The 57,671-nt window shown below is 38.6% G+C and carries 51 protein-coding genes, 2 tRNA genes, 4 rRNA genes and 4 pseudogenes (2 of these 61 cut by a window edge); 4 read left to right on the top strand and 57 right to left on the bottom strand.

Annotated features, from left to right (window positions below):
* From LO754_RS00530 to LO754_RS23830, 20 genes and pseudogenes are all read right to left on the bottom strand, one after another.
* Nucleotides 1-735 (bottom strand): 23S ribosomal RNA (locus LO754_RS00530) (it extends 2,188 nt beyond the left edge of the window).
* 304 nt (nucleotides 736-1,039) lie between these two features.
* A 16S ribosomal RNA gene (locus LO754_RS00525) occupies nucleotides 1,040-2,584 on the bottom strand.
* The 16S and 23S rRNA genes sit together here, the layout of an rRNA operon.
* Nucleotides 2,585-3,134: 550 nt before the next feature.
* On the bottom strand, nucleotides 3,135-4,637 hold the full coding sequence (lysS, locus tag LO754_RS00520; RefSeq protein WP_174412966.1) for a lysine--tRNA ligase: 1,503 nt from the start codon (nucleotides 4,635-4,637) through the stop codon (nucleotides 3,135-3,137).
* A 215-nt stretch (nucleotides 4,638-4,852) separates the two neighbouring features.
* The gene (dusB, locus tag LO754_RS00515; RefSeq protein WP_024362619.1) at nucleotides 4,853-5,893 is read right to left on the bottom strand and encodes a tRNA dihydrouridine synthase DusB; all 1,041 of its coding nucleotides are present in this window, start codon (nucleotides 5,891-5,893) and stop codon (nucleotides 4,853-4,855) included.
* Nucleotides 5,894-5,999: 106 nt separating this feature from the next.
* On the bottom strand, nucleotides 6,000-6,521 hold the full coding sequence (gene folK / locus LO754_RS00510) for a 2-amino-4-hydroxy-6-hydroxymethyldihydropteridine diphosphokinase (protein ID WP_231785372.1): 522 nt from the start codon (nucleotides 6,519-6,521) through the stop codon (nucleotides 6,000-6,002).
* Nucleotides 6,521-6,886, bottom strand: coding sequence for a dihydroneopterin aldolase (gene folB / locus LO754_RS00505; RefSeq protein WP_024362617.1), 366 nt, complete (start codon nucleotides 6,884-6,886; stop codon nucleotides 6,521-6,523). The genes folK and folB overlap by 1 nt, the downstream gene beginning before the upstream one ends.
* On the bottom strand, nucleotides 6,886-7,740 hold the full coding sequence (folP, locus tag LO754_RS00500; RefSeq protein ID WP_024362616.1) for a dihydropteroate synthase: 855 nt from the start codon (nucleotides 7,738-7,740) through the stop codon (nucleotides 6,886-6,888). The genes folB and folP overlap by 1 nt, the downstream gene beginning before the upstream one ends.
* A gap of 13 nt (nucleotides 7,741-7,753) precedes the next feature.
* Entirely contained in the window at nucleotides 7,754-8,593 is an 840-nt protein-coding gene (gene pabC / locus LO754_RS00495; RefSeq protein WP_231785371.1) for an aminodeoxychorismate lyase, read from the bottom strand.
* Nucleotide 8,594: 1 nt separating this feature from the next.
* Nucleotides 8,595-9,176 carry an aminodeoxychorismate/anthranilate synthase component II gene (gene pabA, locus LO754_RS00490; protein ID WP_231785370.1) on the bottom strand — a complete coding sequence of 194 codons (582 nt, stop codon included), beginning with the start codon at nucleotides 9,174-9,176 and terminating at the stop codon, nucleotides 8,595-8,597.
* Nucleotides 9,173-10,582 carry an anthranilate synthase component I family protein gene (locus LO754_RS00485; protein ID WP_024362613.1) on the bottom strand — a complete coding sequence of 470 codons (1,410 nt, stop codon included), beginning with the start codon at nucleotides 10,580-10,582 and terminating at the stop codon, nucleotides 9,173-9,175. Before LO754_RS00485 ends, pabA begins: the two co-directional genes overlap by 4 nt.
* A gap of 370 nt (nucleotides 10,583-10,952) precedes the next feature.
* Entirely contained in the window at nucleotides 10,953-11,882 is a 930-nt protein-coding gene (gene cysK / locus LO754_RS00480; protein WP_024362612.1) for a cysteine synthase A, read from the bottom strand.
* Between the two features lie 152 nt (nucleotides 11,883-12,034).
* Nucleotides 12,035-12,998, bottom strand: a pseudogene (locus LO754_RS00475) (peptidyl-prolyl cis-trans isomerase).
* Complete coding sequence (gene hslO / locus LO754_RS00470) at nucleotides 12,982-13,863, bottom strand: Hsp33 family molecular chaperone HslO (protein WP_024362610.1); 882 nt, start codon at nucleotides 13,861-13,863, stop codon at nucleotides 12,982-12,984. Before hslO ends, LO754_RS00475 begins: the two are co-directional and overlap by 17 nt.
* Before the next feature lie 21 nt (nucleotides 13,864-13,884).
* A pseudogene (locus LO754_RS00465) lies at nucleotides 13,885-14,652 on the bottom strand (type III pantothenate kinase).
* A gap of 254 nt (nucleotides 14,653-14,906) precedes the next feature.
* A pseudogene (locus LO754_RS00460) lies at nucleotides 14,907-15,740 on the bottom strand (aldo/keto reductase).
* Between the two features lie 122 nt (nucleotides 15,741-15,862).
* A complete protein-coding gene (gene ftsH, locus LO754_RS00455) occupies nucleotides 15,863-17,890 on the bottom strand; it encodes an ATP-dependent zinc metalloprotease FtsH (protein ID WP_024362607.1) in 2,028 nt (675 codons plus the stop codon).
* A 280-nt stretch (nucleotides 17,891-18,170) separates the two neighbouring features.
* Nucleotides 18,171-18,713: a hypoxanthine phosphoribosyltransferase gene (gene hpt / locus LO754_RS00450; protein WP_025218332.1), complete on the bottom strand. Its 543-nt coding sequence runs from the start codon at nucleotides 18,711-18,713 to the stop codon at nucleotides 18,171-18,173.
* Between the two features lie 182 nt (nucleotides 18,714-18,895).
* A complete protein-coding gene (gene tilS / locus LO754_RS00445) occupies nucleotides 18,896-20,188 on the bottom strand; it encodes a tRNA lysidine(34) synthetase TilS (protein WP_231785369.1) in 1,293 nt (430 codons plus the stop codon).
* 28 nt (nucleotides 20,189-20,216) lie between these two features.
* Nucleotides 20,217-21,920 carry a SpoIIE family protein phosphatase gene (locus tag LO754_RS23835; protein WP_488209309.1) on the bottom strand — a complete coding sequence of 568 codons (1,704 nt, stop codon included), beginning with the start codon at nucleotides 21,918-21,920 and terminating at the stop codon, nucleotides 20,217-20,219.
* Nucleotides 21,921-22,046: 126 nt separating this feature from the next.
* Nucleotides 22,047-22,610, bottom strand: a complete 564-nt coding sequence (locus tag LO754_RS23830; protein ID WP_488209308.1) for a hypothetical protein — start codon at nucleotides 22,608-22,610, stop codon at nucleotides 22,047-22,049.
* 370 nt (nucleotides 22,611-22,980) lie between these two features.
* Between LO754_RS23830 and LO754_RS00430 the strand changes: the two genes are divergently transcribed.
* From LO754_RS00430 to LO754_RS00420, 3 genes are all read left to right on the top strand, one after another.
* Nucleotides 22,981-23,055: transfer RNA gene (locus LO754_RS00430), tRNA-Gly, on the top strand.
* A gap of 13 nt (nucleotides 23,056-23,068) precedes the next feature.
* Nucleotides 23,069-23,137 (top strand) — tRNA-Met (locus tag LO754_RS00425).
* A 389-nt stretch (nucleotides 23,138-23,526) separates the two neighbouring features.
* Nucleotides 23,527-23,775, top strand: a complete 249-nt coding sequence (locus tag LO754_RS00420; RefSeq protein ID WP_024362603.1) for an SND2/TMEM208 family protein — start codon at nucleotides 23,527-23,529, stop codon at nucleotides 23,773-23,775.
* Nucleotides 23,776-23,956: 181 nt separating this feature from the next.
* Here the strand turns inward: LO754_RS00420 and LO754_RS00415 are convergent, their stop codons facing one another.
* From LO754_RS00415 to metG, 25 genes are all read right to left on the bottom strand, one after another.
* Complete coding sequence (locus tag LO754_RS00415) at nucleotides 23,957-24,385, bottom strand: S1 domain-containing RNA-binding protein (protein WP_024362602.1); 429 nt, start codon at nucleotides 24,383-24,385, stop codon at nucleotides 23,957-23,959.
* 134 nt (nucleotides 24,386-24,519) lie between these two features.
* Complete coding sequence (locus LO754_RS00410; protein ID WP_024362601.1) at nucleotides 24,520-24,924, bottom strand: FtsB family cell division protein; 405 nt, start codon at nucleotides 24,922-24,924, stop codon at nucleotides 24,520-24,522.
* A 16-nt stretch (nucleotides 24,925-24,940) separates the two neighbouring features.
* Nucleotides 24,941-25,432, bottom strand: coding sequence for a spore cortex biosynthesis protein YabQ (gene yabQ, locus LO754_RS00405; protein ID WP_024362600.1), 492 nt, complete (start codon nucleotides 25,430-25,432; stop codon nucleotides 24,941-24,943).
* Nucleotides 25,429-25,728, bottom strand: a complete 300-nt coding sequence (yabP, locus tag LO754_RS00400) for a sporulation protein YabP (RefSeq protein WP_004229167.1) — start codon at nucleotides 25,726-25,728, stop codon at nucleotides 25,429-25,431. Before yabP ends, yabQ begins: the two co-directional genes overlap by 4 nt.
* 266 nt (nucleotides 25,729-25,994) lie before the next feature.
* A complete protein-coding gene (locus LO754_RS00395) occupies nucleotides 25,995-26,285 on the bottom strand; it encodes an RNA-binding S4 domain-containing protein (protein WP_024362599.1) in 291 nt (96 codons plus the stop codon).
* A gap of 4 nt (nucleotides 26,286-26,289) precedes the next feature.
* On the bottom strand, nucleotides 26,290-27,753 hold the full coding sequence (yabN, locus tag LO754_RS00390; protein ID WP_231785368.1) for a bifunctional methyltransferase/pyrophosphohydrolase YabN: 1,464 nt from the start codon (nucleotides 27,751-27,753) through the stop codon (nucleotides 26,290-26,292).
* Nucleotides 27,754-27,762: 9 nt separating this feature from the next.
* Nucleotides 27,763-29,382 carry a polysaccharide biosynthesis protein gene (locus LO754_RS00385; RefSeq protein WP_231785367.1) on the bottom strand — a complete coding sequence of 540 codons (1,620 nt, stop codon included), beginning with the start codon at nucleotides 29,380-29,382 and terminating at the stop codon, nucleotides 27,763-27,765.
* Nucleotides 29,383-29,542: 160 nt separating this feature from the next.
* On the bottom strand, nucleotides 29,543-30,079 hold the full coding sequence (gene spoVT / locus LO754_RS00380) for a stage V sporulation protein T (RefSeq protein ID WP_024362596.1): 537 nt from the start codon (nucleotides 30,077-30,079) through the stop codon (nucleotides 29,543-29,545).
* 188 nt (nucleotides 30,080-30,267) lie between these two features.
* Entirely contained in the window at nucleotides 30,268-33,780 is a 3,513-nt protein-coding gene (mfd, locus tag LO754_RS00375) for a transcription-repair coupling factor (protein ID WP_024362595.1), read from the bottom strand.
* Between the two features lie 269 nt (nucleotides 33,781-34,049).
* A complete protein-coding gene (locus LO754_RS00370; protein WP_024362594.1) occupies nucleotides 34,050-34,277 on the bottom strand; it encodes an anti-sigma-F factor Fin in 228 nt (75 codons plus the stop codon).
* A gap of 60 nt (nucleotides 34,278-34,337) precedes the next feature.
* Nucleotides 34,338-34,901, bottom strand: a complete 564-nt coding sequence (gene pth, locus LO754_RS00365) for an aminoacyl-tRNA hydrolase (RefSeq protein WP_231785366.1) — start codon at nucleotides 34,899-34,901, stop codon at nucleotides 34,338-34,340.
* A gap of 212 nt (nucleotides 34,902-35,113) precedes the next feature.
* Nucleotides 35,114-35,704 (bottom strand): 50S ribosomal protein L25/general stress protein Ctc, encoded by a 591-nt coding sequence (locus LO754_RS00360; protein WP_229388160.1) that lies wholly within the window; start codon nucleotides 35,702-35,704, stop codon nucleotides 35,114-35,116.
* 481 nt (nucleotides 35,705-36,185) lie between these two features.
* Nucleotides 36,186-37,145 (bottom strand): ribose-phosphate diphosphokinase, encoded by a 960-nt coding sequence (locus LO754_RS00355; protein ID WP_024362592.1) that lies wholly within the window; start codon nucleotides 37,143-37,145, stop codon nucleotides 36,186-36,188.
* Nucleotides 37,146-37,169: 24 nt separating this feature from the next.
* Nucleotides 37,170-38,540 carry a bifunctional UDP-N-acetylglucosamine diphosphorylase/glucosamine-1-phosphate N-acetyltransferase GlmU gene (gene glmU / locus LO754_RS00350; protein ID WP_024362591.1) on the bottom strand — a complete coding sequence of 457 codons (1,371 nt, stop codon included), beginning with the start codon at nucleotides 38,538-38,540 and terminating at the stop codon, nucleotides 37,170-37,172.
* Nucleotides 38,541-38,813: 273 nt separating this feature from the next.
* Entirely contained in the window at nucleotides 38,814-39,116 is a 303-nt protein-coding gene (gene spoVG / locus LO754_RS00345) for a septation regulator SpoVG (protein ID WP_024362590.1), read from the bottom strand.
* Nucleotides 39,117-39,459: 343 nt separating this feature from the next.
* Entirely contained in the window at nucleotides 39,460-39,834 is a 375-nt protein-coding gene (locus LO754_RS00340; protein ID WP_231785365.1) for a RidA family protein, read from the bottom strand.
* Between the two features lie 3 nt (nucleotides 39,835-39,837).
* Nucleotides 39,838-40,665 (bottom strand): pur operon repressor, encoded by an 828-nt coding sequence (purR, locus tag LO754_RS00335; protein ID WP_024362588.1) that lies wholly within the window; start codon nucleotides 40,663-40,665, stop codon nucleotides 39,838-39,840.
* Nucleotides 40,666-40,721: 56 nt separating this feature from the next.
* On the bottom strand, nucleotides 40,722-41,588 hold the full coding sequence (gene ispE / locus LO754_RS00330; RefSeq protein WP_024362587.1) for a 4-(cytidine 5'-diphospho)-2-C-methyl-D-erythritol kinase: 867 nt from the start codon (nucleotides 41,586-41,588) through the stop codon (nucleotides 40,722-40,724).
* A 211-nt stretch (nucleotides 41,589-41,799) separates the two neighbouring features.
* Nucleotides 41,800-41,979 carry a small, acid-soluble spore protein, alpha/beta type gene (locus LO754_RS00325; protein WP_004229193.1) on the bottom strand — a complete coding sequence of 60 codons (180 nt, stop codon included), beginning with the start codon at nucleotides 41,977-41,979 and terminating at the stop codon, nucleotides 41,800-41,802.
* A 114-nt stretch (nucleotides 41,980-42,093) separates the two neighbouring features.
* The gene (gene veg / locus LO754_RS00320; protein ID WP_024362586.1) at nucleotides 42,094-42,354 is read right to left on the bottom strand and encodes a biofilm formation stimulator Veg; all 261 of its coding nucleotides are present in this window, start codon (nucleotides 42,352-42,354) and stop codon (nucleotides 42,094-42,096) included.
* 156 nt (nucleotides 42,355-42,510) lie between these two features.
* Complete coding sequence (gene rsmA, locus LO754_RS00315; protein WP_025218327.1) at nucleotides 42,511-43,392, bottom strand: 16S rRNA (adenine(1518)-N(6)/adenine(1519)-N(6))-dimethyltransferase RsmA; 882 nt, start codon at nucleotides 43,390-43,392, stop codon at nucleotides 42,511-42,513.
* Nucleotides 43,385-43,951, bottom strand: a complete 567-nt coding sequence (gene rnmV, locus LO754_RS00310) for a ribonuclease M5 (protein WP_024362584.1) — start codon at nucleotides 43,949-43,951, stop codon at nucleotides 43,385-43,387. The genes rsmA and rnmV overlap by 8 nt, the downstream gene beginning before the upstream one ends.
* Before the next feature lie 168 nt (nucleotides 43,952-44,119).
* Complete coding sequence (locus LO754_RS00305; protein WP_024362583.1) at nucleotides 44,120-45,331, bottom strand: resuscitation-promoting factor; 1,212 nt, start codon at nucleotides 45,329-45,331, stop codon at nucleotides 44,120-44,122.
* Nucleotides 45,332-45,466: 135 nt separating this feature from the next.
* The gene (locus LO754_RS00300; protein ID WP_024362582.1) at nucleotides 45,467-46,237 is read right to left on the bottom strand and encodes a TatD family hydrolase; all 771 of its coding nucleotides are present in this window, start codon (nucleotides 46,235-46,237) and stop codon (nucleotides 45,467-45,469) included.
* A 253-nt stretch (nucleotides 46,238-46,490) separates the two neighbouring features.
* Nucleotides 46,491-48,467: a methionine--tRNA ligase gene (gene metG / locus LO754_RS00295; RefSeq protein ID WP_024362581.1), complete on the bottom strand. Its 1,977-nt coding sequence runs from the start codon at nucleotides 48,465-48,467 to the stop codon at nucleotides 46,491-46,493.
* Nucleotides 48,468-48,814: 347 nt separating this feature from the next.
* On the opposite strand from metG, the gene abrB reads away from it, so the two are divergent.
* The gene (abrB, locus tag LO754_RS00290; RefSeq protein ID WP_024362580.1) at nucleotides 48,815-49,093 is read left to right on the top strand and encodes a transition state genes transcriptional regulator AbrB; all 279 of its coding nucleotides are present in this window, start codon (nucleotides 48,815-48,817) and stop codon (nucleotides 49,091-49,093) included.
* Between the two features lie 269 nt (nucleotides 49,094-49,362).
* On the opposite strand, the gene rsmI is transcribed toward abrB, so the two are convergent.
* The 12 genes and pseudogenes from rsmI to LO754_RS00230 form a co-directional block, all read right to left on the bottom strand.
* On the bottom strand, nucleotides 49,363-50,238 hold the full coding sequence (gene rsmI, locus LO754_RS00285) for a 16S rRNA (cytidine(1402)-2'-O)-methyltransferase (RefSeq protein ID WP_231785364.1): 876 nt from the start codon (nucleotides 50,236-50,238) through the stop codon (nucleotides 49,363-49,365).
* Complete coding sequence (locus tag LO754_RS00280; RefSeq protein ID WP_024362578.1) at nucleotides 50,235-50,498, bottom strand: GIY-YIG nuclease family protein; 264 nt, start codon at nucleotides 50,496-50,498, stop codon at nucleotides 50,235-50,237. The genes rsmI and LO754_RS00280 overlap by 4 nt, the downstream gene beginning before the upstream one ends.
* The gene (locus LO754_RS00275) at nucleotides 50,482-51,231 is read right to left on the bottom strand and encodes a tRNA1(Val) (adenine(37)-N6)-methyltransferase (RefSeq protein ID WP_024362577.1); all 750 of its coding nucleotides are present in this window, start codon (nucleotides 51,229-51,231) and stop codon (nucleotides 50,482-50,484) included. Before LO754_RS00275 ends, LO754_RS00280 begins: the two co-directional genes overlap by 17 nt.
* Nucleotides 51,232-51,294: 63 nt before the next feature.
* On the bottom strand, nucleotides 51,295-51,651 hold the full coding sequence (gene yabA / locus LO754_RS00270) for a DNA replication initiation control protein YabA (protein ID WP_024362576.1): 357 nt from the start codon (nucleotides 51,649-51,651) through the stop codon (nucleotides 51,295-51,297).
* Between the two features lie 27 nt (nucleotides 51,652-51,678).
* Nucleotides 51,679-52,494, bottom strand: a complete 816-nt coding sequence (locus tag LO754_RS00265) for a PSP1 domain-containing protein (protein WP_231785363.1) — start codon at nucleotides 52,492-52,494, stop codon at nucleotides 51,679-51,681.
* Nucleotides 52,487-53,491 (bottom strand): DNA polymerase III subunit delta', encoded by a 1,005-nt coding sequence (holB, locus tag LO754_RS00260; RefSeq protein ID WP_024362574.1) that lies wholly within the window; start codon nucleotides 53,489-53,491, stop codon nucleotides 52,487-52,489. Before holB ends, LO754_RS00265 begins: the two co-directional genes overlap by 8 nt.
* Before the next feature lie 158 nt (nucleotides 53,492-53,649).
* A complete protein-coding gene (locus LO754_RS00255; RefSeq protein ID WP_024362573.1) occupies nucleotides 53,650-54,090 on the bottom strand; it encodes a YaaR family protein in 441 nt (146 codons plus the stop codon).
* A 95-nt stretch (nucleotides 54,091-54,185) separates the two neighbouring features.
* Complete coding sequence (locus LO754_RS00250; RefSeq protein WP_024362572.1) at nucleotides 54,186-54,515, bottom strand: cyclic-di-AMP receptor; 330 nt, start codon at nucleotides 54,513-54,515, stop codon at nucleotides 54,186-54,188.
* A 281-nt stretch (nucleotides 54,516-54,796) separates the two neighbouring features.
* Nucleotides 54,797-55,426 (bottom strand): annotated as a pseudogene (gene tmk / locus LO754_RS00245) (dTMP kinase).
* A gap of 17 nt (nucleotides 55,427-55,443) precedes the next feature.
* Entirely contained in the window at nucleotides 55,444-56,868 is a 1,425-nt protein-coding gene (locus LO754_RS00240) for an aminotransferase class I/II-fold pyridoxal phosphate-dependent enzyme (RefSeq protein ID WP_024362570.1), read from the bottom strand.
* A gap of 496 nt (nucleotides 56,869-57,364) precedes the next feature.
* A 5S ribosomal RNA gene (gene rrf, locus LO754_RS00235) occupies nucleotides 57,365-57,480 on the bottom strand.
* Nucleotides 57,481-57,665: 185 nt separating this feature from the next.
* Nucleotides 57,666-57,671: ribosomal RNA gene (locus LO754_RS00230) — 23S ribosomal RNA — on the bottom strand; it runs 2,917 nt beyond the window's last position.

The following is a 57,671-nucleotide window of genomic DNA, read 5'->3' as shown; positions in this document are numbered from 1 at the left end:
AGATCACCTGGTTTCGGGTCTACGACCACGTACTAATTCGCCCTATTCAGACTCGCTTTCGCTGCGGCTCCGCCTTCTAAAGCTTAACCTCGCACGTAATCGTAACTCGCCGGTTCATTCTACAAAAGGCACGCTATCACCCATTAACGGGCTCTAACTACTTGTAGGCACACGGTTTCAGGATCTCTTTCACTCCCCTTCCGGGGTGCTTTTCACCTTTCCCTCACGGTACTGGTTCACTATCGGTCACTAGGTAGTATTTAGCCTTGGGAGATGGTCCTCCCGGATTCCGACGGAATTTCACGTGTTCCGCCGTACTCAGGATCCACTCTGGAGGGAACGAACTTTCGACTACAGGGCTTTTACCTGCTCTGGCGGACCTTTCCAAGTCGCTTCATCTAACTCATTCCTTTGTAACTCCGTATAGAGTGTCCTACAACCCCAAGAGGCAAGCCTCTTGGTTTGGGCTCTTCCCGTTTCGCTCGCCGCTACTCAGGGAATCGATTTTTCTTTCTCTTCCTCCAGGTACTTAGATGTTTCAGTTCCCTGGGTCTGCCTTCAAGACGCTATGTATTCACGTCAAGATACTACGCGATTAAACGTAGTGGGTTCCCCCATTCGGAAATCTCCGGATCAAAGCTCACTTACAGCTCCCCGAAGCATATCGGTGTTAGTGCCGTCCTTCTTCGGCTCCTAGTGCCAAGGCATTCGCCGTGCGCCCTTAATAACTTAACCTATCGGCTTCCAATCCACTGCGCATTTCGTTGTCAGCTTCTCTCGTTCAATCAGTCACGGACGTAAGTACGCTCCTTCATTCACTCGTTCGCTTCCTAGAACTGCTTGTGTCTTGAAACCCTATTTCGTTATTAAGCCTATAAAAAACTTAAAAAATAAATGTGTTTGTTACAATTTCAATGTCGTTTTATCCAGTTTTCAAAGAACAAGTTTTGAAGTATTTCATCGTAATGATGAACCTTCAAAACTGAACGCAAAACGTAATCTTACAAACCCAAGGTTTGTATTCCGAAAATATCCTTAGAAAGGAGGTGATCCAGCCGCACCTTCCGATACGGCTACCTTGTTACGACTTCACCCCAATCATCTATCCCACCTTCGGCGGCTGGCTCCAAAAGGTTACCTCACCGACTTCGGGTGTTACAAACTCTCGTGGTGTGACGGGCGGTGTGTACAAGGCCGGGAACGTATTCACCGCGGCATGCTGATCCGCGATTACTAGCGATTCCGGCTTCATGTAGGCGAGTTGCAGCCTACAATCCGAACTGAGAACGACTTTATCGGATTAGCTCCCTCTCGCGAGTTGGCAACCGTTTGTATCGTCCATTGTAGCACGTGTGTAGCCCAGGTCATAAGGGGCATGATGATTTGACGTCATCCCCACCTTCCTCCGGTTTGTCACCGGCAGTCACCTTAGAGTGCCCAACTAAATGATGGCAACTAAGATCAAGGGTTGCGCTCGTTGCGGGACTTAACCCAACATCTCACGACACGAGCTGACGACAACCATGCACCACCTGTCACCGTTGTCCCCGAAGGGAAAACCATATCTCTACAGTGGTCAACGGGATGTCAAGACCTGGTAAGGTTCTTCGCGTTGCTTCGAATTAAACCACATGCTCCACCGCTTGTGCGGTACCGTCAATTCCTTTGAGTTTCAGTCTTGCGACCGTACTCCCCAGGCGGAGTGCTTAATGCGTTAGCTGCAGCACTAAGGGGCGGAAACCCCCTAACACTTAGCACTCATCGTTTACGGCGTGGACTACCAGGGTATCTAATCCTGTTTGCTCCCCACGCTTTCGCGCCTCAGTGTCAGTTACAGACCAGATAGTCGCCTTCGCCACTGGTGTTCCTCCAAATCTCTACGCATTTCACCGCTACACTTGGAATTCCACTATCCTCTTCTGCACTCAAGTCTCCCAGTTTCCAATGACCCTCCACGGTTGAGCCGTGGGCTTTCACATCAGACTTAAGAAACCACCTGCGCGCGCTTTACGCCCAATAATTCCGGACAACGCTTGCCACCTACGTATTACCGCGGCTGCTGGCACGTAGTTAGCCGTGGCTTTCTAATAAGGTACCGTCAAGGTACAGCCAGTTACTACTGTACTTGTTCTTCCCTTACAACAGAGTTTTACGAACCGAAATCCTTCTTCACTCACGCGGCGTTGCTCCATCAGGCTTTCGCCCATTGTGGAAGATTCCCTACTGCTGCCTCCCGTAGGAGTCTGGTAGTGTCTCAGTCCCAGTGTAGATCACCCTCTCAGGTCGGCTACGCATCGTTGCCTTGGTGAGCCGTTACCTCACCAACTAGCTAATGCGCCGCGGGCCCATCCTATAGCGACAGCCGAGACCGTCTTTCAGTATTGTCCCATGAGGGACAAAAGATTATTCGGTATTAGCCCCGGTTTCCCGGAGTTATCCCAAACTATAGGGTAGGTTGCCCACGTGTTACTCACCCGTCCGCCGCTAACATCAAAGGAGCAAGCTCCTTTGATGTTCGCTCGACTTGCATGTATTAGGCACGCCGCCAGCGTTCGTCCTGAGCCAGGATCAAACTCTCCATAAAAGAAATTTGATTAGCTCAAATTGTTTTGCTGGCATCAATTTTGATGTCCAAAATTTTGTTTCGTTCACTAACAAAGTTAGCTAGTAAAAACTATATTGATTACGTTTTGCTTGTTCAGTTTTCAAGGTTCATTTTGTCGCTGTTCGTTTCAGCAACTTTTATATAATACCATTTTCAAACTTAGCTGTCAACAACTTTTTAAAATATTTTATTTCCTTAAGAAGTGACAACTTTTAAATCTTACCACTTTCGAATGTTGTTGTCAACATTTTTTTGCGGTCGTTATTTAAGAAGTTTGTGATACTTAATGTTACGTCGTCTTAACGACAAGTAATAATTTATCACGATTCTAAGATCTCTGCAAGTATTTTTCTGCAAAAATATTATTTCTTTAAAAAAACGTCATTAGTAAGCTATTAATAGTAGTTTCTAGCTACGATGTTTTTACAATTATTCTTGCTTTGAAAACATTGTTATTACTATACCTCTGTTTTTGTCATTTCTCAATAAAAAAAGAGACCCTTTTCAACAAGGATCTCCTTTTTAATTATTATTTCGTTATGTGGCGCATTGTTGGGAATAATAGTACATCACGAATTGATGGTGAGTTTGTAAGAAGCATGATTAGACGGTCAATACCAATACCTAATCCACCTGTTGGCGGCATACCGAATTCTAAAGCTTCAATAAAGTCATTATCCATTTCGTGTGCTTCGTCATTGCCCGCTTCTTTCTCAGCTAGTTGCGCTTCAAAGCGTTCACGTTGATCGATTGGATCATTAAGCTCTGTGAATGCATTCGCATGCTCACGACGTACGATAAACAGCTCAAAACGATCTGTGAAACGCTCGTCCTCTGGATTTTTCTTCGCTAAAGGAGAGATTTCTACAGGATGACCGAATACAAAAGTTGGCTGTACTAGTGTTTCTTCTACTTTTTGCTCGAAGAATTCATTAATAATATGACCGACTTCATGCGCAGCTTTGACTTCTACCCCGTGTTCTTTTGCAAGTGCTTGCGCTTGTTCCTTCGTCATTGGCTGCCAGAAATCAACGCCTGTAGCTTCTTTAACCGCATCTACCATATGAACACGTCTCCAACCTACAGCAAGGTTGATTTCATCTTCACCGTATTGTACGGATGTTGTGCCAAGAACTTCTTGTGCTACATGGGCAATTAAGTTTTCTGTTAATGACATGATATCTTTGTAGTCTGCATATGCTTCGTACAGTTCAATCATTGTGAACTCCGGATTGTGACGAGTTGAGATACCTTCGTTACGGAATACACGGCCTATCTCATAAACTTTTTCTAGTCCACCCACGATTAAACGTTTTAAGTGCAATTCGATAGCAATACGCATGTATAATTCCATATCAAGTGCATTATGGTGAGTAATGAACGGACGAGCCGCTGCACCACCGGCAATTGTATGAAGCATTGGTGTTTCTACTTCTAAGTAGCCTGCATTATCTAAATAGTTACGAATTGCACGGATAATTTTAGAACGCGTAATAAATGTTTTTTTGCTATCTTCGTTTGTCATTAAATCTAAATAACGTTGACGGTATCGTTGTTCTACATCTTGTAAGCCATGGAATTTTTCAGGCATAGGACGTAGCGCTTTTGTTAGGAACGTAAACCCTTCAGCCTTCACTGAAAGTTCTCCCACTTGCGTACGGAATACGTTACCACGTACACCTACGATATCACCAAGGTCAGCTTGTTTAAATAAGTCATAAGCTTCTTCACCAACATGATCCTGACGAACGTAAATTTGAATTTGTCCACCTAAATCTTGAATATGTGCAAAGCCAGCTTTCCCTTTACCGCGCTTTGTCATAATACGACCTGCGATAATCACTTCTTGTAGGTTTTCTTCTAGCTGTTCTTTTGTTTGATCTGCAAATTGTTCGCGCACTTCTGTAGAAAGATGTGTACGCTCAAATCGACTACCGAATGGATCTTGACCGTTCTCTTGAATAGCAGTCATTTTTTGACGTCTCACCAATAGCTGATCATTTAACTCTTCTATGTTTGACACTTGTTTCACTCCTTATTAAATTGTCCGCGTTTACGTCCATAATATTTCTATTGTACACAATTTTAAAGCTGTATTCATCTGTTTCGGTTTAAATTCCATAAGAGTTAAAATAATTAATAATTCTAAAAATTGAAGTAGACAGATTAGGTTGTTCTATATTTACTTTTACATCAATCATAACAAAAGAGACATCTCAAAATTAAATTGAGATGTCTCTTATCACATTATATGATAATTTCTTTTTGCTCTGGTACATAAATTTCAGACTCACATTGCTCATAGTCTTGCACAATTCCATTTAATATAGCACGTAGCTCTGTTGCTGTTTCAGTTTGATTAATAGCACTGCGGGCTTTACCGTTACCACGAATACCTTTTAAATACCACGATGCGTGCTTACGCATTTCGCGCACAGCCACACTCTCTCCTTTTAATTGCATCAGGCGTTCAAAATGCAATAAACATACATCCATTTTTTCGCGAACGCCAGGCTCGTCTTTTAACTCTCCTGTTTCCAAATACTGAACTGTACGATAAATCATCCACGGATTACCTAATGCTGCTCGTCCGATCATTACAGCATCCACCCCTGTTGTATCTAGCATACGTTTTGCATCTTGGGGCGATTCAACATCACCATTACCAAGTACAGGGATATTGACATTTTCCTTTACTTGACGAATAATATCCCAATTTGCTTTTCCTTCGTACATTTGCACACGTGTACGGCCATGAACCGCTACTGCTGAAGCACCGGCACGTTCAACAGCCTGCGCATTTTCCACAGCAAAGACATGTTCATCGTCCCACCCAATACGCATTTTTACACTGACTGGCTTTTTCACCGCATCAACAACTGCAGCTACCATTTCGTAAACTTTGTTTGGATCTAGCAGTAAACGTGCACCTGCTTCACACTTAATTATTTTATTGACTGGACAGCCCATATTAATATCAATAATGTCAGCAGTTGTATTTTCGTCTACATACTTCGCCGCTTCTACAAGTGTCGTTTTATCTCCACCAAAAATTTGTAGTGAAAGGGGATTTTCACGTTCGTCAATATATAGCATACCTAACGTTTTTTCATTTTTACTAACAATCCCTTTATCACTAATCATTTCTGCATATACTAGCCCTGCTCCGAATTCTTTCACCGTTAATCGAAAAGCAGAGTTACAGATACCAGCCATTGGTGCTAATACGACACGGTTGTCCATGACAATATCGCCAATTTGAAACGGCTTTTCAGTTGTCTGACTCAACGTCGATTTCCTCCTTCTATGGGCTTTCACCCGTCATTGCTAAAGATGTATTGTTAATGCTTTTGGCATTTATTATTAAGCTCTCCACAAATCAAACTTATGCACATTATTTCATAGACGGCATCAATCTCGTATCCGCCGATTGCTTCCATAGTGTTACGCCTTCCTCTTGCAAATTCATCTGTTGCAGGGTTGTGTGTGCTCTTTGTAATTGCTCTCCAGATGGAGTAGGCGTAATTTCTATTAATGGTACTAACACAAAAGCTCGTTCATACATTCTTGGATGTGGCACAAGTAAGCTCTCTGTTTCAATATTTTCGTGATTGTAGAGTAGAATGTCAAGGTCGATGATTCGAGGCCACCATCGAAACTCCCGAACACGACCTAACTCGTTCTCTACCGACTGACAAATCTTTAGCATTTCACAAGATGAACTACTTGTTCTAACATGAACCGCGATATTTAAAAAATCTGCTTGGTCAGTAAAACCTACAGCCGCTGTTTCATAGATAGAAGAAACCCGAATAACTTCTAGCCCTTCTTTTTCCATTAAAAGTTCGATTGCACGCTGAAGGTTGGCATAACGTTCACCAATATTTGTACCAATCGATATATATACGTCATTCATTAGAAGTCACCTCTAGTTATCTCAACTGAAACTTCTTTGTAATAACCATGTATCGGTGGATCTGGTTTAATGAGCTCAACTCGTACACCTTTGACCTTATCAGGATATGCAGAGAGTATACTATTAGCGATTTTCGCAACAAGAGCTTCAATTAGTTTAAAAGGCTCGCCCTCAACGATATCACGACAAAGCGCATACACTTCAGCATAATTCACAGTATACGTTAAATCATCTGTGTCACCCGCTTTAGTCATATCAACCGCTAATGAAACATTGGCGCGAAAGCGTTGGCCCAGTGTTGTTTCTGCTGCTAAAACACCATGATAGCCATAAAACTGCATGTCCTTTAAATGAATATAGTCCATTACGCTTCCTCCTTGTAAATACGTTTACCAACTAACACATCAGCCATATGTGCAGCACGAGCCATTTCTTTCACATCATGCACACGGATTAGATGACAACCTTTTTCAATGCCATAAACAACAGTTGCGCATGTTCCTTCAATCCGTTCTTCTACAGGAAGCTGCAATACATTGCCTATCATTGACTTGCGCGAGGTTGCTAATAACACAGGGTATCCCATATTCACTAAATCCGCTAGATGCTGCATCATTGCAATATTTTGAGCCGTTGTTTTAGCAAAACCGATGCCTGGATCCAATATGATATGAGAATCAGGCACACCCGCCTTCTTCGCAATAGCAATACTCTGTTCTAAATCCGCTTTGGCTGTTGCCCAAAAATTACTTCCATAATCTTTGTTTTCGCGATTATGCATTAAAATAATTGGTACATTTAGTTCCGCAGCAACTTCTGCAATGGCAGGTTCTGATTTGGCACCCCAAATATCATTAATAATATGAGCACCCGCTTCAATCGCCGCCCGTGCTACGCTCGCTTTATACGTATCAACTGAAATAATAGCTGGCACTTCCGCTACTAGTGCCCGGATAACCGGTACAATACGCGCAATTTCATCATCATCAGAAATACGCTCATAACCAGGGCGTGTCGATTCACCGCCAACATCAATAATTTTCGCACCTTCAGCTACCATCTTTTTAGCCTGCTCTACAGCGGCATCCACGTTATTATATTTTCCACCATCTGAAAAAGAGTCTGGCGTGACATTTAAAATACCCATAATAAATGTTTCACTGTTATAATCTAAAGTAATCCCATTAATTGTTAACGGTGTTGTATAGTTTTCTAGCATTTTAATGCTCCTTCTATTGTTGTTCCACCTCTTTGATAAACGCCTCATGTAAACGTAAATAAATCGGTCCTTTATTGCCTAACAACTGAATATCTTCTAACATGCAAATCGGAACAAGCTCTTGCACAGAGTTTGTAATAAAACATTCGCTCCCTTGCTCCACATCGTTTTTAGTAAATAAACCTTCTCGTATTTCAATACCTACTGACTGCGCATGTTCTAGTACCCATGCTCTCGTAATACCAGGTAATATACCCGCTTCTAAAGAAGGCGTATATAGTATATCATCTTTCACCCAAAATATATTTGAAGTGACACCTTCAGCCACATAGCCCTCCTCTGTTAAAAAGAAACCTTCCTGCACGGCTAAAGAGGACATTTCAAACCTTCCTAAAACGTTATTGCCATAATGATGCGACTTGACACGTAAAACGCCTTCAGGAGTATTCCGTCTTACCTCTAACCATAACGCTGTTTTTTCCTTACCACGAGGAGTATCAGGCAACTCTTTCCGAAAGACGATTACATTGGGTTGTGTATACTCGCTCGGTTGCAAACCTATACTGTGCTCCCCAGCAGATACATTTAAACGAAAATAACCATCTTGCCCACCGGCAGCTAAATTTAGTTGTTTAATAACAGCTAGTAAATCCTGTTTTGTATAAGGCAGATGAATATGGAACTGCGTAAGTGCCGCTTGTAAACGTTCCATATGCGCTTCCCAAAATAATACCTTCCCATTGTAAGTACGCAACGTCTCGAAAAAACCTAAGCCATATAAAAAACCATGGTCAAATGGTGAAATTCGCAATTCCTCCGCTGCTACATAGTTCCCGTTCAACCAGCACTGCATATTACTTCGCTCCTTCTACATACAATTCGATAAAATGACGTAGAAGCTTTTTCCCCTGTTCCGTCATAATAGATTCTGGATGATATTGAACTCCTTCGATTGGATACTCTTTATGCCGAATCCCCATAATTTCTCCTTCTGCAGTCCACGCTGTCACATCAAAACAGGCTGGTAAGCTTTCTTTTTCCACAATGAGCGAATGATATCGTGTTGCTTGAAATGGATTGGGCATACCTGCATGTAGACCCTTTTCCGCATGCAACACCGGAGACGTTTTACCATGCATTAAACGTTCTGCACGAATAACATGTCCTCCAAAAACTTGAGCTATTGCTTGATGTCCAAGACACACCCCTAAAATAGGAATATTTCCCGCGAAATATCGAATGATGTTTAGACTTTCACCAGCTTCGTTCGGACTACAAAGTACAGGAGAAATCACAATCATATCGGGCGCAAGTTTTTCAATATCCGCAATTGTGAGCGAATCATTTCTTTTTACAATTAACTCATGTCCAAATTCTCCAAAATACTGCACAAGATTATATGTAAAAGAATCATAGTTATCAATCATTAAAATCATTTTGCTCGCTCCTCCGCCATTGCCTTAGCCTGCCACATAGCTTTTGCTTTATTTAAAGATTCTTGGTATTCTCTTTCCGGAACAGAATCAATAACTATTCCTGCACCAGCTTGGATATATGCCATCCCATCTTTAACAAACGCTGTTCGTATTACAATATTCAACTCCATATCCCCTGTATAGCCTAACCAGCCAATGGAACCCGTATATAACCCTCGACGGACTGGTTCTAATTCTTCAATAATTTCCATCGTACGAATTTTAGGTGCTCCTGTAATCGTCCCACCTGGGAACATCGCTCGAACGACATCCGCATTGGTCTTTCCTTCAGCTATCTCACCACGCACATTTGACACAATATGCATGACATGGGAATAGCGTTCAATGACCATAAACTCATCGACCTCCACTGTACCGTATGCTGATACTCTCCCTAAATCATTACGTTCTAAATCAACGAGCATCACATGTTCTGCTCGCTCCTTCTCGTTATCAATTAACTCCTGTGCCAACGCAATGTCTTGTTCATCAGACTTTCCTCTCGGACGCGTTCCTGCTATTGGTCGTGTTGATAACTCCTTACCTTGGCGTTTCACCAATAGCTCTGGTGAACCAGACACAACCGCAAAATCAGGGGCTTCAATATACGCCATATATGGCGAAGGATTAAATGCACGTAACGCTTCATAAACATCCATTGCTGTAGCATTTAATTTTTTCGATTGACGAACTGATAAATTCACTTGAAACACGTCACCTTGTGCTATATAGCTTTGAATTTTCCTCACAGCAGCTTCAAAGGCAGTGCCTGCAAATGACACAAGCAGTTCACTTTCATCATTTACCACTTCAACAGCATTTGTCTTTTCAAATTTCCTTAACTGCAAACCTTCCTGTGCCGCTACTTGCCAAGCATGTGCTCGCTCTTCAAGGTTCACATCACAGTTTGCTAACTTCATAAACGTAACTTCATTTGTCTTAACATCATGTACTGCCCAACAATCAAATAAATAAAAATAAATATCTGGCACCTTTAAATCATCTGTTGCTAGTTCTGGCAGCTCCTCAATTTTCCGTGCGTAATCATATGACACAAAACCGATGGCGCCTCCTTGGAAAACAGGCAGTTTAGCATCATAAGTTAATTGATAGTTCGCTACTAACTGTTCTAACAAATCAAGTGGCTCCCCGTATAACATTTCGCGAGTGCCATCTCTCCACTCTATAAGCAAACCACCCTCAATTGATTGAGCAGTTGCTAATGGCTGCCATGCGGCGATCGAATAGTGCCCGCCACGTCCACTCTCTAAAAATACATGGGCTTTTTCATCTGTCGTTTGCTTTTTATAGCTATAAAAAAACGCGTCTGCGTCCATTTTCACTGATTTCGTAGATAATGTATTCACGTTGCTCTTCCCCTTTGGATCATATGATTGTGATTCCATCTTAACGTGAAAAATGCAGAGATGCGAATTTTTTTTGCTCCTAAAATAAATAACTATAAATGCCACTTCTTGCTACAACCGATTGCCAATACTGTTCATGTCTAATAGCACGATTTCTTGCTCAAAATAGCGAGGAAGTATCGGCCATTTTTGTTCCATGCAGGCGTTTTGTATATAGTCTTTTTAAGAATTAAGTTGCAGACTAAAAGTTGCTCCTTCTCGTCAAATAGCGGCTCTTCCATAAAAAAAACTGTAGGCACACTCTCAAATTTTTGAGATTGCCTACAGTCTATAAGACTCCCTTTTAGAAGGATGTCATTTTGTCTGAAAATTAGTCTTCAAATTGGTATAAAGGTGTAGATAGGTAACGCTCACCATTTGAAGGTACGATTGCAAGGACATTTGAGCCCTTACCTAAGCGTTTTGCTGTCTCAATTGCTGCATAGATTGCTGCACCTGAAGAAATACCGCATAGAATACCCTCTTCACGCGCTACTTTACGTGCTACTTCAAACGCAATTTCGTTTTCTACAGGGAATACTGAAGAATAAACGTCTGTATCTAAAACAGAAGGCACGAATCCAGCACCAATACCTTGGATTTTATGTGGACCTGGTTGACCTCCTGAAAGTACTGGAGAATCTTTTGGCTCAACAGCAATAATTTCAATTTCTGGGTACTTCTCTTTTAATACGCTACCAGCACCCGTAATTGTACCACCTGTACCAACACCTGCAACAAATCCATCTAATTTCAAGCCGTCAAAAGCTTCCACGATTTCTGGCCCTGTTGTTAAACGGTGAACAACTGCGTTTGCTGGGTTAGTGAATTGCTGTGGTAAAAAGTATCCGTGCTCTGCAGATAACTCTTCCGCCTTTGAAATGGCACCTTTCATGCCAGCTGGTCCAGGTGTTAACACTAAATCAGCACCATAAGCACGCAGTAAATTACGTCGCTCTAAACTCATTGTTTCTGGCATTACTAAAATTGCTTTATAGCCCTTAGCTGCAGCAATCATTGCTAATCCAATTCCTGTATTACCAGAAGTAGGTTCAATAATCGTACCACCTGGTTTTAACGTTCCGTCTTTTTCAGCAGCTTCAATCATCGCCAACGCTAAACGGTCTTTTACTGAGCTCCCTGGGTTAAAATACTCTAATTTAACATATACAGTACCTTCATTTTCACTTGTTGCATGATTTAATTTTACAATTGGTGTTTTACCAACTAATTCAGCTACTGAGTTCGCTAATCTACTCATTTATTATTCCACTCCTAATCCCTACTAATTTTATAGGTTTTACTTATTTTGTATTTTATCAATTTTCCAGTTGCATTGTCAATCAATAAAGCTTATATTTTCAGAATATTTATTTGAAGCCAGAAAGTACGTTACTTTCTGGCTTCCTTTTATCATTTCTTTTCTTCACCATAATACCAAGTCGCCTTAAATTCAGACCAAAATGCTTCAGGTGTTATTGATTGTTGCAATTGCTCCAACGCAAGCTCCCGTTCGATATGTTCTTTCACATCGTCATATGTAAAGGATTGACCTTCTATTACTTCTTGAACTTGCACGATTCCGTAATGGTATTATCTAACTTAAATACCTTACTAATTTCATTTGCCGATAACGTTTTAACCGCTTTTAACAAAGCTGGATCAATATTGCCCTGCTTCTCTGTTAAGAACCCTATGTCTCCACCTAAGCTAGCCGATGCACTGTCAATTGAAATTTCACGTGCCAGCACAGAAAAATCAGACCCATTTTTTAGTTCACTTAACGCTTCTTCAGCAGCTTTTTTGAGTCTACCTCAATAAAATTTGTACGATAACTTGTGTCAGTATTATATAACGCTTTATTTTCTTCATAGTATTTTTTAATACTGTCTTCTTTAATCACAACATCTTTTGTTAGTACTTTATCTAAAATAAGCCCAGAGCGAATTTTCTGCTTTAACTGGTCGGCCTATAGATTTTGCAATGCTGTATCGAATTTATCTTGAGCTGAACGCATTAACGCAAGTTCTAAATCAATCTCTTGATTAGACACTTTTATTTTATATTTATCAGCAGCCTTTTCCATAACAGATTCATTCACTAAGTTTTGGAGAGTTTCTTTACCATAGCGTTCTTCCATAGCAATCATCCACTCTTGGCGTGTTATTACATCGCCATCAACGGCAGCGACTTGTTCGTCGCTACCAATTTCCTGACCTTTATTTGGAATTAACCAAGCAATAAACCATAAAAAATTCCCTAGTAATAAGATAGCAATAACTATTAAAGCCGGCTTTGTTTTTAAACGGCGTTGCAATAAGGGCGTTTGGTTGGGTGTTGAAGATGTCTGTGGTCTCCGATTACGCGTTGAGCTCATCGATAAAACCTTCTAGTTCTTCTTTTGAGAAATGATATGTTTCTAAACAGAAGTGACATTGTGCTTCAGCCGCACCATCTTCATCAATCATTTCTTGAATTTCCTGCGAACCCAAACCTAAAATTGCTGCACCAAATCGCTCTTTTGAACATTGACATTTAAATTCAACCGGCATTGAATCTAAAATTTGGACTTTTCCTTCTCCTAATACAGCCTCTAAAATTTGCTCTGGTGTATAGCCCTTTTCAATCATTTTCGATACAGGCTCTAGCGTCGCTAAATGTTGCTCGATTGCGTCGATTGTTTCTTCTTCACAGCCCGGCATAAGTTGAAGAATAAAGCCGCCCGCTGCTAGAATAGAATTATCCGGATTAACTAGTACACCAAGCCCTACAGATGAAGGCACCTGTTCAGATGTTGCAAAATAGTAAGTAAAATCTTCTGCAATTTCTCCAGATATAATTGGTGTTTGGCCAGAGAACATATCACGTAAGCCCAGATCCTTGACAATCGTTAACGCGCCTTCCGTCCCGACACCAGCTCGTACATCCAACTTGCCTTGTTCGTTTAAATCAAAATGCACGTGTGGATTTGTTACAAAACCACGCACTTCACCTTGAGCGTTACTATCAATTACCATAGGACCGATTGGACCATTACCTTCGATTTTAATGGTAATCTTTTCTTGACCTTTTAACATAGCTCCCATCATGACACCAGCAGTCATGGAACGACCAAGAGCTGCAGACACAACTGGCCATGTATTATGACGGCGTTGTGCTTCTCCTACAGTTGCTGTTGTACAAGCAGCGAAAACACGCACCTGCCCATTAAATCCTAAACCTCGAACTAAATAATCTTTCATAAATGAAAAGTCCCTCTTTTCTTATTGGTTACGTTTATATAACTTATATAAACCTTTTAATGTTAAAAATGGATCAACGACATCTATCACTTGCGTCTCCCCAGCAATTAAATTGGCTAATCCTCCAGTTGCAATAACAAGTGGCTCTTCTTTACTTTGTGCCTTCATGCGATTAACAATGCCCTCCACTTGTCCAACAAAACCATAAAAAATGCCGGCCTACATCGCAGAAACGGTTGTTTTTCCAACAATATGTGTAGATCGAAGAATTTCAATACGTGGTAATCGAGCTGCCTGCGTATAAAGTGCCTCTGTTGAAATCGAAATGCCTGGAGCAATAGCACCGCCCATATAATCGCCTTTTTCATTCAAATAACAATATGTTGTTGCCGTACCAAAATCCACAATAATTAACGGTGCTTTATAAGCATCGAGCGCTGCTATAGCGTTTACGATTCGATCTGAACCAACCTCTCGTGGGTTTTCATATTTAATGTTTAAACCTGTTTTTACACCGGGTCCAACGACCAATGGTTTTTTCCGGAAATATTTTTTGCACATTGCTTCTAACGAAAACATAATCGGCGGTACAACCGAGGATATAATAATGCCAGTAATTTGTTCAAATGAAATGCCTGCATGGTTAAAAAAAGCGAGTACTTGCATCGCATATTCGTCTTCCGTTTTATGAAGATCCGTAACCATTCGCCAATGAAAAGCGAGCTGATCATTTGTATCATAGACTCCCAATACAATATTTGAATTTCCTGCATCCAATACTAAAATCATGGCCGATGCCTCCATATCAAATTCGCCCCCATGAAACCGACTGAGTTTCATTACTATCAACAAACGTTTGTTTGTGTAACTTCACTTCATCGAACTAGAGGCGCTTATTTTCAGTTTAAGAAGGCGCTTCGCTGAACACCAAATAAAGTTTGAACACTTTAGAAAATGATACCACACTTTTAAGCCAATGAAATAGCATTACTACTTACGACAAAAGGAGCCACCCTACATTTTAGAAGGTAGCTCCGTAACCATTATTTAAAATTAAATTTTTCAGGGTCTGGTCCGCAACGTAAGCCGTCATTCATAGCATCTAACTGTGCCATTTCTTCATCAGCTAATGCAAAATCAAAAACATCTAAGTTTTCAGTCATACGTGATGGTGTCATTGTTTTTGGGATTGTTACAACACCATGTTGAACATCATATCGCAAAACGATTTGTGCTGGTGTTTTGTTGTATTTACTTGCTAACTGTTGAATTAACGCTTCCTCCAACAAAGAACCATTCATTAATGGTGACCATGCTTCAACTTGAATACGATGTTCTTTACAATAATTACGTACTTCTTCCTGTGTCAGATGGGGGTGAAATTCTATTTGATTGATAACAGGAATAACCGTTGTTTCTTTTAATAAATGTTCTAAATGATGTACATGAAAATTGCTGACACCAATGGAACGAACACGCCCGTCCTGATAAATTTTTTCAAGCGCTTTATATGCCTCAATATAGTTCGTATCTAAACCTGGTCAATGAATTAAATATAAATCTAAATAATCTAAACCTAATTTTTCTAAACTGCTAGCGTATGCGGCAAGTGTCTCTTCATAAGAAAGTCCGTCATTCCAAACTTTTGAAGTTACAAAAAGCTCCTCACGTGCAACTAGACCTTCATCAATTGCTGCGCGAATTCCTCGCCCAACGCTTTCCTCATTACGGTACACTTGTGCAGTATCTATGCTACGATAACCTTTTGCGATAGCTGTTTTAACAGCATCAGCCAAATCATCTCCATCTGGTACACGGAATACACCATAGCCTACTAAAGGCATTTCTAGTCCATTATTCAATGTTACGTTTTCCATGTTCAACACTCCTATCCATTATGCAGATGCATAACATACTATTTACATCGTAATGCTTCATGCAAAAAAAAAGCAAAGAAAAAGACTGCTTATGAAAATTTCATAAGCAGTCTTTTATGTGATTAATCACGTTTTTCGTCGATCCCTTTAGGAGCATCCTTTTGGTCGAAACCTTCTTTTGGTAAATCCGCTGTTGTTGGATTTGGCGCTTCGCTTAGCAATTCTTTTTCAAGAACAGGTTTACCGACTTTTTCTAAAGTTGGTTGTGCTTCAGCTTTAGGCGCTTGTTCTACAACGTTTTCCACCGCTTCAGGTTCTGGTAAAACACCATGATCACGTAAATGTTCGATTTCTTGCGCATTTAATGTTTCTTTTTCCATTAAAGTATTCGCAATTAAATCAAGTAAATGGCGTTTTTCTGTCAGAATACGTTTAGTACGTTCATACTGCGTATCGATAATTTTTTGCATTTCTTTATCGATTTCATAAGCAATTGAATCTGAGTAGTTTTGATCAGAGTTGAAGTCACGACCAAGGAATACATTCCCACCTTGACTTGACCCAAATTGCATCGCACCAAGATTTTCACTCATACCATATTCTGTAACCATTGCACGTGCAATGCTTGTTACCTTTTGGAAGTCATTATGAGCCCCAGTAGATACTTCACCTAGCACGATTTCTTCAGCTACACGACCACCAAGAAGTCCCGCAATACGGTCTAACAGCTCTTGTTTTGTTGTGAAGAAACGTTCTTCCTTCGGTAACATAATCGCATAACCACCCGCTTGACCACGTGGTACGATTGTTACTTTATGAACTGTATCTGCTTCATCAAGCTCTAGACCAACAACAACGTGACCCGCTTCATGGAAGGATACAAGCTTTTTCTCTTTTGCAGAGTAAACGCGGCTCGCTTTCGCTGGACCTGCAATAACACGGTCAGATGCCTCATCGATATCGGCCATATTAATCGTACGTTTACTTTTACGTGCTGCTACAAGTGCAGCTTCGTTTAATAAGTTTTCTAAATCCGCACCCGAGAAGCCTGGTGTACGTTGTGCTACAGCTGCTAAATCGACTGAATCCGAAAGAGGCTTATTGCGAGCATGCACTTTTAGAATGGCTTCACGACCTTTTACATCAGGATGTCCTACTGTAATTTGACGGTCAAAACGACCAGGGCGTAATAACGCTTTATCTAAAATATCTGGACGGTTTGTTGCCGCGATAATAATAATCCCTTCGTTTGCACCGAAGCCATCCATTTCAACTAATAATTGGTTCAATGTTTGCTCACGTTCATCGTGACCACCGCCAAGACCAGCACCACGCTGACGACCTACAGCATCAATTTCATCAATGAAAATGATACATGGAGCATTTTTCTTCGCATTTTCGAATAAATCACGCACACGTGAAGCACCTACACCGACAAACATTTCCACGAAGTCAGAACCTGAAATCGAGAAGAATGGTACGCCAGCTTCACCTGCTACTGCACGAGCAAGTAATGTTTTACCTGTACCTGGAGGACCTACAAGTAAGATACCTTTTGGAATACGAGCACCTATTTCAGTGAATTTGCGGTGATCCTTTAAGAAATCAACGACCTCTACAAGTTCCGCTTTCTCTTCATCTGCACCCGCTACATCAGTAAAACGAACTTTTTTCTTTTGGTCATCATAAAGCTTAGCTTTACTTTTACCAAAACTCATTACTTTATTGCCGCCACCTTGAGATTGACTCATTAGGAAGAAGAATAAGAAGATGATAATGATGAATGGAATAATACCTGTAAAGAACTGTACCCATCCACTCGTTTCTGGTGCTTTCAAGAAATCTATATTGCTATTCTTATCCTTAGCAGCTTCATCGATTCGATCCATCAATGATTGGTTATCGCGGGGAAGGTTCACTGTGAAACTTTCGCCTTTTTCATAACCTTTCATGGAACCTTCAACAATATATACTGATTTATCAGGTTGAATTTTTGCTTCTGTAATTTCATTCTTATCAAGAGCTTCTAAAAACTCTGGGTAAGTAATTTCTTTCGTCGGCGATTTACCGCCATTGAAAGTACCAAATATACCAATGATCACTAGGAAAATCAGTAAATAGAATATGGTATATCGAAATATTCGATTCATCTCCAGCCTCCTCATTACAAACAGAAAAATTATAAGTAAAATCTTAACATATCATGATTTCATCATACAACGAAAAGCCTTACTTAAAAAAAGTTTCGTTCGAATTTTGTCGAAATCTAAACATATTTACTCCCACTAATTACAATCCCAGCGAATTTGCAACCGGTAATTCTCTTTTGGCGCAGCTTTCGATGTGTCCGAAAGAGAATTGTTTTTTAACTAAGTCATCCGCTGGAGGCATTAACTTGTACCCACTTTTTAATCCAAGTGGGCTAAGGCATTAAAATGAATAAACTTCCGGCTTTAAAATACCAATATACGGTAAATTACGGTATTTCTCAGCGTAGTCTAAACCATAGCCAACAACAAAGCCATCGGGAACTTTGAAGCCAACATAATCAGCAGCAAGGTTTACTTTTCGCCCTGATGGTTTGTCTAAAAGCGTTACAATTTTAATGGATTTTGCTTTACGGTATTTAAATAAATCCACCAAATAGCTTAGTGTTAATCCGCTATCGATGATGTCCTCGATAATTAATACATCACGACCTTCAACACTTGTGTTTAAATCCTTTAAAATTTTCACTTCACCAGATGAAACAGTCGCATTACCATAGCTAGATACATCCATAAAATCTAGCTCAATAAAAGAATCAAAACGTTTCATTAAGTCTGTCATGAAGGGCATCGCGCCTTTAAGTACGCCAACAGCTAACGGGAATGAATCTTGATATTCCTCTGTCAATTGGGCACCTAGCTCAGCGATTCTTTCTTGCAGTTGTTCTTCTGTAATCATAATTTTTTCGATGTCATTTTGTAACATATTGATTCCTCCTCGTGTGTATCAAAAATTTTCAACCTGTATGTAGGTGAAATATTTTACAAAGACCATTAGTCTACGATGAGCACTGTATCATCGCTTGGTTGCGGTGTAGTTGAAAAATAAACACCCATACGCACACCAATTACCGCTACGACCTCGTTAGATTGAGAAATCAGTAACGGTCAGCTATTTCGCTCATTTAAAGGAATCTTTTCATCTATAAAAAGGCGAGATAAACGTTTTGGCTTATCCATTCCTTTTAACAGCATTCGGTCTCCTTCCTTACGTGCCCTAATATAGAGTGGAAGTGTAAGTTTATTAGCGTTAAAGTAAAAAAGTTGTGCACTATCCGTAAGCAATTCGGATGCTAATTCAGACAGCTTAACGACAGATAGACGGACACCATTTTTTAATGTTGTCCTATCATTAGCAGTTAAAACAATTCCTTTTTCAGGGTAAATTTCACTTTCTAATGATTCGCTTTTCTGAATCGTCAATTTGCCATAACGGCGAACTGCCATAAAACCTTCTGGTAAGTGAATTTCTGCATACCCAGATGTTGTTTCACAAAGCTTTAAAAGCGAAGTTAAGATAGCATAACTTTGTATCGTATTTGAATCTTTGTAAAGATAGTTTAATAGTATTAAAATGAGCCTCCTTTGTAAAGCAGGTGCTACCATTTCAAATGCTTCTATCTCCATACTATACATATTTTCGTTGTATATTTTTACTGTTTTTGAAAATATGTCTTGTGCAAGTGTCATTAAGTACGCATCATCCTCTTGCAAATGCTTTGTAAATCGACTCGCCTGCTCAGCTACACGTGGGTTTTCCGCCTCCAATAGGGGTACTACGTGGTGTCTATAACGATTTCTTACGTAGGAGTCTTTCAGATTGCTCGCATCTTCACGATAATTCAAACCCTGCTTCCGTAAATATTCCCTTATTTCGGACTTTGTAACCGTTAAAAACGGACGAATTAATGATTTTCCTGCAAAAATTCGCTTTGGACGAATACCTTGCATACTATTCATCGTAGCATTTTTCGTCAGGGCCATTAATACTGACTCCAGTTGATCGTCCGCATGATGTGCAGTTACAAGCTTGGTTGCCATCGTTTTATGTATAACTTCTGCAAAATAACGATAGCGTTCTCTACGACAAACTAACTGTGAGTTGCCATTTTCCAGTGCTAAAATTTCTGGAATGGGAATGGCTGTTGCATGCAACCTAATGCCATATTTATCGCAATAGCGTTGGACAAAAGCTCTATCCTCAGCGGATGCCTCACCTCTTAACATATGATCGACATGCACTGCCTCGACCTCAATGCCCCATTGCTCTTTAGCTTTCACAAAGTAATGGAGTAGTGCCATTGAATCTACACCACCCGAAACGGCGACGAGAAGATGGTCGTCTTGCTGTAATAATTGCTCTTCATCAATATATTGTTTGACCTTTAATTCAAATGACAAACGCTTCTCCTCCCCTTTTCGTTTCTTTTTACGAAGATTTACTCATGGAATATTGAGCCGGTTTAAATACAGCCCATGTTGGCACGACGTGGGTAACCTCTAACATCAATACCGTACAGTCATCCTCTATTGCATAGTACGATTGGAAGGACTGCATGATTGTTGTTAACTTATCTTGTATGGTTTTATTTGTGCTTGCTACCTGCTGTGCAAATGCTAAAAAGGCTTCTTCTTGCTCATCCCAATCGGCAATACTTGAAAACAGGCCATCGGAATGCATTAGTATAACATCGCCCGCCTTGAGCTTTCTTTTTTCAGCTTCAACCGCCGAAATCGACAAAAACCCAACAGGTGCTGCGTTACTCTCTACTTTCAATACCTCTTTGCCTCGTAAAATATAGGTGGACATGCCCCCCGCCTTCCACGACCATAAATCGCCATGTTGTAAATCGACTAGAGCAAAGTCGAGCGTAGCGTACATATCATCCTGTTGCTTAAGAGACATCACATAATGTAAGGTATGCATCGCGGTCTCCGGATTCATATTGAAATTCAAACATTCCCGCATTAAATGAATCAATTTTCTACTCTCATGCTGTGCTTCTTTACTCTGTCCCATACCATCAGACAACAATATGGCAAATAACCCTGGATGCAGTTGGAATAGCGCGTGTGAATCACCTGAATATAGCGTTGCATCTTTTGACATGCTATATATATCATACTCTACTTCAAAGCTAATAGCTGATCTAAAGCTTACTTGAATGTGACGAAATGGTACATCACACGCAACAACTTTATCGATTTCAAACGGTTCTTCAAAAATATCGTATAAAATTGGCAAAATCATACGCTCTGCTACTGTTGTATCCTCTTCCCAATTAACACGTGCAGGAGCTAGTGCACATACGATTTTTCGCGCTCCCGCCTTATTGCTCAGCACATCAAGCTGAAAACACTCGATATGAGCATCCTTCAAGCGTTGAATAATATCCTTCTCTACGCTGACGAAAGAGATTGTTTCTTCTTTCATCTCTGCAATTAACTGACTAAGATGATTACTCATATCGCGTAACTGAAGGGCAATCATTTTTTTACCATGAAAATACTGTCCATTAATACGCTCCCTATACAGTTCCGTCTCCAATTCCTCGAAAATTTTTGTTGATTTAACACATTTATATCGAATTTGCTCTTCCACACGGTGGATAGACGATTCTTTCCCTACACCTTTCATATGAAACCAATCTGTCATAAGCTTGTCCATGCCATTATTTTGCGCTCCCCAGCACCGATCATGGCGAAAACAACTTAAACATGTATTCATAGGAGCCACTTCTTCTTTCACTGCTACAGGGGCCTTCATAAAGCGTTCAAATACAAGTTCTTTCATGAAATGAACGAAATGTTGAAAGTGCTCTAGCTTAAATGTAACATGTTCTGTCAACCAATGTTGCCTAGCTAATAACACTTCTTCACGTTGTGGAAAAAGCTTGTTACGCACTTTATCTGAATAGCTTTTAGGAAGAACTAAAAAAAGCAAACTGCCTATAGCAATTGACGTGAAGTACACGCTATCTAATGGCAACGTTGCGTCATAAAATAAAAAAAACACACTCGGCAAAATGCTACCAATTGCTACACCAAATCTCCCTGCACGAGCCCCCATACCTGCACAAAGCCCCGTTAAGGTTGCAACCGACAACATCCCTGTAAAAGATAACTTTGCCACACCTATAAGTGCTCCTAATACCGCTCCTATTACAGTAGCTAGCGGCACACTTCCCACCGATGCACCAAAACAAATAAGTAGTTGTAATAAAAAAATGGGTAGAGAAAAATAGCTAATGACGACGGCCTACATCCCCGTAAGCATAGCCGCAAATACAACTAATGCTGAGCCTAGCCGTTCATATGTCCAATGGCTTGTAAACCACTCATAGGAGTTAACAAAAAGCACTTGCATAAATAACGTCATAATGAGCGCTAAAGCTACTTCACATCCTACATAAAATTGTACAAGCACTGGCGGAAGCCCTTGGTGCATTACTCCTTGCCATAATACTTGTACGATAAGTACTGCAAGTGAAACGGCAATACTTTGAGGTAACTGCCAATATCGGAAACGTTGTATACATTCGTACATGCCTATTTGTAATGCTAGAATGAGGACTTGTCCAAAACCAAGGAAATAACAGCCTATTAAACCGCCTATTAAGACGAACTTCGCATACTCTTTATATTTACTGCGAATAATCGCCCAAAACGGGACAGAGAAAGGTACAGCTGCTTCAAACACCACAGATTGAGCTAAAAAAAAGGATGTTAAGAAAAATAGGGAACCTATCAGCAATTGCCTTTTTCTTGCCCCCGATTTTTGGTCGTCTACATTCGCTGTTTCATACCATTCAACACTAGTCATTACATAATCCCCTTTCTACACTTTTTCGTTATTATAAGAAATTATGTGTGGAAAGATTGTCTGACGATGGCAAAAAAAAATATAAACATTTCGACGAATACATATGCATAAATACGTTAATTGTCAGCAAGTACTAAAAAATAGGATACTGTGCAAAATTACAGTAAATATTTTTCAGAATATTCTATTATTACGTGTTTTTATGGTGCTAACGTCATTTTTTGCGCTGATATTCATGCGCTCATGGTGTTTGTTCTCATGCAAATAGATGCTTTTTCATTTTTTTAAGATTTTTATTAAACTTTTTCATAAAGAATATTGACACTTGGTTTAATGGATTGTATTATTTAACTTGTCCTTAAAAAGAAATGCGGAAGTAGTTCAGTGGTAGAACACCACCTTGCCAAGGTGGGGGTCGCGAGTTCGAACCTCGTCTTCCGCTCCAATAACATTTCGGCGGCCTAGCTCAGCTGGCTAGAGCGTACGGTTCATACCCGTAAGGTCGGGGGTTCGATCCCCTGCCACCATAATTTACTTGGTCAAGCGGTTAAGACACCGCCCTTTCACGGCGGTAACACGGGTTCGAATCCCGTAGGGGTCATACTGCAAAATGGCTTAGAAGTATTTTCTAAGCCGTTTAAATTGTCGATAAAAGGCATCAAGAGTGAAGTTTAACTCCTTGATGCCTTTTATTTTTTTGTGTTTTTAACAATACTGAAGTGAAACCTTTTGTATACAAGAACTGATAGTACTTGTTGAGCATCACATGGCAAGTCCATCCTCAGTGCAAATCAACATCCATATTAATTGGCTATAATGCCTTACCAACTTACATCAGCACTTTTCGTATGCCTCTTTGCCAAAACTATGGCATACTTATGATAAAATGCACATGTTATTAGGAGGTTACCTTTCTTTGAGTTTATTAACGAAAGCAGCTTTAATTTGCGGGAGTGGCTCCATGATTATTCTCGTATCCATACTCATTAACTTACCGTTTGCCATACAAATATTTTTACTCCTTACTGGACTAGTCGTAAGCGTATACGGCGTGTACTTACTTGTAAAAATGGTGTCCCAGCCAGCGCAAAAGACAGTTAAAACAACACAGGAGCAACCTGCACCTGCTCCTAAGAAGAAGAAAAGACCAACCTCAACATTATAAGGTGTTTTCTTTATTTGCGTAGTTTCAATCTTTTGGAATTACGTTTTTTTTTTGACCCTTATCATTCCAAATATACATATTCTATAGACTTTAAACCAAAAAAGATTAGCCTTTGTCATAAACAAAAGCTAATCTCCGTTCTATTTAATACACTTTTTCTACGATTAAAACAGTCAGCAAACTACCCTCTTCTAGCCCCGCGACCACCACGTTTTGACTCTGTAGCACGTTTTAATGTTGCTAAACGCTCATCACTATCTTTTAAGAAACGTGCCATTTTTTGCTCAAAGTTTTCCTTCGGCTGATGGCGTTCGTTACGATCGTTAGAACGATTGTCACGACGCGGACGTTGAGGACGCTCTGGTCTCTCAGCTTGAGGCTTTGCTTTACGGATTGAAAGACCGATCTTTCCATCCGCTTCAACATTCATCACTTTTACTTCAACTTCATCTCCAACTTTTAGATGCTCATTGATATCTTTTACATAATTGTCAGCAACTTCACTGATGTGTACTAAGCCTGTTTTGCCGTCTGGCAGCTCAACGAATGCTCCAAAATTTGTGATTCCTGTTACTTTACCTTGTACCTTGCTGCCTACTTCAATTGACATAAAAAAAATGCTCCTCCTTAAAAATTAAGCGACTCTTTTGAGCCATGTAATCAATTTAATCAAACTTTTTACTTCAATAAGTTTCTCTTTTCATTATATATAACTAAAAAAGAGTGTCAACAATACATAGCTTTTCAGTCGTCTTTTTTATCTTCCTTATCTGGCATAATGAAAATAATTTCGCCTTCCTCAGATAAGAAGTACTCTTTACGCAATAACTTTGCAATATACTCATCATCTTCTAATTGTTTAATTTTAAGATTGAGTGAATCCTGTTCCTCTTTTACCTTCATCAAATGCTGATTGGCTTCTTCTTTTTTCTTTTCCTTTGTAGCTAGCGTTTCAGACTGATGGGCAAGTATATTTAAGAGAAAGGCGATGATAACGACTGGCGCAATCGCAAAAAAGACAATACGACGCATTTTTCGTTTACGCGATTGCACTTTACGATTTATAGCCTTATCCGTGTTACGGACATAGTCATTATCAAGCTTGGTGTAGTTTTTCTGTTCATCTTTTGATGAATGACGTCTAGTCATGCCCGCACCTCCGAAGTTATTGTTGTCTTTTATTATACTTGATATATCGAAATTTTTTTAATAAAGTGTAGGACAAATACGAATAAATTTTGACAAAAGGCCTTAAGACGAACGCAGCAATTTTAATGAATATCTGTAATATTTGTCGAATAATAGCGATTATTAATCGGACAATAAACCAAAAAGGTCTCCATGTTATATTCACTACAATGCGTGCCATGAAACGTAAAAAGGTTTGAAAAAAAGTCTGATATAAAAATATACCAGCAATCTGCGCTAGCGGGTCGTAAGCCCGCCACGCGCCATCTTTTAGCCAAAATAATAAATAATACGTTAACCCTCCAAGCAGAATCCATGTCAGTAGCTCTAACACCATCATCCACTTTCGGAGGCTTGACTTTTTTGGAGTTGAAAAAACTATGAGCCTTACACTATCAATTATAAATCCCACTGCTATACCGCTCACAACCATGACTAATAGCTGAACGAATTGCTGACTAACAATCATCCAAACAATTTATGAAGGAAACCTTTCGAGAAGCCACTTTCCTCCTCGTCATACTGCAAGGTTTTTACAGTTCCTTCAAGTGTCAATAACCCTTTGTCAACATCTAAGTGAACGATATGCAGTTCCTCTCCACGAATCAATAAATGCCCTTGGGACGTCTTGATAAAAAACTCTTCCTGATCAAAGCGTTCAATTGATTTTACAGAAGTCATGTCCATTCTTTTACGATTACGAATCGTTAAAATATGCTCTCCAGATGGAATTGTGTAACGATTACTTTCTTGATGTAGCGTCATTTTTTTCCTCCTTTAGTCGTCCTAGCTTCTGTTCACTTTATGCGGACAACCTTCAAAGCATGACAAACTTTATGGAAGTTGCCTTACTTTTAAGAAGAAAAATTTACAACGTTACCTACACTGCTATCCATGACACTTTGGCAAAACTGCCATTCAAATTGTTGGCAATCCTGCACAACTATATATTATCACTAGCACCTTCTCGTCTTTTTAGCTAGCGTTTTGCCCGCCTACATTAGCGCAGGTTTCTACTAAAGTAATTTTTATTAGTCCTCATCATCAATAAATTCAGGCTCAACCTTTTCAAGACGCTCTTCTTTTAAAATTGTAAACATCTTTGCTGCATCTTCTTTTTTCACTGTATCACGTAATTCTTCCACACGTGCTGTAACAATTTTTTGACCGAAGCGAATCGCTAATTCATCGCCAGCCTTCACACTGCTACTAGCCTTCGCTACTTTACCATTAATAGTAATACGACCTTGGTCAGCGACTTCTTTTGCTAACGTACGTCGTTTGATTAATCGTGAAACTTTTAAAAATTTATCTAATCGCATGTTTTTACTCCTTCTCAAGCTGCTTGGCTTCATCCCAAAAAGCATCTAATTGTTCTAGTGTATAATTTGAAAATGGCTGACCGCTCGCCTTTACCTTCGCTTCAACATAACCAAAACGTCGTGCAAATTTCTCATTTGCATGCAACATTGCTTCTTCTGGTGATAGCTTATAAAAGCGCGCTAAGTTTACAAGTGTAAACAAAACATCTCCAAATTCATCGAGTCGTGTTCCATTAGACCCTTTCGCCACTTCCTGACGAAATTCCTGCCACTCTTCCGCAAACTTATCCCAAGCACCTTCTACATTTGGCCAATCAAAGCCAACTTTTGCAGCCTTTTTTTGATAATTGTATGCCGTTTGCAACGCGGATGACGGGCGGTATTCTTCTTCTAGCAGTGGTTTGTCACTAATACCCTTTTCTTCTGCCTTAATCGCTTCCCAATTAGCGACAACGCCATCTGCATCCTCCACTGATACATCTCCAAATACATGAGGATGTCGACGAATCATTTTTTCACTAACGGACGCCAACACGTCCTCAAGTGTGAAGTAGCCTTGATCTTCTCCAATTTGTGCATGTAAAAATACTTGTAGTAACACATCTCCAAGTTCTTCAATCATCGCAAAATCATCTTCTGCATCTACAGCGGCCAAATATTCATGTGCTTCTTCCAGTAAATATTTTTTAAGTGATTCATGTGTTTGTTTTCGATCCCATGGGCAGCCATTTGGCCCACGTAAAGTAGCAATTATTTGGCGGAATGTTGTCCAATCACGTAAAGCCTCTTCCTGTGATGTGACTGGAGGTACATAAACCGTTGTTAAATTATTTACTTCAACGCTTTGATCTAGCTCATACAGTGGCACTGTTACAAGCTTTTCTTGTGAGGAACCCGCTGCCGTAACAACAGTTACCGGATATTCATCATCATATTTTTCCATTAAAGTCAGCTTTACTTCAGATGCACTAAATGTATCATATACTTGCGCAATTAAAATGTGCTGACGCATATTAATGTCATGCATGGAAAAGCTAGTGCCATCGAGTAATTGAAAGCCCTCAATCGGATCGATTTTTAACGCACCAAAAATAGGATCTAAGAAGCTTTGTCCGCCTTCAATCACTACCTTCACTTTACCTTCATCCGCAGCTTGAATTAGCAATTGCACTGTTTGCTCTGCCACTAGCGGATGGCCTGGCACAGCATACATCACATCTCCAATTTTAGTCGCTTCAATTAATCGTTGTGCAATTTCTTCATACACTGGCTGGAACGTATGATGCTTTTCATATATTGCATCAAAGCTTTCAAATTGTAAGCCTTCGTTAGCTAACTCATCTAATACTGGATGATCCACCGTCCGAACAAATAACTTTTCGGCTGCCATTAATTTTTTATATACGCCCATTTGCAACTGATTGAAATCACCAGCGCCAAGACCAATTATTGTTAATGTATTATTCATTCATTCCACCTACTTCTTTCGATTTAACCATAGTTGATACACTGCCATTCTTCGACCGAAAGGCAGTAGATACCATTCTTTTTCAGCCAGTACTCGTAGCTTGGCAATGCATGTAATCATAACAAATGCACCAATACAAACCGCACTAAAACCAGCAACCACTGCCACTAAACGTTGAGATAATAAACCATCTAATAAAGATGGGGTAATTTGAAGCCAAAGTATGACTGCTATTGCCATACATAATGATGCAATGCTAATCTTTTTGTAAAAACTAGCAGGTGCTAATTGCATACCCGTTAATTTTTTTAAGTAAAAAACAAGCGCTAACGCTGTGAACAACAGACCCACATTATTTGCAATAGCAGCACCTAAAACACCTAATGTCCTAATTGTGAACACATTTAGCAGCACTTTCAACGAAAAACCTGTCATTAAAAACAGGGCTGGCTTTTTTAATTTCCCAAAACCTTGCAAAATCGCTGTAAATGTCAAAATAATAGACAACGGTACAATTTGGAGTACATATAGCATCAGTACTTCCGATAATGCATCTGTTTTAAACAGCATTGTATTTATATAAGGCATCACTAATATTAACCCTAGTGAAGCAGCCCAGCCAAATAATATAGAAGCTCTATATGTCAATTGTATAAATGGCAACGCACTACGTCCATTTTGCTTATTTGACATATGGGCAACGAGCGGAACGATTGCTAGAGATAATGAGGCAGCGATGACAACACCAAGTTGCACTAATGGTTGTCCACGATCGTAAATCCCTTTCGTTTCCTTCGCTATCGTATGGTCCATCCCGCTATCTATTAATAGCGAATAGATAGTAAAAGAATCGACTAGTTGATAACCAAGCAGTAATAAACTACTCATACTTACACTTAAACTTAGTAGTGTCACTTCTTTTAACACTGGAAAACTGGCTAAGCGTTGTTGCTGTTTTCCTATAAATGAACCAAAGCGTTTTCTAAAGAGATACGCAATTAGTAATAAGCCTGCGCCTTCTCCAATAACGGTCCCGATAATCGCCATTTGACCAGCACCGTAGAGAGATTTTGACGTCGCCATTATGATAAATGTACCGGTCAAAATAACAGCAACCCTTACCGTTTGTTCCAAAACTTGTGCATAAGCAATTGGCTCCATGATCCCTCTGGATTGAAAGCCTCCCTTAAAAATAGCAAGTGCCGGCATAACCAATACAATAAATGACCCCGTCCGTAATAAAGGAGCAAGATTTGCATCTCCCATCATTTTCGCAATGACGTCCGCACCAGCAAATAATGCAATAAAAAATACCCAGGAGAGTATCGTTAAATAACGAAATATAATCCGCATAATGCTTCGTCTTCTCTGTGTACGTTCTTCCACATCGACCACACAATCATTATCGGCTAGCATTTTGGAAATTGCTACAGCAAAACCACTCGATGTCCATACTACAAATATGGATATTACAGGATACACTTGTTGGTAAATATAAAATCCTTCGTCACCTACAAGGTTTTGAAAAGGCACACGATAAATTGCGCTTAAAATCTTCACAATGAGTGCCGCAATGGTTAATAATGCTGCACCCTTCATGTAACTTTTCATACCAAATCGTTCCGACATACATTGTCCTCTTTCCTTCGTTTAACAATGCCAATAGTATAGCATACCTCAAAAGTTTGACGCTCACCTGAACAATCTTTGCTATCAGCAATGCTTTATGTATACAAAAAAAGTTATTGTTCACCCTAAAAAGAGTTATGACAATAACTTTCGATGTTCATTAATTATTCATTTGTTTTGATAAGAAGTTAGCAGCTGTTTCCACAACTTTTACTTCTACTTCGCCAACAAAATGTACTTTAGATAAAACAATAATACAACCAATAGGATCCCCGTTCACCATGATTGGTGTTGCACAATAGGATTTAACTTGCTCATATTGTCCAGGAACAATTTCAATTGTTGTTTCCATCTTCTCAATTTTTGTTGAACGCTCGTCCATAAAACCTTCCGCAAAGGATGTAATACGACGATTAATGTATTCCTTCTTACCAATCCCTGCAACAGCGATTACTTCGTCTCGGTCTGTTACAAATGCCGGCGTGCCTAGTGTTTCATATAATGTTTCCACATATTCACGGGCGAATTCTCCTAAATCATTAATTGGAGAATATTTTTTCAAAATGATTTCACCTTCACGGTCCGTATAAATTTCTAACGGGTCACCTTCACGAATACGTAGCGTTCTACGAATTTCCTTTGGTATTACCACACGTCCTAAATCATCTATACGACGAACAATTCCTGTTGCTTTCATGCTAAACTGCCTCGCTTTCGTATTCATTAAAATTTTTCTTCAACAATAGTATGGTTTTTCTTGAGACAATCTATGCAAAAAATGAACGAAAAGGATTATGAATCCAACATTAATTTTTTTTAATAAAAATTTGTCTTTTCATACAATAAGGCTGAACTTGCCAATTTGTCAACAAGTTCAGCCTTTTTTCACATATTTTTTTTGGAATTTGCAATAATCTGCATTATTTCTTCTAATATATCAAAATGATGGTATTTTATGCATTTACGCTCATCAATTGTCAATATCAATTGCATACTATCCATACCGAAGCCAACAGCTCGCTCAAACTTCATCGTCTCGCTTACAATTTTACTTCCATCCACCTTGGCTGAACCTTCCTCAGATAGCAAAATGGAGATGACCTTTTGCTTTTCCTTAATAGAAGAAACGCCCATTTCTAATCCCCAAATCTTCATGCGTGCAATACGCAGCAATCGTTCTGTTTCAATTGGTAAATCACCAAAACGGTCTTGTAATTCTTCCATAATTTCTTCGTATTCATCCACTTGGTCCATCGCTTTAATGCGCTTATACATCTGAATTTTTTGATAGCCGTCTGGTATATACGCATCAGGAATATAAGCATCCACGTTGAGTAAAATTTCTATCTCTGGTTTCTCTTCTTTTTTCACGCCAGTTTGTCGCTCTGCAATGGCCTCTTCTAGCATTTGGGAGTACAAGTCAAAACCAACTGAATCAATAAAGCCATGTTGTTGCGCACCTAATAAATTGCCAGCCCCTCGAATGGATAAATCACGCATAGCAATTTTAAATCCAGATCCGAGCTCTGTGAACTCTTTTATCGCTTGTAATCGTTGCTCAGCTACATCCGTAAGTACTTTGTCACGTTGATACATAAAGTAAGCGTATGCCACTCGATTTGAGCGACCTACACGGCCACGTAATTGGTAAAGCTGTGCTAAGCCCATGCGATCTGCATCATGGACAATCAGTGTGTTTACATTCGGAATATCAACACCTGTTTCGATAATTGTAGTCGTTACTAAAACATCATAATCCCCTTCAATAAAGGCTAAAATCACAGATTCCAATTGCGATTCCGTCATTTTGCCATGAGCATAGCCGATACGCGCTTCCGGGACAAGCATTTGAATCTCCTCAACTTTACGTGCCATATCCTCTACTCGATTGTATAAGTAAAATACTTGACCACCACGCGCCATTTCTCGCTCAATAGCTTCGCGCACAAGTGCCCCACTATGCTCCATAACATAGGTTTGTACTGGGAATCGATTGGCAGGAGGTGTCTCAATAACCGATAAATCACGAACACCTACCATAGACATATGCAACGTTCTCGGAATAGGCGTTGCGGTTAATGTTAAAACGTCCACATTCGTTTTTAATTGTTTTATTTTTTCCTTATGGGTAACACCAAAACGCTGTTCTTCATCTACAATTAATAGGCCAAGATCTTGGAACGTTAAATCTTTAGATAAGATTCTATGAGTCCCTATTACAATATCTACTTGCCCTTCTTTTAATCCTTTTAAAGTCGCTACTTGCTCTTTTTTCGTACGGAAACGAGATAATAAGCCGACATTGATAGCAAAATCCTGAAATCTATCACGGATTGTCTCGTAGTGTTGTTGCGCTAAAATCGTCGTAGGCACTAAAAAGGCAACTTGTTTACCGTCCTGAATGGCTTTAAAAGCTGCACGAATGGCTACTTCGGTTTTACCATAACCTACGTCACCACATACAAGGCGGTCCATCGGTCGTTCACGTTCCATATCACGTTTCACTTCCACTATGGAACGAAGCTGATCCTCAGTTTCTTCATAAGGGAACGATGCCTCAAAATTACGTTGATCGTCATTATCCGGTGCGAAAGCATGCCCTTTTTCTGCTTCTCGCTTGGCGTATAGCTTTATTAAATCATCTGCAATATCTTGTACGGCGGAGGAAACCTTTGCTTTCGCTTTTTTCCACTCTGCTCCACCTAATTTATGTAGCTTCGGTTCGCGGTCTTCAGATGCCACATATTTTTGAATTAAATCGATTTGCTCCACAGGTACATATAATTTATCGTCTGCACGATAGCGTATATGCAAGTAATCCTTATGTGTGCCATTAACTACTAGCGTTTCTACACCAATGTATTTCCCAATCCCATGATGCACATGCACGACAAAGTCGCCAGCTTTAATTTCTGTATAGCTTTTAATACGCTCTGCATTTGTCATCTTTTGAGGGCGTGATTTTTTCTTTGCTTGTTGTTTAAATAATTCATCCTCTGTCACAATTGCCAAACGTTGCAATGGTAGTTCAAAACCACTCGATAATCCGCCTTCTACAATGTACAAACCTGGTTCATTAGGCTCTCCAATTGTTGCATGAATATCATATTCCTCAAGCATTTCCTGTACACGTTTCACACGGTTTTTATCTCTAGCAACGATTAGAACGGTAAATTTCCCAAGCTGCCATCGTTCAACTTCACTTTGTAATAATGCCATTTGTCCGTGGAACTGTTGCATCGGTTTACATGAAAAATTAGTCGTTTTAGAAAAGGTAATACCCGCAAACGTACGAGAAAATAGTGAGAAATAAAGCTTCTGCTGCGACAGCATCGCCAGTATTTCCTTTAAAGAAAAGGCTGGTTTCACATCATGTACCATTTTCCCTTCTTCAATTAACGATAAAAACCATTCTTCCTCTTCACGTTCCCAGGCATCCATTACCTCCTGAATACGACCTAGCTCATCAAATAATACAATGCCATTTTGTGCAAAATAGTCGCCTAAATAAGCTGTTTTATCATATAGCAACGAGCCATATTTATTTACAAAGTCAGGTAAGTTCCCTTGTTGCAACAATTCAATATCATACTGAATATGTTGATACAGCAGCTCTTTTGTCTCCTGCTTCTTAACTTTTTTCAAGCTTGTCGCTAGCGCACTTTCTAATCGACCTGCTAAAGCAATTCGCTCTTCCATTGTCAAAATTACTTCTGATGCTGGTAAAATACGCACTTCTCGCAATTTATCAATCGAACGCTGGTCATCCGCAGAAAATGTACGAATGGAGTCCACTTCTGTATCAAATAGCTCAATTCGAATCGGCGCCTCTAAATAGGGCGGATAAATATCCAAAATCCCTCCACGCAACGCAAACTCCCCAGGTGTCGTTACCATTGAATTACGAACATAGCCCATAGCTACGAGCGTCTGTAACCATTCCTCAATTTGTACTTCGTCTCCGACTGCTGTCTGTAAAAAATAATGAATCCACTGCTCTTTTGGCGGCATCATTTTTCTTAAACCAGCAATTGGGATAATATAAACAGCTTTTTCACCTCTCGCAAGGCAATCAAGCGTCGCAATACGCTCTGCTCGAAGCTCTGGCGAGGCAACTGCTAAGTCAGCAGCAATAAATTCATCGGCTGGGTAATAGTGAACATGTTCCTCTCCTAATAACCCAACAAGCTCATCCGCCATCTTTTGCGCCTGCAATAAATTGGGTGACACAATATAGATGGGTTTTTGCACATGTTCAAATAACGCATCAACCATAACTGGTCGTGCGCTTCCTGTTAAACCTGTAATAAGCTGTGATGCTGTATTGCCGCTCTGAATCTCCTGTAAAAATGATGTGATATGTTTGTCCTGCGACACAAGCTGTCGTAAAACTTCCACAGTCAAAAGCTCCTTTCAGTGCGAAAATTCTAATTATTCAATGTGTTTTATACTATTAATCTAGTACACTATTACACATTCCCATTGTCTAATTATCATGTTCACCTTTGTGTAATTGTCCTAGTTAGTTCACTTTTAGTTTAAAAAGATGATTCTCTATCTGTATCGATTTTTTTCATATTATTAAAAGCAGTGTAACCATGTGCTTCAAAAAATAAAAACGGAAAAAGCTTTGGACGCACACATTGTGCGCCAAAGCATCCTTCCAATTATTGAATCCATTTATTGAGTGCGTGATAATCTGGATATTGTCTAAGCGAATCCTCACATTGCTCACAAATGCAGTGGACGGTTGTTTCACCATGTTGATTCTTTTCAACATAATCGTCTGCCTCACCTAACTCAAAAATATGCAACTTTCGAATTGTATCATCTGCATCAAATGGTAGTGTTCCTATTTCTACTTCACAATGCCTACACCGGTAGCGAATTGCCATCTCCAAATCATCCTCCTTTAAGCAACTTACTACTTAAAGTATAGACATTTAGGAAAAAGATTATGCACCGTTAAATTGGTTCATCACATCAAGAAATGGTTTTGAAAGAGACGCTTCTATTGCATGAACACTATTATCAATAGCATCAGCCATAATAATATTCTCTTCTTTAGAAAACTTAGATAGCACATAATCCGCTACCTTCATGCCTACTGGTGGGCGACTCACACCAATACGAATTCGGTTAAATTCCTGTGTTCCTAAATGCTGAATTAGCGATTTAATACCATTATGCCCGCCCGCACTGCCTTTTTGACGCAAACGCAATTTGCCTGTTTCTAAATCTAAATCATCATAAATAACGATTAGATCCTTCACATCTATATCAAAATAGTCCATGAGAGGTCTAACACATTCCCCTGATAAATTCATATATGTTAAAGGCTTAACAAGTAGAACCTTTCCTTCAGGACGATGTACAGTAGCATACATGCCATTAAATTTCGAATTCGTTAATGGTGCATCCCACTTTTTCGCTAATGCATCTATGACATCAAAGCCAATATTATGTCTTGTATGCTCATAAGGTTTACCTGGATTTCCTAAACCAACGATAATTTTCATAAGTACCTCACTTCTTTCAATCTAATAGTCATTATTTTACCATACTGCGCTCTAAGAAAGCATTTCGTTCATACCACTTCTGAACAATTATCCATATGCTAAAAATCCATTCACCATTAATATCATTATCGCTTTTTCAATAAAAAAAAAGACTATCAAGTCCGTCTTTTACGACTTCCTCGATAGCCTTCCCTACTAACGTCTATTTAACCTTATGCCTCAACACTTTCTTCGACTTCTTCATCTTCTGCCGATACAGTTGGTGCCATAATTGTTGCTAAGATATGATCATCTTCGTTCACAATTTCAAAATCTACTTGATTACGAATATCTGCTACCATGATAGATTCTCCAATTGCTAGTTTCGTAATATCAATTTCTAATGTTTCCGGAATATCAGCAGGTTTTACTTTAATTCTTACTTCTAAGTTTGGCTGCATTAAAATGCCACCTTCACTTACACCAACGGATTCTCCAATAAGTGTTACTGCAACATCTACTTCTAATTCTTCAGTCATATTAATTGCTAAAAAATCAACATGATTCACTTCATCTTTCAGTGTACATTTTTGTACTTCTGATACAACGACATTTACCCGTTCACCATCTAACTCCACCGGAATAACACCATTACGCCCATTTTTTTGAACGAATTGCCTAAATTCTTTCGCTGAAATAGAAATTGGGGTTGAATCTAGTTTGTAGCCATAAATAACAGCAGGAATGGCTCCCCCTTTTCTAAGTTGGGTTAATGTCGAACGATGCCCAGTTTCGCGCTTATTTACACTTAACACGGTACTCATATCTATACCTTCCCCTTCCAAGAAAAATTAATGATTTATTTCACCGTAGTCGCAACCTATTTACAGAATTTTAATATAAATATTTATTCGTTCTGTTAAGAGTTTTTAACAACGCTGAAATTTTTTATAATATTTACATTCATTTTACATATGAATGCAGATATTAAGCAGTAACAATTACTATTATACCCCTTAATGAAAATCTTCACACATAACCGCTACGCAAAAAGGACAAATCTACTCACAAATGTAGATTTGTCCTTTTTTTGTCACATATTATGCTAATTCTTTTACGTAAAACTAAAATAAATCCCATAATTTGTATTTCTAGCGTTGCAGATAACCATTTTAAAAGCTTTAAAATAAATATAATATATATATTTTTGCTAAGCTAAGGCGGTCACTTTCCTTCGATGGAATGCGCCGCCTTTTACTTTATAAAAATGCATCTATCCAGAAAAACATTATGAACTGAACTTAATTAATCGAATAAAGTACTTACTGATTTGTTTTCGTAAACGCGAGAAATTGCATCTGCCATTAATTTAGCTACTGAAAGCTCTGTAATTTTTGGTGATTTTTTCTCTTCAGAAAGTTGAATTGTATTTGTTACTACTAATTCTTTAATCGCAGAGTTTTCAATACGCTCGATAGCTGGACCAGACAGTACTGGATGTGAGCAACATGCATACACTTCTTTTGCACCCGCAGCACGTAATGCATCAGCGCCAATCGTAATTGTACCTGCAGTATCGATAATATCATCAATCAAGATTGCCACTTTACCATCAACATTACCAACGATGTTCATCACTTCTGCAACATTTGGTTTTGGACGGCGTTTGTCAATAATTGCAATTGGTGCTTTTAAACGTTCTGCCATTTTACGTGCACGCGTTACTCCACCATGGTCAGGTGAAACAATTACGATTTCCTCAGCAGGAATACCTTTTGATTTGAAATAATCAGATAGTAAAGGTACCGCCATTAAGTGATCGATTAAAATATCGAAGAAACCTTGGATTTGTGGTGCATGTAAATCTAAAACGATAACACGTGTTGCACCAGCCGTTTCAAGTAAGTTTGCCACTAATTTAGCTGTAATTGGCTCACGCGCTTTTGCTTTACGGTCTTGACGAGCATAACCATAGTAAGGCATTACAACGTTAACTGTACGTGCAGATGCGCGTTTTACAGCATCTACCATAATTAAAAGCTCCATTAAATGTTCGTTTACAGGTGCAGAAGTTGACTGCACGATAAACACGTCACAACCACGAATACTTTCTTCAATGCTAATTTGAATCTCTCCATCGCTAAAGTGCTTAACAGAAGATTTCCCTAATTCAACTCCCATTTCTTGCGCAATTTCTTGGGCAAGTGGATTATTAGAATTGAGTGAAAATATTTTTAATTGTGAGTTTGCATATTGATACGGCATGATGGCCTCCTGTTTAGTTGATAATTATTTTGAATTTAATTTGCTTACATAATTCGGTTTGTTTTCTTGTCTTGCACGAGCAATTGCTAGCGCATCTTCAGGAACTTCTTTTGTAATTGTAGATCCTGCTGCAATAAATGAACCTTTTCCAACTTTCACTGGCGCTACTAAGTTAGTATTACATCCTACAAATACATCATCTTCAATAATTGTTTGGAATTTGTTTTTCCCATCATAGTTCACTGTAATAGAACCACAGCCAACATTGACGTTATTTCCTATTTCAGCATCTCCAATATAGCTTAAATGGGATACTTTTGTGTCATGACCTAGTGTACTTTTCTTCACTTCTACAAAGTTACCGATTTTAACATGGCTACCGATATCAGATAGTGGACGAATATGTGCAAATGGTCCAATCGCTGTATCTTCCGCTACAGTGCTTTCTCTTACAACAGAGGAATGTACTGAAGTACGGTCACCAATACGACTATCAATAATTTGTGAATTTGGGCCAATAATACAATCTTCTCCTATTACCGTTGCTCCTTCAATCATAGAGCCAGGTTGTAGAACAGTATCACGTCCAATGACTGCTTCTGAACTAATGTAAGTAGCAGTTGGGTTAATGATTGTGACACCATTACGCATATGACGTTCATTAATACGTGCACGCATTAATGTCTCCGCCTGTGACAATGCCACACGGTCATTGACACCGAGTGTTTCTTCAAAATCATCGGTTACATATGCTTCAACGATATCGCCTTGTTTTTGTAAAATTTCAATTACATCAGGTAAATAATATTCGCCCTGTGCATTGTCATTTTTCACAAGCTTTAACGTCTCAAACAACGCCTTGTTATCGAAGCAGTATGTCCCCGTATTAATTTCTTTTACTCGTTGCTGCTCTACACTTGCATCTTTTTGTTCAACAATTTGTTCCACCTGTCCATTATCGCCACGTAAAATACGACCATAGCCAGTTGGATTTTCAGCAACAGCTGTTAAAATTGTCGCTTTTGCATTATTTGCTAGATGATGCTCAAATAACGCTTTCATCGTTTCAGGACGAATAAGTGGCGTATCACCGCAAACAACTAATGTTGTTCCTTGCTCGCTACCTAAAATTGACTCTGCTTGTTGTACTGCATGTGCTGTACCTAGTTGTTCAGCTTGTAAAACATACTCACTTTTATCGCCAAGTTGTTGTTTTACTTTTTCTGCACCATGTCCTACAACCGTTACGATGCGCTCGACATCTAACGTTTGAATGTGATCCACTACATGTTGTACCATGGGCTTCCCACATACTGGATGGAGCACTTTATATAATTTGGACTTCATACGTGTACCTTGACCTGCAGCCAAAATGACAGCAAAAATATTGCTCATCAGTAAGTCCTCCAATACGCTCATTTTCTCTTATGACTATATAGCAAAATTCATCTATTTTCAAGGCATGTAGAATTGACTAAAAAGTGAATTCCTAAATCAAACACGGCTTATGCTCGATTGTTATCAGCTATGCACTAAAATCTGCCCGTTTTCTCTTTTTTGAAAAATAAAAAGAACCCTTCATTCATTGAGGAGTTCTTTCTATTTTTCATCGCCAAAAAGTCCTTATTTTGTAAATAACCTTTGAACGACCATTTATTTTCATAAAACCTATACGCCAATTCCTTCTAATTCGGCTGCTTGTTCTGACTCAGGCGTGTCGCTTGAGTTATGATAAGCGTTTAAAATAATCTCTTGAATTTTGTTACGTGTCGTTGAATTAATCGGATGCGCAATATCTCTAAATTCTCCATCCGGTGTACGTTTACTTGGCATAGCAACGAATAAGCCTGTATTGCCATCAATTACACGGATATCATGTACCACAAACTCATTGTCGAGTGTAATGGAAGCAATCGCACGCATGCGACCATCCGTTTGAACATGACGTAATCTCACATCAGTAACTTCCATTTTCTCACCACCTCTCATCTTAGATGCCTAAATGAAAATATTTATATTCCTATTACCGAATATTTTCCTTTTCATAGTCTAACAAATTTTCTAAAAAATTTGAATACTTCATTTTTAATTCACTATAATATTTTCTCTAGTTCATCGTAAATTTGACAATAGTTTGTCAAATTTTTGGAAAACTAACGAATCTTTTATGTTTTTCTGTAATCAAGCTACATTTTCTAAGTAAACAATTTTTTAGATTTCTAAGATAACTACTTAAAATGGCACTCGAAAGAAATTGTGAGTATTAGTAAAAAACCCTTTAAAAGAGTTATTGTTCTTTTAAAGGGCGCTTATTTTATTTTACAACAGCTATTACTTCTATTTCGACTTTCACATCTTTTGGTAAACGAGCTACTTCCACTGCCGAACGAGCTGGCTTATGTTCGCCAAAGTGACTAGCATAGACTTCGTTCATTGCCACAAAGTCATTCATATCCTTCATAAAGACAGTAGTTTTTACTACATTGTCTAATGATGAACCAGCAGCCTCTAAGACTGCCTTTAGATTAGCAAAGACTTGGTGTGTTTGAGCGGCGATATCACCCTCTACTAATTCCCCTGTTGCAGTAAGCGGAATTTGACCTGAACTATAAAACATCCCATTTACAATTATGCCTTGTGCATATGGTCCAATTGCTTCTGGTGCATTTGTTGTAGATACTACATTCATTTGTCATTTCTCCCTTTTTGTAAAATAATTTCCTTCACTTAATGCAATCGTACGATCTTTTTCATTTACCTCATGAAGCTTTACAAGTGAATAGTAATCATCTACTAAAGTTTCATCGGCATGCTCTGCTTCAACAAGAACCGCGATACCTGCTAGTTGACAGTCAAACTCTTCTAGTAGATTTTTCATACCGTTCATCGTACCTCCGACCTTCATAAAATCATCGGTAATCAGTACGCGCTGTCCACTCTTCATGCTTCTTTTTGATAATACCATTGTCTGAATTCTACGAGAAGAACCAGATACGTAGTTTATGCTGACTGTAGAACCTTCTGTTACTTTGCTGTCTCTACGAACAACTACTACCGGTACATTTAAGTGTCTTGCTATGGCATGGGCAATAGATATTCCCTTTGTTGCCACTGTCATAATGACATCAATTTGTTGGTCAGCAAAGGCAGATGCAAAGACCTTACCAACTCGATTAATTAAATCTGGATTGCCCAGTAAATCCGTCATAAATAAATAGCCACCAGGTAACAAACGATCAGAATGTTCAAGTTCTGCTTTTAAATCCTGAATAACTAAACGAACTTCCTCTTCGGACATTTTAGGAATATACTTCACACCACCTGCAGCCCCTGGCACTGTTGTCAATAACCCGATTCCTTTTTCTTCGAAAGTTTCTTTTACAATCGTTAAATCTTCGCTAATTGAAGACTTTGCTGATTGATATAATTCTGAAAAATAAGTTAGCGGGATCAGCTGATGTGGATGTTCTAGTAAATAGTACGTCATATCAACTAGTCGTTCACTACGCTTCCATTTCATGCGACCCTCTCCTAAACACGAATATTTATAGGTAAAATTAACACAAATATGCGTTTTTAAGCAAGCGTATTTCGCTCCCCTAAAATGCGCACAGCATATACTTCTTCACAAAAGCCTCGTAAGCCATTGTAAATCCGACTTACACGAGCCTCACTATCCACAAGGCCAAAGACCGTGGGACCGCTTCCGCTCATTAATGTCGCATCTGCTCCAAAACGTCTCATCTGCTCTTTTAACATAATAACTTCTGGATGCAACTTAAATGTTACAGTTTCCAAAACATTTCCTAAAGATGCACATAATAGTTCATAATTATCCGTCTCAATCGCTTGAATCATTTGCTTTGTATTTGGATGCTCAAGTCCTTCAACTTTCAATCCTCCATATACTTCCGCTGTCGATACACCTATTTTAGGCTTGGCTAATACAACCCAACAGCTTGGCGGAGCAGGTAATTCTTGAATTTTTTCTCCACGTCCAGTTGCTAGCGCTGTACCTCCGTATACACAAAAAGATACATCAGAGCCGATTTTAGCACCAAGCTCTGCTAACTCATCTATGGACAAGTTTAAATTCCAAAGTTCATTTAAGCCTTTTAGTGTCGCCGCTGCATCACTACTGCCTCCTGCAAGACCTGCAGCGATCGGTATTTCTTTTTCAATTGTAATGGATACACCTTGTCTAATGCCGTATGTATCTTTTATAAGACGCGCTGCTTGATAAGCAAAGTTGCGGTGATCATTTGGTACGAAATTATCCGTTGAAATAATTTCGATAACTCCATCCTCTCGAGATTCTAAGCTAATACGATCTGCCAAATCGACAGTCGTCATGACCATCTCCACTTCGTGATAATTATCTGGTCGTTTATAAAGAACATCTAATGTTAAATTAATTTTTGCAGGCGCCTTTACATAAAGCATCTTACTTCCTCCCTCATAACTACACGCAGAAACAGCCATTCATTTTTCGCGCAAGATAATTCATTTTATTTTACCATAATGAGAAAGCAAACTGAAAAAAGAACCGTTTTATAACGGTTCTCTCTCGTCAGTTGTTTTGTTGTGTTCAGCATAGGCAACCCTAGCTAAATGAAGTAAATAAATGTAAGCAACCTATTTTAGGCAAAGTAGACTACTTACGCTCTTGTTCACTGCTTGCTCTTTCCGCCATCTCAATGGCACGTTTCACCATATTACCAGCATCTCGAGCTTTAATGCCGCCCCAACCTTCTTTTTGCACAACATCATAAAATCCAAGTTCTTTGGCGATCTCTTCTTTTAAACGAGGTGACATGATACCTTTTCTAGGCATATAAACTCCTCCTTGTAACAACTGACGACATTAGTATGTCCGATAAAACGAAAAGCACTCATGTAGTTTTTGACATACATGAGTGCTCCAAAATATAGAAATAAGTACTAGAAACTATTTCGCGACAGCAGCCTTTGCTTCGTCTAAAAATGTAATCTCTACTGCCTCAGTTAAAATATCTGTGTAGCTATACGATACGCGTTTGCACGTATTGTCTTCTTGATCAAGCTCAACTACAAAAATTGCACGATATGTTTCGCGCAATATCCCTGCACACTCGATCGTTTTCTTGCGACCACCGTTTGCTTTTAACTGCAAACGTTTACCCAAATGACAATCCAACGACTTTTTAATGTCCGCTAAAGTTTTTGGCATTTTCGCTTACACCTCACTAATACCTAGTATAAGTGATACGCCCAAAAATGTCAACAAAATATAATATTTTATCAGCCCTTCATAAATGTTGTCAACTTATTTTTTTTGAAAAAATACGTTTTTTTTTCATATCACATGAAAATGTAACAAAATTTTTTACTTTGCAAAGGTTGGATAAAGAGCATCTGCAAGCTTCCCAAACTCTTGAATGGAAAGTGTTTCACCACGACGAGTTGGCTCAATATTTACAGATTCTAAAGCCTCGATGATTTTATCTTTATTGGCCTTACCATTTGGTAAACCCGATTGTAAATTATTTAAGATGGTTTTACGACGCTGTACAAATGACGCTCTTGTGACAACAAAAAGAAAATCCTCATCAATCACATTAACCGGTGGCGCATCATGCTTAATAAGACGAATAACTGCTGAATCTACATTTGGTTGTGGCATAAAAACAGTTTTCGGTACAGTCATCGCAATTTCTGCTTTCACGTAATACTGAATGGCAATCGATAATGAACCATATTCTTTTGTTCCTGGTTTCGCTGTAATACGATCCGCTACTTCTTTCTGCATCATCACCACAAAACCACGGATTGGTAGACGATCATTTAACAACTTCATTAAAATAGGCGTCGTAACATAATAGGGTAAATTAGCAACAACCATTATATCCTCAATACCTGGCATTTCTTCCTCAATTACTTTAGCAACGTCTGCTTTTAAAATATCGGAATGCACGATAGACACATTATTATATGGACTTAATGTATCGGCTAGTACTGGTAATAAACGCTGATCGATTTCAAACGATACAACCTTTTTTGCGCTGCGTGCCAAATGCTCCGTTAATGCGCCAATACCTGGACCTACTTCAATTGCACCACTGTTTTCTGTCAAATTCGCATGACTAACAATGTTTCTTAAAATGTTCGGGTCAATTAAAAAATTTTGACCTAAGCTCTTTTTAAATGAAAATCCATATTTTTTTAAAATTTCCTGTGTTCGAATGGGTGTTGCAATATCCTTATGCATTATTTTCCTCCTGATCTACCTGTGCGACAGCAGCACCAAATTGCTGTTCTGTTATTTGAAACATTTTCAATCTTTTATGAAGTTGTTTACCATTTGTTGCACCAATATTCAATATTTCACCTAGACGATCACGGCGTCTTTTCGCCAATGGATGACCGATTAAACGAGCGGTCATTAAATCTTCTAGCGTAATATCATCGGTAATGGGCTCATTGTTATTTGGCGTATAGACAAGACTTAACGCTTCGCGAATATCCTCATCTGCCGCATGCTCAATGCCTAAACCTTTACCGTTTTTTGCAATTGTTTTTGATTTTGGTAAAAAGGCATGTTTTACCCCTGAGACATGTTGCTCAATAATAGCTCGAATTCGCCGTCCTGGATAATCAGGATCTGTAAACACAATGACTCCTCGTTTATCCTGTGCATGCTGAATTCGTTTAAGCGTCTCCTCTGAAATTGCAGATCCATTTGTTTCAATAGTATCTGCTTGAACAGCTCGCTTAATGGCTGTTGTATCATCTTTTCCTTCAACGACAATGACTTCTTGAATTTGCAAAAAGGCTCCTCTTTTCTACCTTATCTTCAGACCATTTTACAACTGCCCTGTGTGATTGTACAGAAATACAAAATTAGTCGGTTCTATACGTGAAAAAAGCTTTCCCGCCAGTCAATACAGGAAAGCCAATGCTTAGTGAAAAACATTTTGTTATATTTTACAATTTTTTTAATTTAATACTTTAATACGCACTTTCTTACGTCCCCAGTTGCGGGCTTGAGCATCTGTTTGTACAAGTATATCGATCTTATTACCCTTAATTGAACCACCAGTATCCCCAGCAATAGCTGTTCCATAGCCTTCAACCCATACCTTTGAGCCAAGTTTAATAACGGATGGATCTACTGCGATTACCTTTAAGCCAGAACCTGAACGCAAGTTAATGCCAGTAGCTGATGTACCTGAACAGCCTTTACAATACGGTGTATAAGCTGTTGCCGTTACATAAAATTCTTTCCCACTAGCAGGCTCCGCTGAACCACGAGACACAGTTGTTGCGCTAGCTACTAATTTTTTTGCACCAACAGCAACTACTTGTTTCTTTGGCTCTTTTATGACGTTTTCAGATTGTAAATTTTTTGCCACAATTTTGCCGTTTTCTTTCACGACTTCATACGTTCGAGAAACTGTACCCTTCTCGCCCGTCGTGACTACTTTTTGTTTTCCTTTAAGCAAAGAAGCATCTTGCTTCTTTTCAATTGCGAAATCAATAGAGTCTTCCACTACATCGATAACCTTTTCTACGCGAACTACTGCGATTTTACTCTCTGGAGTGATAACGTCCTCCAGGTTATTCTCGACACGATCGAATTCATTAAGTTGAATTCCTTGTTGTTTTAAAAAGTTAGCGACCGTAGTCGAAGTGGACCAAACTTGTCTGTTTTCTAAACCATCGACAAGCGTTACCTGAAACGCTTTTTGAATATCGATTTTGTTATCTGCTCCTACTTCTGTATCCAAACCTTGCGCTAATGAATCATGTTCTGATACTTCGATATTTGCTTCCTTCAAAATGTCTTTCACTAGTTTTTCAGTTGTCCAAACTTTTGACTGATTTCCATCAACTGAAATTGTTACTTCTTTTGCCTGTTCCCAAGTAATTGCTAAACCATTAACAATTTTGGCATTCAGAGAGGGTGATATTTTGTCATGCGCTGCTACGTCTATATTTTGATTTTGTAATAGTTCTTCTACAGTTTTAGCATGTGTTGATACTTCAATTGCTTCTCCGTTAGCGTTAAGCGTTACGGATTTTTTAGTACCTTGATAAAGTACGAATGAAATTACTGACACAAACAGGACAAGTGAAACAATTCTTATCACTGTTTGCTTACTCCTCAATGATCCTAAGAACAAGTTTTTCATGGAATTATTTGACATGAAAAAACGCCTCCTTAATACAAAGTTGGATTATACGGACTAGATTTAGCACTGTCAACCCGAATGTATTTCAAAAAAATTTGACCATGCTATTTTAGCCAACCGCAAACACAGTATTGGAGGCACTTTAGCTAGTTAAACGTCAATCCTAAAAAATTTTTTTGCATTGGCAGTCGTTACATTGGCAACTTCCTCAATTGGTATTTCTTTTAAACGTGCAATTTCTTCTGCAACTAATGGCACCAATGCTGGTTCATTACGTTTACCACGATAAGGATGTGGAGCTAGATATGGCGCGTCTGTTTCGATCATCAAGTGCTCTAAAGGTATCTCTGTTGCTACTTCTTTCGGCATGCGAGCATTTTTAAAAGTCACCGGTCCGCCAAGACTAATCATAAAATTCATTGCGATGCATTGACGTGCTGTTTCTACACTTCCGCTATAGCAATGCATAACGCCTCCAACAGAAGCAGCATTCTCTTCACGTAAAATATCCACAACATCTGCTGTCGCATCTCGATTATGAATGATAATTGGTAAATTTACTTTTTGCGCTAAATGAATTTGCTTGCGAAAAAGAGCTTGCTGAACATCCTTTGGTGATTTATCCCAGTAATAATCTAAACCTGTTTCACCAATTCCAACGACTTTAGGATGTGCTGCCAATTCCTCAATCCATTGTAAATCTTCTTCAGTGCAATCAATAGCATCTACTGGATGCCAACCAATCACACCATAAATAAAATCGTATTGTTCTACTAATTCCATTGTTTTTTCAATCGTTTTACGATCAAAACCTACAACTACCATGGTTTCAACCTTTGCTTCAAGAGCTCGATCTATGACTTCTTGTAAGTCTTCTTGATACTGCTCTGCATTCAAATGTACATGTGTATCGATAAACATTGTCATTCCCCTAACCTTGATTTTATTAAAGATTATTATTTCATATTTTTCATCTGCATTACAATTTTGTTACAAACAAATTAGTATTGTGACAATACACTTATAAATATTCGGCAAAACTATTACCATGTACCTAAAATTCGTCAATTTACGCGTTGCATAAGTTATAGTAAAATAACTTTTAGCCGAATAATAGTCCAAATTTAGAATGGCCTACTGAATATTTTCTACTCAACAGGCCATACTGCATTTTTTATTTTACTTTTGCACCATTTTCAAGTTTTGGATCAACAGAGGCTAGCTTTAAAATTCCATCTTTTTCACCCGCTAAAATCATCCCTTGTGATAATTCACCACGTAATTTTACAGGTTTCAAATTTGCAACAACAATCACTTTTTGTCCGACTAGCTCTTCCGCAGTATAATACTTAGCAATTCCCGAAACTACTTGGCGTTGCTCATATCCAAGGTCAACTTGAAGCTTTAATAATTTATCCGCTTTCGGAATCGGTTCACATGCTGTAACCGTTGCCACACGTAAGTCTACTTTCATAAAATCATCAATAGATATTTCTGGAATTTCTGGAATTTCCACAACTTTTGATTCTGTGCTTGGTTCTTCTTCTTGAGAAGTTTTTACAGAGCCGCGCATTTCTTCACGAATGTAAGTAATTTCAATTTCACTATCTAAACGTGGGAAAATTGGTGTACCTTTTTCTACCACTTTAATGTTTGCTGGAATAGTATTACCGAATGTTTCAATTGTTTCCCATGATAAAAATTTGTCGTCTAATCCTAATTGTTGCAATATGCGTGTCGGTGTAGATGTCATAAATGGTTGTAACATAACGGCAATATGATGTAAACTCTCTGCCAAATTCCGCATAACAGCCCCTAATTTTGGCTTATCTGCTTCTTCTTTTGCAAGTACCCAAGGCTGTGTTTCATCAATGTATTTATTTGTACGAGATACTAGTGTCCAAAGGTCAGCTAATACAACACTAAATTGCATTTTTTCCATACTTTCTTCATATTTAATACGTACAGTTTCTGCATGCACTTTTAATGCCTCATCAAATTCTGTCGATTGAAGATTTTCTGTAGGAATATTGCCATCAAAATACTTATTAATCATAGAAATTGTACGGTTTAATAAATTACCTAAATCATTAGCTAAATCAAAATTTGTTCGCTCCACAAATGATTCTGGTGAAAATACGCCATCTGAGCCAAATGGTAACTCTCTTAATAGGAAGTAACGTGTTGCATCTAATCCATAACGTTCGATTAACATTTCAGGATAGATAACATTTCCTTTTGATTTCGACATTTTTCCGTCTTTCATCATAATAAATCCATGCGCGAACACTTTTTTAGGTAATGGTAAATCAAGAGCCATTAAGAATATCGGCCAATAGATTGTATGGAAACGTACGATATCTTTTCCTACAACATGTACATCGGCTGGCCAATATTTATTAAATAACGTTTCATCTTCTGATAAGTAACCTAAAGAGGTAATATAATTTGTTAACGCATCTACCCAAACGTAAATTACGTGTTTTGGATCTCCCGGTACTTTAATGCCCCAATCAAATGAAGTTCGTGAAACTGATAAATCTTCAAGCCCTGGTTTAATAAAGTTATTAATCATTTCGTTTTTACGAGATTCCGGTTCGATGAATTCTAAATTTTCTTCATAATAAGCGAGTAGGCGATCTGCGTATTTCTTCATATTAAAGAAGTAAGATTCTTCTTTAACTTTGTGTACAGCGCGACCACAGTCTGGACACTTTCCATCTTCTAATTGCGTTTCAGTAAAGAATGACTCACAAGGGGTACAGTACCACCCTTCATACTCACCTTTATAAATATCGCCGTTGTCTAAAAACTTTTGGAAAATCTTTTCGACAGTTTTCTTATGACGTTCTTCCGTTGTTTGAATGAAATCATCATAAGAAATATCCATTAATGCCCAAAGTTTTTTCGCTGCCTCGGCAATCTCATTTACATATTCTTGAGGATGCTTGCCAGCTTCTGCAGCTTTTTCTTGAATCTTTTGTCCGTGCTCGTCCATCCCAGTTAAGAAACGTACATCATAGCCACGTAAACGTTTGTAACGTGCAATCGTATCAGACGCTACTGTCGTATACGCAGTACCAATATGAAATTTTCCACTTGGATAGTAAATCGGGGTTGTTATATAGAATGTTTTGTTTTGTTCGCTCACGAGAACTGCCTCCAATGTTTCACAGTATAATATCTATTCTATCGAAGTACGAAATTCGTTTCAATGAAAGTTTATCGAATGCGAAAAATGTCGAATATTATATTAATCCATTTAATGTCTTTTATAAGAAGCTTTTTTACTATAAAATAAAATCTATAATAAAAACCTTTTAAAAACGTACAAATAACAGTTTTCTCCTCAAAAATTTTTACAAACAAGAAATAATTACTGTATTAATTAATTGACGTTTATGGCATTACTTGGTATGATAACTATCAGACAAGGAAATTATGTCGAAATTTGACGAAACACAAATATAACTTTTACTTATAGGAGGAAAAATAATTATGAAATCAACAGGTATTGTTCGTAAAGTCGATGAATTAGGTCGTGTGGTAATTCCAATCGAACTTCGTCGTACATTAGGTATCGCTGAAAAGGACGCTTTAGAAATCTACGTAGATGATGACAAAATCATCCTAAAAAAATATATGCCAAACATGACTTGTGCTGTTACTGGTGAAGTTTCTGATGATAACTTCCGTCTAGTTGGAGGCAAATTAATTTTAAGCCCTGAAGGCGCAGAAATGCTGATGAAAGAAATCCAATCTAGCTTAAAAAAATAAACCCTTTCCTGCACCTAAATCGACAACAGCGGTTTAGGTGTTTTTATTATTTAATAAAAATTTCTTTTTATAATGGTAAAGTATTATATATACTTCCCATATAATGTCCATGTCAGACCTCTTTTAATAAGATTACTCGCTTTTACAATTATTATCAATTTAAACATTTGCATTTTAATAAGGATAATCATTCTCAATCGTTATAATTTGGTAAATATTGTTTATTGCGAATAAAAAAGATTGCCTCCGTGGAGACAACCTTTTCATACTCACTCACTATGGTATTCGTTATAAATATCACGCTTCGCTACTTGGCGCAGTTTCGCTACCTCTTTTATTGCTTCCTTAGAAGTAACGCCTGATTCGGCAATAATATAATCGACATGTTCCACAACATTCATGTCAATCCAATATACATCTTCTTGCATATCTTCTTCTGCATTTTGATTTCCTTCTAAAACAATACAAAATTCTCCACGGATTTCTTCGGTTTGAGACCATTCCATCGCTTCTGATATAGTACCACGAAGAAACTCCTCGAATTTTTTTGTCAGTTCACGCGCCAGCACAATGCGGCGATTACCAAGAATTAATTCCATATCCTTTAGTGTTTCTTTTAAACGATGGGGAGCCTCGTAAAATAAGATGGTTTCTTGTCTTTTTTTTAATTGCTCTAATTGTTGTCGTCTCTCTTTTTTTCCACGATTTAAAAACCCGTAAAAGAAAAAGGGTTGTGGTGTTAAACCAGAAGCAATTAAAGCAGAAATTGCGGCATTTGCACCTGGAATTGGTACTACAGCTATTCCTTCGGCAATTGCCTTACTCACAATATCTGCCCCTGGGTCCGAAATACAAGGTAAACCAGCATCACTTACTAATGCCACTGTCTTTCCTTGACGTAAAAAACTTAGTAACTTCTCTCCCCCGGCATCAATATTATGTTCGTGATAACTTACAAGTGGTGTTTCAATATCAAAATAGTTGCAAAGCTTCTTTGTATTCCGTGTATCTTCAGCAGCGATCACATCCGCTTCCTTTAAAATACGTAGTGCACGTACACTCATATCCTCTAAATTGCCAATGGGTGTTGCTACAAGATATAAATGTCCTTGATGATCGTGCATCGTACTTTTTTGTGATTTCACGATTTATCCCTCCCTATATAGTTCGTTTTTTGCGCCCGTGTTAACTGCTTAAAAGCATATTCTGCCCGCATCGCTTCTTGTTTTGTGTCGAAAGCTTCGACATAAATACATTCAACTGGTCCTCTAGCCCGTGTATATTTGGCACCTTTTCCTGCATTATGTGCGGCAACACGTTTTTCTACATTATTTGTATAACCTGCGTAATAAGTCTTGTCCGCACATTCTAACACATAAAAGAAATGACTATTCGTTTTGTCCATAAAGCATTGCTCTCACTTCGGCTGTATATTCATTATTTGAATCATAGACATACAGTGGGGGTAATATTTTCAAATCTGGTTTACCATCCTTTATTGCTTCTATTAATAAAGTATTGGCTTCCTTCCCTACTTTCGGATAAATCAGTTGCATGCGTTTTGGTTCTAATCGATTTGCTCGCATAGCTGTGACAATATCCAATAAGCGACCAGGGCGATGTACAAATGCTGCTTTTCCACCTTGTTTTAATAATCTACTTGCCGATTGCACTGCTTCATCGAGTGTTAAATGTAACTCATGTCGTGCTATCGCGTAATGTTCGGATAAATTTTTATCACTTGCTTCATGCGCTAAAAAATATGGCGGATTACAAGTCACTACATCATATTTTTCTATTCCTAATTGAGATGGAATTTCCTTTACATCCCCAAGTACCATATTGATTTGTTGCGCTAGGTTATTATACCGAATACTTCGCTCTGCCATATCAAATAAACGAGGCTGTAATTCTACACCCGTAATATGCCCTTTCGTTCTAGCACTTAAAAATAACGGAATAACACCATTGCCTGAGCATAAATCCACTATTTCCCCTTTATGATAAGGTACATTGACAAATTTCGAAAGTAACACTGCATCCAATGAGAAAGAAAAGACAGATGGGCTTTGAATAATACGTAAATTCTCTGCCAACAAATAATCTAACCTTTCATCATCCTTCAACCAATTTTCCATGAGCCTTCCTCCTACTATACAAAACAAAAGACTGATACCACCGAAGCGGGAATCAGTCTTATATTACACATTTTGCTTATTTAAAAATGATAGACAAAACAGACAATCTTCACCTTTACGTGAACTTCCAAAATGAACATGACAAACGTGGAAGCCCTCTTGGTATAGACGTGCTAAGTTATCATATCCCTCGCCAATATCTAATGGATTCTCTTTCTTCTCATCTGTAGCCTGTACGGTGTTCTCTTTAGAAAGTAGTTCTTCTAGACGTGTACGAAGGTGATGATTTTCTGTTTCGAGTGCCTTATGTTCTTCCATCATTAACGCTACAAATTGCTTCAATGCACCAAATTGCGCCTGCATTGCTTCGAGCTGTTGTTCGAACTCCATAACGGTATCTAAGAAATTACGGTCCTTCACCCAAGCCACCTCGTTAAATTCTCTATCTTATATAAGATTTTTTTCGCATGCTAGCAGTTCTTCGAGCGTATACTCAACCGTGCGCTCTTGCTCCTGTAAATATACTTGAATAAGTCTCTCTAGCACATTTAAACCAACAACTCTCCCACTGCCATCTGGTGTCATTGTCATTTCACCAATATCCGGCATACCCTCTTTTGCTTCTTCGTATTCATCGTTTTCATACTTCAAGCAGCACATTAAACGACCACATAACCCAGATATTTTAGATGGGTTTAAAGATAAATTCTGATCTTTTGCCATTTTAATAGACACCGGATCAAAATCACCTAAAAATGTTGAACAGCATAGCATTCGGCCACAAGGACCAATACCACCTAATAATTTTGCTTCATCTCGAACACCAATTTGGCGGAGCTCGATACGCGTTCTAAAAACAGATGCTAAATCTTTTACTAAATCCCTGAAGTCAACACGACCTTCTGCCGTAAAGTAAAAGATTATTTTATTGCGATCAAATGTATATTCAACATCAACAAGTTTCATCTCTAGTTTATGTTCTATAATTTTTGCATTTGCTAGCTCAAATGCACGTTTTGACTCTATCGCATTTTCTTCAACTTGAATACGATCACGTTCATCTGCTGGTCGTAGTACTTGTTTAAGTGGCAATACGACATCATTTTCCCCTACTACTTTTTGAGGGACAACTACTTTCCCGTATTCTACACCACGAGCTGTCTCTACAATGACATATTGACTGTCCTCTAGTAGAAATGATGCTGGATCGAAATAATATATTTTACCCGCCTTTTTAAAGCGGATTCCTACTACATTATACAAATGTATATCCCTCCTGCAGATTTAGCATTAGCTGCTCCATCAATAACGTCCTATTCATGTTACGCTGTAAAGATGCACGCGCCTGTAAAATGGACTCCATTTGACTAGATAGGCGTTCAAAAGTCGAATGTAACGCAGCTTCTTTAAAAGTCTGTAACATGTCTGGATAAGTACAAGCTGCTTCGGGATTAGCTTTTATTGACACTATATCACGGTAAGCAAATAGTAGTAAATCCAATGCTTGCTCCATTTCGCTTTTTTCCTTAAATAGTGGCAACCATTCCTCATGTACAACTATCATAGCTTCATGTACATTTTGGCGAATTGCCTCTACTAATTTTAACACTGTTTTTCGAGCCTGTGCAAACTGCTCATCTTTTGCTAAAAAAATAGCGGTTTCGAGCTCGTTCGTCATCATGCTAACCGTAGAAGCCATGGAGTGGGGAACGTCATTTTCTTGCAAATGCTTTAACAACAATTGACGCGGCATCTTTTGAAACTTAATATGCTGACAGCGCGAACGAATAGTAGGTAATATTGATTGCATCTGCTCTGTTAACAAAATAGCCGTAACTTCTCCATCGGGTTCCTCTAAAAATTTTAAAATCATATTAGCAGATGCTATATTTAAACGATCCGCATGATGCAGAACGTAAATTTTACGTCCTTGCTCAACACCCATCATTTTCATCTCAGAAATAAGATCACGTATTTGATCAATTTTAATAAATTGACCTTCCGGATAGATTTCGTGAATATTCGGATGATTTCCCGAATCAACACGTCTGCAATTTCGACATGTTTCACATGGAACATTTTCATGTGGATGTTCACATAGCATTAATTTTACAAAAAAATGCATAATATCCACTTTCCCTGTTCCTTTTTCGCCATCAAAAATGTATGCATGGGCTAATCTATTTTTGTCAAAAATCGTTTGAAGCTGCTTCATTACGACTGGCTGTAGTGTGAAAAGCTCTTCAACATTCTTCGCCATTTTTTATTATATTCCTTCCTATATCTATAAAGCCTTTTGGACTTGTACATGTAAATTTATTTTTGGTAGAAGCAACGCTTTACCAATTGTGATAGTAAGGAGTCCTACTGATCAAATTTGAAAAAAGCCCGCGCCTACAAGTGAACAAGACACGGGTTTTACATATATAAATTAATTAATAGACCTTTAATCTCGCCAATTTTGTCAAGAAGGTCAATCGCTTCCTTTTCTTCATCTAAAATATCTTGTGCAAGCTCCACAAGACGCGTATCAATTGTCTCAATGATTTTCAATCGTCTTCCTTCACCAAAACGATTCCATGTATGCGATTGTTTTAATTCCATACCATGCTCTACAGTTTCCTGTAAGAAACGCTTCACAAGCATTTTAAAACGAGCAAGCTCTCGCAAATTACGGGATCTTGCGACACGGTCACCAGCAGTTGAAATATCCCCCAACAATCGTGTTAGTTGTTCGGTTTGCAATTTGGAGCCTTGCTTGACGACCATATCACCAAATCGGTTATTTTGATTATTATTTTGTAGAGGCTCCTTACGATTAGTATTGATCCCGACACGTATATCTTGATTGATCTTCAAGCTTCATTCGCCCCCAATTGCTTTATTATCAATGTCATCTATAGTTATGAATTTTTACTGCCAGTTTGGCAATGCTCACTAAATATTAAATACTGTTAAAAGTGGTGAAATTGTTCGATTGGTAAAACAAAGACGGTAGCGCCCCCTACCTCTACCTCCACTGGATATGGGATATAGGAATCTGCATTACCACCTAATGGCGATACGGGTGCAACCAATTGTTCCCGTGCTCGACAATTATCACGGATAATATCTAAAACTTTGGGTATGAGAGAGTCTTCTGTTCCAATTAGAAACGTCGTATTACCAGAGCGTAAAAAACCCCCTGTACTCGCTAATTTTGTTGCGCGAAACTGATTTTTCGTTAAAGCATTCGATAAGCGGCTACTATCCTGATCTTGTACAACAGCTACGACTAACTTCATTCGCACTCACCCCTTTATATAATTGGCCTTGATAGAATTTATTCAAAACAGCAACATCTACTAACAATTTCAATCCACACTTAGAACGAAAAGGACGCTAACAACATTTATGTTAAAAAATCTTTGCGACAATTTGTCTTTGTTTATACGCGTATTAGATGAAAGTAGGCACATTGCATTCTTCTTAGCACTTATAAGGTAAAGTTTTCTTTTATCCGATGCAGTAAATGGGTCATCAGATGTTACCATTATATCACAATATGGTAGTTAACTTCATGTTTTTACTGCATTGCCTTATACACTATTGCCCATACATCTTCAACTACATGCTCCATACTTTGGTCGGCATTAATAACTCTTATACGTTCTGGATATCGTTTTACTAATTGTAAATATCCCTCACGCACCTTTTGATGAAAGGCCTAGCTTTCAACATCAAGGCGGTTTACTTCACGATCCCCATGTGCGTGTATACGCGCTAAACCAACCTCTGGTGAAATATCAAATAGGATAGTTAAATCGGGTAATTTTTTCCCAATTGCAAATTCATTAATTGATAGTACTTCATCTACACCGATGCCACGTGCATATCCTTGGTAAGCTAACGATGAATCAATAAATCGATCACAAATAACCATTTTCCCAGCATCTAAAGCAGGACGTACTTTTTCAAAGTAATGCTGACTTCTCGCTGCTGCGTACAACAATGCTTCCGTCCGTTCATCCATTGCTGTGTGCGCGGGATTTAAAATGATTGTTCGAATTTTTTCGGCGATTTCAATGCCTCCAGGTTCTCTCGTTGCTAAAACATCTATATTTTCTTGTGCTAATCGTTCAGCTATTTTTTTAATTATGGTTGTTTTCCCGGCACCTTCTGGACCTTCAAATGTAATAAATAAATTGCAATTCATGCTGTTATTGCCTCCAACTATTTAATGACCTCGATCATTTTTTCCTCTAACCTGTGATTTCCTTGAAATGTTGCACCTGTTGCAAGTAATTCCTCTAACTGACTTAGTTTAGCCACCGTAATTTTTTCTCCTGGAACGAGTAATGGGATGCCAGGAGGGTAAGGAATAATCATACTTGCAGCCGTACGTCCCATTGTCCGCATGTAGGGTAGCCATTCCTTCTTCATATTTGCAATTTCATCAAATGAATATGCTGGTTCCGTAATAGCCGTGAAACTATAGGCATTGTGCGAAACGGCTTGTATTTCTGTTTTTTCAGTGTTTAATAATGCTGTCACAGCCTCTTTTATACGAACACGAATCTCTGCAAATGGAAAGCTATACCCTTGTTTTAAAAGTGGCAATACAAGTAATACCTGATGAGCATCGGCAAGCTCTGCATATACCTGCTTCGCTTCTAATGCTTCCTGTAGTTGATAGCCACTATAACCTTTAACACGAAGCAATAACTTTATAGGGTCATCTACCTCGATGACTTCAAGCGAACCAATTGAACGTAATGCATCGACCCATTGATTTTTTTTCTCTATTATATATGCACCATCGCTCTCCATATATGTCTGTATATAATAGCGTGCATCATCCAAAGAAGCTAACAATATATAAGATGGACTGCTGGATTGTAACATGCGTAAATAGTGATGGATACTATCAACATTCACTAATTGTGAGTTCACATGCATAAAAGAAGCCATGGTCATAGCGGGCAATGTTTTGTGCGCTGACTGCACAACAACATCCGCGCCGAAGGTTAAAGCAGATGGCTGGAATAAAGAACAAGCATTAAAATGAGCCCCGTGCGCTTCATCTACTAAAACGGGAATGTTTTTTTCATGACAATATGCTATTTGCTGCGATAGTTCTTTAGATATCATACCGTAATATGTTGGATACGTTAAAACCACTGCCTTAACGTCTGGATACTCATCAACTGCCTGTTTTAGATCGTGATAGGAAACATGTGTTGCAGTTAATGTTCGGTCGTCCCAAAGTGGAGAAACATAAACAGCCTTTGCTCCAACAAGCTCAATTGCATGAAAAATAGATTTATGAGCATTACGTTGTACAATGATCGTATCGCCTCTTTTACATGTAGCATATATCATCGCTAAATTCCCAACTGTTGAGCCACCTACTAAAAAAAAGCTTTTCGTCGCACCATATGTTTCAGCTAGTAAATTTTCAGCCTCTAATATCATTCCCTCAGGATAGTGCAAGTCATCCATTCCTGTTAACTCTGTTACATCGTAGCGCATAACATCTTTAAAAGCCTGTGGTAAGCGAGAAAATTCTCCATGTTTATGCCCTGGTACATGAAAGGATATATTTTGTTGTTGTCGAAAACGCTCTAAACCTTCTACAATTGGCTTTTTCTTTTGCAAAACAAGACACCCTTTTTCGTTTATTATATTCTTTAATTATACGGGATTATGGCACGATAAAAAAGCTATCCTATAAAATAGGATAGCTTAAGATTTAAGATGCAAGAATAACCATAAAACAGCATTTGGTTTTCATTCCAACTGCTACAACGATTCAAAAAGTACCAATAATTTAGTTGGGACAGCAAAATGCAGAAACTTCTCTCTTATTCCTAAAAAAGAATGGCCCCTCTCAATATAGCAAATTCTTTAAGTATCTCTTTTTCATCACTTTCACCATTTACAATACCTCTATCTATTTCTTACCGTCTCTATTGATGTATGATGTCACCCATTCTCCAATAGTTTTCTCAGGTTAACGATACACATGCTCATACTTTTTGGGCTAAGCAACTAATCATGATATTACAATGTGTGATTGTTTCTTTAGCGCTTTGGATACGTTAGGATTTCAAATAAAAAAAGACTGAAGATTTCTCTTCGGTCTTTTTAAGTTGCCTAGCGACGTCCTACTCTCACAGGGGGAAGCCCCCAACTACCATCGGCGCTAAAGAGCTTAACTTCCGTGTTCGGTATGGGAACGGGTGTGACCTCTTTGCCATCATCACTAGACTATTTACGGCTTTCAATATACATCGTATTTCTTTGTCAGCTTCATTCGTTCAGTCAGTCACGTACAGACGTACGCTCCTTCCTTCTCTCAATCGCTTCCGCGAACTACTCGTATCTTGTAACCCTTTTATGAAAGGTTGTTCTTTCAAAACTGGATAAACGGTGCATTGAATGTTTCAAACTTTTTGGTT

This window comes from Lysinibacillus sp. GJ-1 (genome assembly GCF_021166035.1).
In the GTDB taxonomy this organism is placed as follows: domain Bacteria; phylum Bacillota; class Bacilli; order Bacillales_A; family Planococcaceae; genus Lysinibacillus; species Lysinibacillus sphaericus.
The sequence above is the reverse complement of the archived record's forward strand: the minus strand, read 5'-3'. Positions and strand labels throughout refer to the sequence as shown.

Excerpts from the sequence above, each read along its gene's own strand:
- yabP (WP_004229167.1), bottom strand. The coding sequence starts at position 25,728 with ATGACGCTACATCAAGAAAGTAATCGTTACACAATTCCATCTGGAGAG.
- folB (WP_024362617.1), bottom strand. The coding sequence starts at position 6,886 with ATGGACTATATTCATTTAAAGGACATGCAGTTTTATGGCTATCATGGT.
- LO754_RS00340 (WP_231785365.1), bottom strand. The coding sequence starts at position 39,834 with ATGAATGTAGTATCTACAACAAATGCACCAGAAGCAATTGGACCATAT.
- LO754_RS00325 (WP_004229193.1), bottom strand. The coding sequence starts at position 41,979 with ATGCCTAGAAAAGGTATCATGTCACCTCGTTTAAAAGAAGAGATCGCC.
- cysK (WP_024362612.1), bottom strand. The coding sequence starts at position 11,882 with ATGAGTAGATTAGCGAACTCAGTAGCTGAATTAGTTGGTAAAACACCA.
- yabQ (WP_024362600.1), bottom strand. The coding sequence starts at position 25,432 with ATGATTGTTAGTCAGCAATTCGTTCAGCTATTAGTCATGGTTGTGAGC.
- hpt (WP_025218332.1), bottom strand. The coding sequence starts at position 18,713 with ATGTTACAAAATGACATCGAAAAAATTATGATTACAGAAGAACAACTG.
- ftsH (WP_024362607.1), bottom strand. The coding sequence starts at position 17,890 with ATGAATCGAATATTTCGATATACCATATTCTATTTACTGATTTTCCTA.
- pabA (WP_231785370.1), bottom strand. The coding sequence starts at position 9,176 with ATGATTTTAATGATTGATAACTATGATTCTTTTACATATAATCTTGTG.
- pabC (WP_231785371.1), bottom strand. The coding sequence starts at position 8,593 with ATGCAGTGCTGGTTGAACGGGAACTATGTAGCAGCGGAGGAATTGCGA.
- holB (WP_024362574.1), bottom strand. The coding sequence starts at position 53,491 with ATGGCGAAGAATGTTGAAGAGCTTTTCACACTACAGCCAGTCGTAATG.
- LO754_RS23830 (WP_488209308.1), bottom strand. The coding sequence starts at position 22,610 with ATGACTAGTGTTGAATGGTATGAAACAGCGAATGTAGACGACCAAAAA.
- spoVG (WP_024362590.1), bottom strand. The coding sequence starts at position 39,116 with ATGGAAGTTACTGATGTGAGATTACGTCATGTTCAAACGGATGGTCGC.
- yabN (WP_231785368.1), bottom strand. The coding sequence starts at position 27,753 with ATGAATAATACATTAACAATAATTGGTCTTGGCGCTGGTGATTTCAAT.
- ispE (WP_024362587.1), bottom strand. The coding sequence starts at position 41,588 with ATGCTTTATGTAAAGGCGCCTGCAAAAATTAATTTAACATTAGATGTT.
- spoVT (WP_024362596.1), bottom strand. The coding sequence starts at position 30,079 with ATGAAAGCAACAGGAATTGTTCGTCGTATAGATGATTTAGGACGTGTG.
- LO754_RS00300 (WP_024362582.1), bottom strand. The coding sequence starts at position 46,237 with ATGTTTATCGATACACATGTACATTTGAATGCAGAGCAGTATCAAGAA.
- LO754_RS00385 (WP_231785367.1), bottom strand. The coding sequence starts at position 29,382 with ATGTCGGAACGATTTGGTATGAAAAGTTACATGAAGGGTGCAGCATTA.
- LO754_RS00370 (WP_024362594.1), bottom strand. The coding sequence starts at position 34,277 with ATGGCAATTCGCTACCGGTGTAGGCATTGTGAAGTAGAAATAGGAACA.
- glmU (WP_024362591.1), bottom strand. The coding sequence starts at position 38,540 with ATGAGCAATATTTTTGCTGTCATTTTGGCTGCAGGTCAAGGTACACGT.
- LO754_RS00250 (WP_024362572.1), bottom strand. The coding sequence starts at position 54,515 with ATGAAGTTAGTCGTAGCTGTTGTACAAGATCAGGATAGTAGCCGCTTA.
- veg (WP_024362586.1), bottom strand. The coding sequence starts at position 42,354 with ATGCCAAAAACTTTAGCGGACATTAAAAAGTCGTTGGATTGTCATTTG.
- LO754_RS00305 (WP_024362583.1), bottom strand. The coding sequence starts at position 45,331 with ATGTCAAATAATTCCATGAAAAACTTGTTCTTAGGATCATTGAGGAGT.
- folP (WP_024362616.1), bottom strand. The coding sequence starts at position 7,740 with ATGCTAGAAAACTATACAACACCGTTAACAATTAATGGGATTACTTTA.
- LO754_RS00355 (WP_024362592.1), bottom strand. The coding sequence starts at position 37,145 with ATGCCGTATCAATATGCAAACTCACAATTAAAAATATTTTCACTCAAT.
- LO754_RS00280 (WP_024362578.1), bottom strand. The coding sequence starts at position 50,498 with ATGGACAAAACGAATAGTCATTTCTTTTATGTGTTAGAATGTGCGGAC.
- LO754_RS00275 (WP_024362577.1), bottom strand. The coding sequence starts at position 51,231 with ATGGAAAATTGGTTGAAGGATGATGAAAGGTTAGATTATTTGTTGGCA.
- folK (WP_231785372.1), bottom strand. The coding sequence starts at position 6,521 with ATGAATGACGTATATATATCGATTGGTACAAATATTGGTGAACGTTAT.
- hslO (WP_024362610.1), bottom strand. The coding sequence starts at position 13,863 with ATGAAAGATTATTTAGTTCGAGGTTTAGGATTTAATGGGCAGGTGCGT.
- abrB (WP_024362580.1), top strand. The coding sequence starts at position 48,815 with ATGAAATCAACAGGTATTGTTCGTAAAGTCGATGAATTAGGTCGTGTG.
- purR (WP_024362588.1), bottom strand. The coding sequence starts at position 40,665 with ATGAAATGGAAGCGTAGTGAACGACTAGTTGATATGACGTACTATTTA.
- LO754_RS00410 (WP_024362601.1), bottom strand. The coding sequence starts at position 24,924 with ATGACTAGACGTCATTCATCAAAAGATGAACAGAAAAACTACACCAAG.
- pth (WP_231785366.1), bottom strand. The coding sequence starts at position 34,901 with ATGAAAATTATCGTTGGTTTAGGAAATCCAGGTAAACCTTATGAGCAT.
- rsmA (WP_025218327.1), bottom strand. The coding sequence starts at position 43,392 with ATGCATAAGGATATTGCAACACCCATTCGAACACAGGAAATTTTAAAA.
- LO754_RS00360 (WP_229388160.1), bottom strand. The coding sequence starts at position 35,704 with ATGAGTACCGTGTTAAGTGTAAATAAGCGCGAAACTGGGCATCGTTCG.
- LO754_RS00415 (WP_024362602.1), bottom strand. The coding sequence starts at position 24,385 with ATGTCAATTGAAGTAGGCAGCAAGGTACAAGGTAAAGTAACAGGAATC.
- LO754_RS00395 (WP_024362599.1), bottom strand. The coding sequence starts at position 26,285 with ATGCGATTAGATAAATTTTTAAAAGTTTCACGATTAATCAAACGACGT.